Origin of the sequence: Enterobacter cloacae complex sp. BZL2005 (genome assembly GCF_049238885.1) — a bacterium.
GTDB classification, from domain to species: Bacteria; Pseudomonadota; Gammaproteobacteria; order Enterobacterales; family Enterobacteriaceae; genus Enterobacter; species Enterobacter roggenkampii.
This window is the reverse complement of record NZ_JBMKGI010000003.1, coordinates 340,093-394,065: the sequence shown is the minus strand read 5'-3', so window position 1 is coordinate 394,065 and position 53,973 is coordinate 340,093. Positions and strand designations below refer to the sequence as shown.

The window sequence follows — 53,973 nt, the reverse complement described above, 5'->3', positions numbered from 1 at the left end:
CTGCAGCTGACGCTGAACCGTCCGGCGGCGCGCAACGCCCTCAACAACGCGCTGTTGACCCAGCTTGCGGAACAGCTTGAGGCCGCCGCTGTGGATGCCGACATCGCCGTCTGCGTGATTTACGGCAGCGAGCGCTGCTTTGCCGCCGGGGCCGATCTCAACGAAATGGCGGAGAAAGACCTGCCTGCCACTCTGAACGATATTCGCCCGCAGCTGTGGGCGCGAATCAACGCGTTTCCTAAACCGCTGATCGCCGCCGTAAATGGCTTCACGCTGGGGGCGGGCTGCGAGCTGGCGCTGCTGTGCGACGTGGTGATTGCCGGTGACAACGCCCGTTTCGGCCTGCCGGAAATCACGCTCGGCATCATGCCCGGCGCGGGCGGCACCCAGCGTCTTATCCGCAGCGTCGGGAAATCCCTGGCCAGCAAAATGGTGCTGACCGGCGAGAGCATTTCCGCCGGGCAGGCGCTGAGCGCCGGGCTGGTGAGCGATGTTTTCCCGGCGGCGCTGACGCTGGAGTATGCCCTGAAGCAGGCGGCCCTGATGGCGCGCCACTCCCCGCTGGCGCTGCAGGCGGCGAAGCAGGCGCTGCGCCAGTCCCAGGAGGTGCCGCTCCAGGCCGGGCTGGCGCAGGAGCGCCAGCTGTTTACGCTGCTTTCTGCCACCGAAGACCGCCGGGAAGGCATCGACGCCTTCTTACAAAAACGCACTCCCGACTTTAAAGGACGCTAATTGTGGAATTTATTCTCAGTCATATAGAACAGGGCGTGATGACCCTTACGCTGAACCGTCCGGAGCGGCTGAACAGCTTTAACGACGTGATGCACCAGCAGCTGGCCGAGTGCCTGAAACAGGCCGAGCGCGATGACACTATCCGCTGCCTGCTGATCACCGGGGCTGGACGCGGCTTCTGTGCCGGTCAGGACCTGAACGACCGCAACGTCGACCCCAACGGCCCTGCGCCGGATCTGGGCATGTCCGTGGAAACCTTCTACAACCCGCTGGTGCGCCGCCTGGCAAAGCTGCCGAAGCCGGTCATCTGTGCCGTTAACGGCGTAGCGGCGGGCGCGGGCGCCACGCTGGCGCTCGGCTGCGACATGGTGATTGCGGCACGCTCCGCCAGCTTTGTGATGGCCTTCAGCAAGCTCGGTCTGGTGCCGGACTGCGGCGGCACCTGGCTGCTGCCGCGCGTGGCCGGACGCGCCCGCGCCATGGGGCTGGCGCTGCTCGGTGACAAACTCAGCGCTGAACAGGCGCAGGCGTGGGGGATGATCTGGCAGGTGGTGGATGACGAACAGCTCTCCGCTACGGCGCAGCAGATGGCCCTGCATTTTGCGTCGCAGCCGACCTTCGGGCTGGGGCTGATCAAGCAGGCGATCAATGCCGCGGAAACCAACACTCTGGACGCCCAGCTCGATCTCGAGCGCGACTATCAGCGCCTGGCCGGGCGCAGCGATGACTACCGCGAGGGCGTCAGCGCTTTCCTGGCGAAGCGCGCGCCGAACTTTACGGGGAAATAAGATGCTGAATATACGGACTGTCGCCGTGATCGGCAGCGGCACGATGGGCGCAGGGATTGCCGAAGTGGCGGCCAGCCACGGTCATCCGGTGCTGATCTACGACATCTCCAGCGATGCGATATCACGCGCCATCGACGGGATCCGCCAGCGTCTGGCCTCCCGGGTAACGCGCGGAAAACTCTCTGCCGATGCCGGGAGCCATATCCTTGCCCGGCTGGTTCCCGTCACGGATATCGAGGCGCTCTCCGCGGCCGATCTGGTGATTGAAGCGGCCTCAGAGCGGCTGGAGGTGAAAAAGGCGCTGTTTGCGCAGCTGGCTGAGATCTGCCCGCCGCAGACGGTGCTGACCAGCAATACCTCTTCCATCTCCGTCACGGCGATTGCGGCGGACGTCCACCACCCGGAACGCGTCGCAGGCCTGCACTTCTTTAACCCGGCGCCGGTGATGAAGCTGGTGGAGGTGGTCAGCGGGCTGGCGACCTCCCCGGAAGTGGCCGACGCGCTGTGCGAGCTGGCGCTGAACTGGGGCAAACAGCCCGTTCGCTGCCAGTCCACGCCGGGGTTCATTGTCAACCGCGTTGCGCGTCCGTTCTATTCCGAGGCCTGGCGCGCGCTGGAAGAACAGGTTGCCCCGCCGGAGGTGATTGACGCCGCCCTGCGCGAAGGCGGCGGCTTCCCGATGGGGCCGCTGGAGCTGACCGACATGATTGGTCAGGACGTGAACTTTGCGGTGACCTGCTCGGTCTTTAACGCCTTCTGGCAGGAGCGTCGTTTTCTGCCTTCGCTGGTTCAGCAGGAGCTGGTGCTGGCAGGCAGGCTGGGCAAAAAGAGCGGGAAGGGCGTTTACGACTGGCAGGGTGACAAACCCGACTTGCAGTGGGTCAAGGCGGTGAACGACAGCTATAGCCCGATGCGCGTGGAAAAAAGACGTGACGGTGTCACAGAAATTGATGATGTGTACCTGATTGAAACGCAGGGTGAGACCGCACAGGCGCTGGCGCGGCGGCTCAACGGCCCGGTGGTGGTGGTCGACCGTATTGAGCGCGACGTGGCGGTCATTGCCGCCGCGGCCAGCAACCCGCATACCGCGACGCAAAAAGCCATCCGCTATCTGCAGCAGCAGGGGCTCCGGGTGGTGCAAATTGCCGATTATCCCGGCCTGCTGATCTGGCGAACGCTGGCGATGATTGCCAACGAGGCGCTGGATGCCCTGCAAAAAGGGGTCGCCAGCGAGAAGGACATCGACACGGCCATGCGCCTGGGCGTGAACTACCCGAGCGGGCCGATCGCCTGGGGCGAGCGCCTGGGCTGGCAGCGCCTGCTGACGCTGCTGGAGAACCTGCAGCGCCATTACGGCGAAGAGCGCTATCGCCCCTGTTCACTGCTGCGCCAGCGCGCGCTTCTGGAGAGTAGCTATGAGTCATAACGCCTGGCATAACGCCCGCGCCATGTACGAACGGGACGCCTGCGCGCAGGCGATGGGGATGGACATTGTCGAGATGGACGAGGGTTACGCGGTGGTGACCATGACCATCACCCCGCAGATGCTGAATGGCCATAAAACCTGCCACGGCGGACAGCTGTTTTCGCTGGCAGACACCGCTTTTGCCTACGCCTGCAACAGCCAGGGGCTGGCGGCGGTAGCCTCCGGCTGCTCGATTGATTTTCTGCGTCCGGGCTTCGCCGGGGACACGCTCACCGCCACCGCGCGGGTGAAGCATCAGGGAAAGCTGACCGGCGTATACGACATTGAAATCCAGAACCAACAACAAAAAACCGTCGCCCTTTTTCGCGGAAAATCTCACCGCATTGGCGGCAGCGTGACAGGAGAGGCCTGATGCGTGACGCATTTATTTGTGATGGCGTTCGAACCCCGGTGGGCCGCTACGGTGGCGCGCTTTCCGCCGTTCGAACTGACGATCTCGGCGCCGTGCCGCTGCGCGCGCTGCTGGCCCGCTACCCGCAGCTCGATCTGGAGCGGCTTGACGACGTGATTTTCGGCTGCGCCAACCAGGCGGGGGAAGATAACCGCAACGTGGCGCGCATGTCGTCGCTGCTGGCCGGTCTGCCGCAGACGGTCTCCGGCACGACGATCAACCGCCTGTGCGGGTCCGGGCTGGACGCGATTGGTTTTGCCGCGCGCGCCATTAAGGCGGGCGACGGCGACCTGCTGATTGCGGGCGGGGTGGAGTCGATGTCCCGCGCGCCGTTTGTGATGGGCAAAGCCACCGCGGCGTTTCAGCGACAGGCGGAGATCTTCGATACCACCATCGGCTGGCGATTTGTGAATCCGCTCATGCATCAGCAATTCGGAACTGACAGTATGCCGGAAACGGCAGAGAATGTAGCTGAATTGTTAAATATCAGCCGTGCCGATCAGGACGCGTTTGCCCTGCGCAGCCAGCAGCGTACCGCGCAGGCGCAGCAGAACGGCATTCTGGCGCAGGAGATCGTGCCGGTGCCGGTGCCGGGCAAAAAAGGGGCGGTCAACGAGTTCAGCGTGGATGAACATCCGCGCGCCGACACCACGCTCGAACAGCTTGCCGGTCTGAAAACGCCGTTCCGTAAGAACGGGGTGGTCACGGCGGGCAATGCCTCCGGGGTTAACGACGGCGCGGCGGCGCTGATCGTCGCCAGCGAGAAGATGGCGCTGGCGCAGGGGGTAGTCCCGCGCACGCGGATCGTGGCGATGGCGACGGCGGGCGTGGAGCCACGTCTGATGGGGCTCGGCCCGGTACCGGCCACCCGCAGGGTGCTGGAGCGCGCCGGACTCAGTATTCACGATATGGACGTCATCGAGCTTAATGAAGCTTTCGCCGCGCAGGCGCTGGGCGTGCTGCGTCAGCTGGGCCTGCCGGATGATGCCGCGCACGTTAACCCGAACGGTGGCGCGATTGCGCTGGGCCACCCGCTGGGCATGAGCGGCGCCAGGCTGGCGCTGGCCGCGAGTAACGAACTGCACCGACGCGGCGGGCGCTACGCGCTGTGTACGATGTGCATCGGTGTGGGTCAGGGCATTGCCATGATCCTTGAGCGTGTTTGAGCATAAAAACAATGTGAGTACCCTGCGATGACAAATACAACAAAGCTTGACCCGATCGAAACCGCGTCCCTTGACGAGTTACAGGCGCTGCAGACCGCGCGTCTGAAATGGACGCTGCATCACGCCTATAACAACGTGCCGATGTACAAACGCAAGTTTGATGCCGCGGGCGTTCACCCTGACGATTTCAACGAGCTGGCGGATATCCGTAAGTTCCCGTGCACCACCAAGCAGGACCTGCGGGATAACTACCCGTTCGATACCTTTGCCGTGCCGATGGAGCAGGTGGTGCGCATTCACGCGTCATCCGGCACCACCGGCAAGCCGACCGTTGTCGGCTACACTCAGGGCGACATCGACAACTGGGCCAATCTGGTGGCCCGCTCCCTGCGCGCGGCGGGCGGCAGCGCGAAGGACAAAATACACGTGGCCTATGGCTACGGCCTGTTTACCGGCGGGCTGGGGGCGCACTACGGGGCCGAGCGCTTAGGCGCGACGGTGATCCCGATGTCCGGCGGCCAGACGGAGAAACAGGCGCAGCTGATCCGCGATTTCCAGCCGGACATGATCATGGTGACGCCATCCTACTGTCTCAACCTGATTGAGGAGCTGGAGCGCCAGATGGGCGGCGATGCCAGCGGCTGTTCCCTGCGCGTGGGCGTCTTCGGCGCCGAGCCGTGGACGCAGGCCATGCGCCGTGAAATTGAAAAACGCTTAGGCATTACGGCCCTGGACATCTATGGCCTCTCCGAAGTGATGGGGCCGGGCGTGGCGATGGAGTGTATCGAAACCGTCGACGGCCCGACCATCTGGGAAGATCATTTCTACCCGGAGATCGTTAACCCGAACGACGGCACGCCGCTGGATGACGGCCAGCAGGGCGAACTGCTGTTCACCACGCTGACCAAAGAGGCGCTGCCGGTGATCCGCTACCGCACCCGCGACTTGACGCGCCTGCTCCCGGCAACCGCGCGCAGCATGCGCCGTATGGACCGCATCAGCGGCCGCAGTGACGATATGCTGATTATTCGCGGCGTCAACGTCTTCCCGTCGCAACTGGAAGAGGAGATTGTGAAGTTCGAACACCTTTCTCCGCACTACCAGCTGGAGGTGAACCGTCGCGGACATCTTGATTCACTTTCCGTGAAGGTGGAGCTGAAAGAGAGCAGCCTGACGCTGACGCACGAGCAGCGTTGCCAGGTGTGCCACCAGCTGCGCCACCGCATTAAATCGATGGTGGGGATTTCCACCGACGTGACGATCGTGAACTGCGGCAGCATCCCGCGCTCGGAGGGGAAAGCCTGCCGGGTGTTTGACCTGCGAAAAGTTGCGGCCAACGGTTAAGTTTCCTCTCACCCCGGCCCTCTTCCAAAGGGAGGGGGTTAGGGTGAGGGGCTATCCCAGAATCCTATGCTATGATTCATCCAGGACAAAAATAACAACAGAATGAATCATATGAATAAACTCGACGCCTTTATCCAGCACGCGGTCAGCTCCGTTCCCGTCAGCGGGACCTCGCTTATCTCCTCGTTATACGGTGACGCGCTTTCCCATCGCGGCGGTGAGATTTGGCTCGGCAGCCTGGCTGCCTTACTGGAAGGCATGGGGTTTGGCGAACGGTTCGTGCGTACCGCGCTGTTTCGCCTCAACAAAGAGGGCTGGCTGGACGTCTCGCGCATCGGGCGACGCAGCTTTTACCGCCTGAGCGATAAGGGGCTGCGCCTGACGCGTCGCGCGGAGAATAAGATCTACCGCGCGGAACTGCCCGCCTGGGACGGCAAATGGTTACTGCTGCTCTCCGAGGGGCTGGATAAAACCACCCTGGCCGACGTTAAAAAGCAGCTGATCTGGCAGGGGTTTGGCACGCTGGCGCCGAGCCTGATGGCCTCGCCGTCGCAGCATCTGGCGGACGTGCAGTCCCTGCTTCACGATGCCGGCGTGGCCGAAAACGTGATTTTTTTTGAAGCCCACTCGCCGCTGGCGCTCTCGCGCGCCGCGCTGCGTTCACGCGTAGAAGAGTGCTGGCAGCTAACCGAGCAAAACGCGATGTACGAGTCGTTTATCAGCTCATTCCGGCCGCTGCTGCCGCTGCTGAAAGAGGCCGCGCCAGAGGAGCTGACGCCGGAACGCTGCTTCCAGATCCAGCTGCTGCTGATTCACTTTTATCGTCGCGTGGTGCTAAAGGACCCGCTGCTGCCGGAAGAGTTACTGCCTGCGCACTGGGCGGGGCAAAGCGCCCGACAGCTCTGCATAAATATCTATCAGCGTGTCGCGCCGGGAGCGCTGGCGTTTGTCAGCGAGAAGGGCGAAACCTCCGTCGGCGAACTGCCCGTGCCCGGCACGCTCTACTATCAACGCTTCGGTGGTCTTACAAGCGCATAAGGAGGGAAGATGCCTGTTTATCAAATTGACGGCCTGACGCCGGTCGTGCCTGACGAGAGCTATGTTCACCCAACGGCGGTGCTCATTGGCGACGTGATTCTGGGCAAAGGCGTGTATGTCGGTCCCAATGCCAGCCTGCGCGGTGATTTTGGCCGTATCGTGGTGAAAGACGGGGCGAACATTCAGGATAACTGCGTGATGCACGGCTTCCCGGAGCAGGACACGGTGGTGGAAGAGGACGGACACATCGGCCACAGCGCCATTCTTCACGGCTGCGTGATCCGCCGCAATGCGCTGGTGGGCATGAACGCGGTGGTGATGGACGGGGCGGTCATTGGTGAAAACAGCATCGTCGGCGCGGCGGCGTTCGTGAAGGCGAAAGCGGAGATGCCCGCCAACCATTTGATCATCGGCAGCCCGGCAAAAGCGATCCGTGAGCTGAGCGAGCAGGAGCTGGCCTGGAAGCAGCAGGGCACGCGGGAGTATCAGGTGCTGGTGGAGCGCTGCAAGCTCACTATGCACCAGGTTGAGCCGCTGCGCGAGGTTGAGCCTGAACGGAAACGGCTGACGTTTGACGAGAATTTGCGGCCGAAGTCGGCGGTGTAAGGGGAGATCCGCTTCGTGCTGGAGCGGACGTTGCCTTAGAGCGATTATCGTTTTAAAAAAACTGACAAAATGTAAAAGGACAATCACTATGCTCCTGGAGAAGCTTATTGGACTTGAATGTTCTCTACATGGCGAGATGCGAAAAGACAGGGAATGGCTCGAACAGATACTTCATAAAGAATTCAGAGAAATAACGCGTACAGGTGTGTTAGTCACTCGTACTGAGACAATAGAATGCCTTTCTGATGAAGTAAACGCGCCGACTATTCTCAGCAGCGATTTTCAACTCATTAGCGTAAGCGATAATATCGCAATATTATATTACAGGACGTTTAATCAGGATGGCAGTCGTGCTTCTCTTCGTTCTTCATGTTGGGAGCGTTTTGATAATGACCAGTGGAAGCTGGTGTTTCATCAGGGGACACCCGAATCGCAATACAGTTAGATGTAAATAAGCTCATCGTTCATTCTTTTGCATTGCATAGCGCAATATACCTATCGACTTAGTTTTTTTGGTGAAATGTAAGCCTTAAAAAACTCGTATTATATATTTTTAATGGTGAAGTACAATGCAGTCGCTGTTTTAGCCAGCTGTAAATGGCACTAACGGGAAGATGTTCCCCCGCCTCACCATGCTATAAATCCTCCGACACAGACTCATCACGATAAAGGACGCAGAGTTATGCTGAGAGGAAAACGCGCTGTTATCACGGGTGGCGGTGGGGGATTTGGTCAGGCGCTTTGCGTCTGGCTGGCGCGAGAGGGCGTTGACGTGGATTTTAGCGCCCGTCGGGTCGAGGATATTGAAAAAACCTGCGCCCTCATCGCGGCTGAAGGGGGTGTGGCAAGAGGGTATCTCTGCGATTTAGCCCAGCCGGAATCCATTTCTCAGTTCTCTTCACAGGTCTTACGTTCAGAAAAGCCAATCGATATTTTAATACTGAATGCTGCTCAGTGGCTGTCAGGGACGATAGACGAACAATCGAGCACAGAAATCGTCAGTACCGTCAGTTCAGGCCTGACTGGTTCAATCCTGCTCACCCAGGCGCTGCTTCCAGGATTGCGACGCTCAGAGAGCGCTGACATCATTGCGATTATTTCCGCATGCGGTATTCCGAATTTTACAGATTCCATTGCCCATCCCGCTTTTTTTGCCAGCAAACACGGGCTCAGCGGCTTTACAACGAAACTGTCAGAACACTTATCCAAAGAAAATATTCGGGTAACCGGGTTATATCCGCCTGATTTTGAACTGACCGGTTTAGATGCGCATGTCGATAATCAAACAAGAATGGGGCAGCGTCTGATGAATGGATGGTCAATCTGGGAAACGATGCGTTTTGTACTGACTCAGCCTCGAAGTTGCCATATTAGTACCATCTACTTTCAGGGGCCGACTCGTGAAGATCTGGCACATCAGGCCTGAATCTGACGGCGGGCGTTCACCGTTATTGCTGATAAACGCGCTCAGGCATCCTATTATTCGCAAAACGGTTGCCAGAGGTAATAAGGCAGTCTTTTTTTGCCATATCCATCAAAAGCGCGATGCCAATGTAATTACTCCAGTTAAAGGTATTTTGCAGCACTACCACCGCATTGCCTCTTTCTTTGTCATAACCGATAAAGCTGGAGTAGCCGCCGATATAGCCGACCTGATAGGTGATTTTCTCCAGACCGATAAAGTCGGTGGTCCAGGCAATACCCTGTACTCCGTCAGGTCGTTGAATGTCGGTATCCCTGACTTCGGCAAAGACGCTGTCCAGTAAGCGATTGTGAGTCGTCGATACGTGATAGCGCGCATAGGCCGCCAGATCTTCAGCGTTGCTGTATAAGCTCGCTGCCGCCACCATATTATTGGAAAAATGCCAGTCCGGTGTGAGCTGCCCGCGTGGGATAAATTTAGGCTGATCGCCCGCGTGGCCTAGCGCCCGCTGGGGGTATCCTTTTAGCTGCTGCGGCGTAAAGCTGCTGTTAGCCATCTGCAGCGGATGGAAAATATAGCGCGAGGCTAAACTCTGGATATCTTCGCCGGTTTTGTGCTTCAGGATGTAGCCGATCAGGGCGTAGCCGGTATTGGAGTATTGCGGCACTTTATTCTTTGGCGCTCGCCAGTCGGCGAGGTAGAGCAGCACGTTATCGCTATCCAGCTCACCGTAGAAATTATCGCCGGTGCTTAAGTAGCTGATGAATTTTCCAAGCATCGGAACATCCATATTCTGACGCGGAAGGCCGGAGGTGTGGGTTACCAGTTCAAGTAGGGTGATTTTTTGTGCATCCGCGCTAAGCGCCGTCCCCGGCGGAAGCAATGTCGCCAGGCTATCGTTCCAGTTCAGTTGCCCTTCATTCACCAGACAAGCCACTACTTCTGCCGTGATCCCTTTGCTGAGTGAGCCGAGCGCAAACAGGGTGTCGGTCCTGATCGGATAGCGATTGACCGCATCGGTTACGCCCCAGGTGTAAAACTGCGGTGAGCCGTGATTATGGATCACCGCGACCGTCATCCCGGGAACGGATTTTTGCGCCATGTAGTGACGCACCACGCTGTCAACGTCGCCATCCAGCGAATCATGAGTGAGAAGTTCCTGAGTGCCTTCCGGGGAGGACATTTGCGAGAGCGTGCCACAACCGCTGAGGAGTGGCAGAGTAAGCAGAAGCCAGCGAAATTTTTTTGTTATGTTCTGCATACCTGATAGCGAGTGTGGTGGTCATGGCGCGCCAGGAATGTATCACAAATAGCCTGCTTGAATGTAAACTTTCTACACGGTGACGGCCCTGCGGGTGGTCACCATGACTTTTCGGCCAGCTTTGAGGGATATTAGTATGACTCGCTTTTATCAACTTACCGCCACCCGTCTGGATGGGCAACTTATCTCTATTGCCGACTATGCGGGTAAGGTGGTTCTGGTTGTTAATACGGCCAGCCAGTGCGGCTTTACGCCACAGTATGCGGGGCTTGAAGCACTGTACAAAAAATACGCCGATCAAGGGCTGGTGGTGCTTGGCTTCCCCTGCAACCAGTTCGGTAAGCAGGAACCCGGCGGTGCCGACGACATCTCAAAGACCTGTTACATTAACTACGGCGTCAGCTTTCCCATGTTCGAGAAAGTCGAGGTCAACGGTGCCGCAGCACATCCGATTTTTCGTTATCTGAAAGACGAATTGCCCGGCGTGCTGGGTGGGCGGATCAAGTGGAACTTTACCAAGTTCCTTGTCGGGCGTGACGGTAAACCCCTCAAGCGCTTTGCACCGATGACTACGCCCGAGAAAATGGAGGGGGCAATTGTTGCGGCACTGGGAAGGTGAGTGTTTTTGTCGCCAGAGCCATCCGTTTGTTGGGGATAGCCGATATTCTGATGTCCGCTCTGTGCCAGATGCGGACGTCGAGGAGAATGTTATTTTGATGCGAAATATTTGCGTAATATTTTTTCTAATAACGAGAAAACGACCGTCACCCTTTTGGGAGTAATCAGCTGGTAAGGCCGATATAAATAAAATTGCCATTTCTCCTGTCGCAGTTCTGGCAATGGGGGAACAAGTTGGCCGCTTGCTAAGTACTCCCTACAGATAAAGTCGCTGGACTGTACAACCGTTCTCCCGGCCAATGCAGCCTGAATTTCGGCATATGGATCTGTAGTATAAAACTCAATATGACGAGGGACAAAAGTATTTACTGCGTCACTCATAAACTCAAATGATTTTCCCGTTTCAGGATTAATTAAACCACTAAATGGATAACGCTGTCGAAGATCTTCTAAATCAGTAGGTGCTCCCAGGCGCTCAATAAGTTCAGGGGATGCAACCAAAATATGTTCAACTTGTCCGATATTTTTAATGATAAAGTTTGGATTAGGTTCTCGTCCTACGCGTATACCTATATCAATACGATGCTCAATAGTATCAAGTTTCATCATATCTAAACGCCAGTCGATAAATAACTCAGGATAGGGACGTAGTGCAGTCAATAGTTCATACAAGATTTGTTCATGATTTGGAAATCGAAGTAATGTGATACGAACAATACCCTTCATTTCATTATCATCTTTCGCTGTCTGAAAAAGTTTTTCAGAATCTTCAAGCAGTCGCTTCGCTTGGGGTAAAAATAGTTCGCCGAAACTGGTGAGAAAGATCGAACGCGTATTACGTTTGAATAAAGGTTCACCAAGTTGTTTCTCCAGCTCAGCGACTGTTCGGGTTACTACTGATGGTGAAACCGACAGCTTGATGGCTGCTTCGCGGAAGTTCAAGGTCTCAGAGGCGATGATAAAAAATTTTAGAGCGTCAAGTTTGTCCATGATTATTGTGAAATCTGCAATAATGTATTTTGATAATAGCAATTAATTTGCAACTATTCCAGCCATATAATCGAACAATCAAATAAGTAACCTGTCTTACTTTTTATCAGAACTCAAAAGAGTAAATTATGTCAATTCAACCAGTAGAGTTAAACAAAGCCTATCGTTTATTACAGGTCGGGCCAACGACGATGATATCGGCTAAAAATGATGGCATTGAAAATGTCATGGCAGCGGCCTGGGTGGGATTAGTAGGCAATAACAAAGTGATGGCTTTTATAGGTCCACAGGCATTTACTCGCGGGCTTGTAGAAAAAAGCGGATATTACGTTGTACAGATCCCAGTAGTAAATCAGATGGAAATGGTTTTATATGCTGGAGGTCACAGTTATTCCGACACACCCGATAAAAATAGTAAAATCCCACTATTTTATCAGAAAGAGTTTGATCTGCCTTTAGTGGAAGGTTGCGCTGGCTGGTTAGTATGTAAGGTCATACCCAATGAAGAAAATGAAAAGCAGCACAACTTGTTCATGGGGGAAATTGTCGGAGCATGGAGTGATGACCGCGTTTTCAAAAATGGGCACTGGATTTTTGATGATGCACCAGATGAATTACGTACTGTCCATTACGTTGCTGGCGGACAGTTTTACGCCATTGGCAAAGGGACAAAATTTAATTATGGGCCGGGAAAAGACTAATCCTTACTTCTGCATAAATGTAGCCATATAACATGGCTACATAGAGGTAGTAGCATAAAAGAACAACCTACTTAAGATGTTTGCTTCTCACTCACAGCGGACCTTTAGCTCAGTTAGCATATCCGCTCAGTGCCAGAAGCGGATGTCGTAAGGTTCGTTCGGCTAAAAGAGCAAATTCTTCTGCATCAGAGTGACTGGCCTTGCGGATTCACATTTATCATTACTCTCTGCAAAGTACTTTTATTTTTGCCCGGGGTTACGATAAATATCGGGTCGATTGATTTGCCAGACAAAATCTGGTCGGTTCAATGGGTTATACCCCAGCTTCTGGTATAACCATGGCGCGCTGTCGGTTACCAGCATTATCCGTCGCAGACGTGACAACAATGGATGGGCATGACAGCATTCAATCAGCCAACGTCCAAGACCACTTTTCTGATAATCGTTCAGCACGTAGACGTCACACAAATAACCAAAAGTGGCATAGTCTGTGACCAGACGGGCGAAGCCGATTTGTCTTGTTCCATCCAGGAGCGCGAAACAAAGGCTGTTCTGGATTGATATCCTGACCGTTTCAGCATCAATACCAGGAGCCCAGGACGATTGCGAGAGGTAATCGTGAATGGCTTCCAGCTGAAAAAAGCTGGGATCGGTTGTGACAATAAATTTGTCTTTGGTAAAACGCAGATGCTGATTATTCACCGAACTCCTCCTTTTGGGCTACTTGTGATGAGGCACAGGGCTGTCCTCTATGCCGGGGAATGCTCAGGATGCTTTTTCATGTACTGTCATGATAAATACCAGCGGGTTCTCCCCCTGGTTTTCATAGAAATGAGGAACGTCCGTTCTGGCGGTTGCCGAACAGCCAGTATTTACCCGATACACGTGTTCCTGTACGCCGAGTGTGAGCGTGCCCGACTGCACATAAAACAGTTCAAGCGTACCTTCCGTGTGGCCGGGGGACGCAAACTTTTCCCCCGGCTGCATTTCCCACATCCAGAGCTCGGTCATATCAGGGCCACCTGACCCTGCGAGCAATCTTGCTCTCCCGCCTTTTTCACCTTCCCACAATTCTGGGATCTCATCTTCAGCAATGAGATGCACGGTCGGTTTTGAACTGACATCCACAAAGTCAGCCACCGAAACCCCCATTGCGGCAGCCAGGCGGCATAACAGGGCAATGCTGGGATTCGCCCGGCATCCCTCTATCTCAACCAGCGCTCCCTTGCTGACGCCTGCCCGACGGGAGAGTTCATCGAGGGATATCTTCTTATGCTTACGATAGAGTTTAATTCGCTGAGATACGGCTTCATTCACAGTGTTGACGATAGCGTTTGCATCGGTCATTAAATTGACTTTTTTGGTCATTGGTCATTATCATGGAATAAATTGGTCATTACAGGATTATCACGTGCTAACAGTATCGCCGTCAATTGCCCCTGAAATTTATCGTATTGCTCCCGGTTTTCGTGCACTGAGCATTTGCGTAAAAGCTGCGCCAGTGCTTAATCCTGACATTGGGGAAACGGCGCTGCGTGAAGCCTGTGAAGCCGTTCTGGCCGGTGAACCAGATTGGGCGGACTCTCATCTGGCGGCATGGGCCGACGTTTTTCAAAAGTTTGGTGCTAAACCTAAACGCACCCCTTGCTCAGCAGATGCGTTACGCAAGCGCGTGTTACGTGACGGAACGATGCCAGCGCTCGATCCTATCGTTGATCTTTATAATGCCGTTAGTCTCCGCTATGCCGTTCCGGTTGGCGGAGAGAATCTCTCTGCCTATCAGGGGGCGCCGCGTCTGACTGTGGCAAAAGGAACAGAGCCTTTTGATACCGTCAAAGAGGGAGAGGCCACCGTTGAGTATCCTTCACAAGGCGAGGTTATCTGGTGTGATGATATCGGCGTGACCTGCCGTCGCTGGAACTGGCGACAGGGGATCAGAACCCGCTTAGGCGTGGAGGCTCAGCAAATGTGGTTCATTCTGGAGAGTCTCCCGCAGATGCCGCTGGATAGACTTCACGAAGCCGGGAAGATGCTGACCGACGGCCTGGAAAAAATGATGCCCGGTCTGTGGTTTGAAGTTGCTCTCATCGAAGAACAACAGCTGTAATACCCTTCAGGAGACAGAGTTATGTTTACCGGTTTGTCGGCGTTTCCATTAACCCCAGTCACTGCCCGCGGCGTGGATGAAAAGGGGTTTAGCCATATTCTTTCCCGTCTTACAGACGCTCGGGTTGATTCTATGGGCATCCTGGGGTCAACCGGAAGCTACGCCTATCTGACCCGGGAGCAGCGCAAGCGCGTAGCAACGTTTGCTAAACAGCATGCAGGGAACATCCCCGTTATGGTGTGTGTGGGAGCGGTCAGTACCGATGCCATTCTGCATCTGGCAGAGGATGCACAGGCAGCTGGTGCGACTGCGCTGTTACTCCCGGCGGTCAGCTACCAGCCACTCCGTGACGAAGAAGTCTTTTCACTCTTTGAGACCGTTACCCGGCACGTGTCTGTACCGGTGTGTATCTATGATAATCCGGGCACTACGCATTTTACCTTTACGGATGAACTTCACGGTCGTCTCTCCTCACTTGAGGGGGTTCGCTCGGTCAAGATCCCTGGCGTCCCGGATAGCCCCGCTGCAGCGATTGAACGGGTGAATGCGTTACGTCAACTTTTGCGCCCTGGCGTAACAATCGGTATTAGTGGCGACGCTTATGCGGGGCTGGGATTAAACGCCGGTTGTGAAGTGTGGTATTCCGTGTGTGGCGGTCTGTTCCCTGAGATGGCGAAACAAATCACCGAAGCTGCGGCGGCAAACGATCATCAACGCGTTACAGCCCTGACAACCCGCCTTGAGCCGTTGTGGTCGCTCTTCCGGAAACATGGCGGAAGTATTCGCGTTATTGCCGCTGCGGCTGGCGTGCTTGGGCTTACCGACATGGATTGCCTGCCTCGCCCTCTGCAACCGTTGTCAGCTGGCGACATCGCGGATATTGCCCATGTAATAAGCACGCTGGAGCTGAAGTGATCTCCGCAGGACTGGGTGTCTACCGGTCCTTACCGCAAAATTTTATTATTGAAGTGACTCTTCTTCGCCTGATAGCTTATCTGCATCAGGAGAATAATGCTGGTAAACGCATGCCAGTTTATGCCCGTCAGGATCGCGCAGATAGGCAACATAAAAATCGGGGCCGTAGGCGGTTCGTGTACCGGGCACGCCTTCATCCTTTCCTCCCGCACGGAGGCCCACTGCATGGAAGCGTCTGACAATTTCCGCGCTATCGGCTCTGAATGCGAACATTGTCCCGTTTCCCGCCGTCGCGGGTTGCTGGTCAAAAGGAGGACAAATGCAGAAGCTAAATTCGTCATCCGGATGATTTTCGTTTCCCCACATTGCCCAGCTATCAGTCCAGGCGGGCAGACGTGAATAGCCCAGCACGTTAAAAATAGCGTCATAAAAGTTCACGGCGCGCTGAAAGTCATTTGTCCCTATCGTGATATAAGCCAGCACCTTATAACATCCTCTATCCACGCAGCCACGGCGTAACTGTTAGTCCGGTCAGCAAACCTTCCGGGCTGAGCAGGCGAGTAACGGTTTGCCCCCACGGTTCCGTGCGGTTGGCGACCAACAACCGATAGCCTTTTTCACTCAGAACACGGGTAGCGGAATCGAGATCCTGCACCTCGTATTCAATCCATCCCTGCGGTATCGGATGCTCCACGGGCCACTCCGATTCACCAAAACAGGACGTTGCCGCCTGTGACAGCGGCCAGACGGCAAAATGCTTCACGCCCGGTAAGCGTCCCTCTTCAGTGAGCAGATAATCGGCATTGCCCTCCATCGGCTTCAGCGGCAGACCGAGTGTCTGGATATAAAACGCGGTGCTGGACGCTGTATCCTGTGAAATGGGCCCGAACCCGGCGACGAACATGACATCAATTCCCGGTAACGTCTGCGACATATCCACTCCTTAATAGCCTGAAATGATGGAATTTAGCGTAGAGCTGTCTGAAATACGACTCTCATTTCTGGTACCGCATTCACCGCGCCTGCACGTTCACGGCGGGTTTGAAAGTGAACGCGATAGCGATCAACAGCACGACTCCCGCACTCATCACCAGCCATGCGCTGTTCAGCGAGACCGAACTGTCGCGAACGATCCCGGCAACTAGCGGCATGAGCGCGGCGATCATATATCCTCCTCCCTGAACTTTAGACAGTAACTTCCCGGCCTGCGCGGGCGTTCGCGCATGATCGAACGTGACGATAAGCGACAGCGGGAAGAGGGCGCCGATACCGATGCCAAGCAGCAAGGTTGATAAGACCGGCGTCGTACCTGGAGAGAAGACCAGACACAGTAACCCCGCGAGCAGCAGTAACAGTACAGTTATCAGCGGAACACGGCGGTCGGGGAATTTACCGATCAGCGCGGAGACGGCAAACCCGGCGGTCACTTCGGTTAAGGTCAGCCATGCCAGCATATAGCCGCTGCTGCGTGCGGACCATCCTGCCTGAATATAGAGCGGGGGCAGCCAGGCTAAGACCAGCGTGTAGGCACCCGTCCCCACGCCGAAAAAGAGCAGAAGGAGTCCAGTCCGGGAGGAACAGAGCGTAACGGATTCATGTGCTGTTTGTTCACCTTGAAGCTGTTTAACCAGGGGTAACCACAGCATCAGCGCCAGCAGCGCAAGCACGCCTGCCATAGCCAGCGCGGGCTTCAGCGTGAGCCATGAAAACAGCGGCTCGGCGCTGGCGGCGGCGACTGCCGCACCGGCCATAATGCCCGTGCTGAATAGCGACATGATCGTGCTGGCCGTTTGCGTATACGCCTTTTTTATCAGGGCAGGCATTAACGCCTGGATCGTGCCGATGCTGGCCCCGCCCAGTAACGCGGTGCCCATCAAACCCGTCAGCGAGGTGCTAAAACCGCGTAATGAACAGGCTACCAGCAGGATGAACAGCCCGAGCATAATTCCCCTGACGGCACCGATCCTGGCTAAAAGCCAGGGGCCACACAGGGCAGCCAGTCCCATCATCGCCACCGGCAGGGTGGTCAGCAGGCTGAATTGCGTCGCGGTCAGCCCTGCTTCGCGCTGCAGCACGGAGAACAGGGGGCCAACCGAGGCCAGAATGGGGCGCAGATTTAGCCCGACGATAAAAGCGATAATAGCGAAGAGTAACGGTGACGTGCGTTTCAACATGGCATCCTTTTCGGGTGTGAATGGCCCGGGCAAATTGCCGCGAGCATTTATCTTAACGTTAAGATAAAGTCTGTTTTAGTGTAAGATGTACCGCACAACTCGATAAATTCCCACGCCATACGGGGTGAAGATGAAAGACCATGTAGACTTCGTTGTCGGCCAGTGGAGCAGCGCCATGCCCGAGCTGGACGCCTCGTCGATGAAAATTTTTGGCCGAACGCTCAGGCTGATGAAGCACCTGGGAAAAGAGCGCGCGCAGGCCATGGCGCCGTTTGGCTTTCGCGAGGGCGAGTTTGACGTCCTCGCCACGCTGCGCCGCGCCGGGGAGCCGTACTGCCTTTCGCCCACGCAGCTGTATACATCCCTGTTGATCACCTCAGGGGCGATGACGAATCGGCTCAACCATCTCGAACAGCAAGGCCTTATCAGGCGGATAGCCGATCCCGATGACAAGCGCAGCTCGCTCGTCAGCCTGACGCCGCACGGGCAGGAGCGTATCGAACAGGCGCTGCTCGTGCACACGGAAACGCAAAATGCGCTGCTGAGAAACCTCTCTGAGGCGCAACGCGCGCAGCTTGAGTCCCTGCTCAGGGTGCTGCTGCTGACGTTTCCGGCCGAGGAATGGGATGAAACGTCACCGAGTGCCGATAATACAAAAACAGCATGATTACACCTGACAAAAAGGGAACATATGTCTTTACCGCCACTGTATGCGCTGCGCGCGTTCGAAGTTGCCGCACGGCTGAACTCCTTTAGCAAAGCGGCTGAAGTCCTGAACATCACGCCGGGGGCGGTCAGCAGGCATGTCCGGACGCTTGAAATGTGGTTTGACTGCGAGCTGTTTAAGCGGCAGGGTCCGAGAGTGGAGGTCAGCGACGCCGGGCGCATTCTGGCCGGGCAGCTTAGCGAAAGTTTCTCGAATATTGAGTGGGCCTGTCGCGCATTCAAAAGTGAAAACCACCTTCTGCGCCTCAAAGCCCCCAGCACCCTGACGATGCGATGGCTCCTCAATGTGCTTAAATCCTTTCGCGAGAACCACGCGAAGCCGAAAATCGAAATCGCCAGCGTCTGGATGGACTTCGACACCGTTGACTTCAGCCGCGAGCCCTACGATTGTGCGATCCTCCTCGGGAACGGCTATTTTGGCGAGTCAACGGAGAGCCGGCTGCTGTTCAGCGAATGGCTTATTCCGGTTTGTACGCCGTCTTTGCTGGAGCCTGCCCGGCAGCAGCTTCCAGAGTGCGATCTTATTCATCCGTCACCGGACAGACGGGACTGGAAGCGCTGGCTTAAAAGGACGGGCTTATTCCCCGGCCTCGACATGGGCGGCGGGATCGTGTTCGACACCCTGGAGCAGGGCAGCCTTGCGGCCATGCACGGACACGGCGTAGCGATGGCGGATCTCCGGCTCACGCTCGACGCGCTGAAAAGCGGCCTTCTCGCGCTGCCCTTCAGGGAGGCGATAGCAACAGGGGACGGTTACTACCTTGTCTGGCCCAAAAATTCGCTCAGAGGACAGAGTATTGAACGGTTGCTGGCCTGGCTTAACCTTAATGCGCCAGTGGTGCCCTCTTTGGATATTGTCTGTCTTGATTTCAATGAAAAGCGGATTTAATAAATAGCGGAATATTAACAGGGAAATATTCCGCACAGTGAACGTATTTATGCGTAGGGAATATTCGCCATCTTTTTATATCTTTCCGGCAGGGCGCTGTTCAGGTTGAGTAATTTATCCAGTATATATAGCGCAGGGGTTCCCTTTGCGCGTTCAGCTTCGATCAGCGCAGAACGTAACAGATTGGTAGCCGATGTCATTTCGCGGAAGTACTCCTCAGATTCAGGCGTCTGAACTTCGCCTGAAGCGGCGTAACGCACCCGGGGCCAGTCCGCGAAGTCCAGAACCGGAAGGATGCCGTCGTCTTTGGGTAAATGCGCAGAGAGCAACTCTTCGGCGTTACCCGGATTGCTTTGGGCGAAAGACAGAAGATGCAGTCGATGAATAAAGGGCGAAAGGACCTCAGCGCTATCGTTTTCTGACGAAAGTAACGTTATTAACGCATGTATATTTTCACCCGCGATGTTTTTTCAGGTGAGATCATTTTCATTAGATGAAATAAAACATCGAGTGTCATACGTACTCCATATGCATGCAGGTGTATTTATTATTTGAGTTTCGCTCTCTGTTCCAGGTCAGGAAGAGACCGGGAATGAAGGGATGGTATTTCAATGAGATTACGTTTGAAAAACGAGAAATAGTGGGAATCAATGTGAGTTTTACTCAACATAGGTTTTATTATTCAATGAGATTCTCCAGATGTGATGATTAACTTACAATGAACTGCAGAATATCTGTCCGACAAGCGTCTACAGAGGCGAGCAAACATGAGATTAGAGAGTGCGTCAGTTTTAGAAGAACTCCGGACCAGGCTAAGACCCGCATCGGTCGCGCAGGTCGGTGGGTTCCGGCCGCCTGAAGATCCCATTACGTCATGGTTTCTGAAGGGCGTTTCTCGCGCAGATGAAGGATTACCCACCTGGAAGGGCAAACCCATGTTTCCACTTCTTCAGATCAGGGTCGACGAGCTTCCTGTTATTCCTGACCAGTTGAAGGGCATAGCCCTTCTGGTGTTGTTTCACAATGTGGAACAACATCCCTTTGACGAACCGCACGGTGAAGGATGGTTAATTCGCGAGTATGCCAGCCTCGAAGGGCTTCAGCCATTGCCTGAATTGGACACGCCGTATCGGCCGTTTCCAGTTCAATGGCTGAGTGTCATTGACGATGCTCCAGGATGGGAAGATGCCTGGGATATTATTGATCTCTCTTGCGTAAATGATGATGAGCAGGCCAGTGATAGTTTTTTTGAAGATTTCAATCGCTACAGGGGAACCAAGGTAGGGGGATTTCCGACTGAGATACAACACGGTGTGGGAATCGAAGAGTTTGTTTTTCAGGTTGGGTCAGAAGAAAAAGTAAACTGGATGTGGGCGGATAACGGTATCGGTTACTTTCACCGGTCATCAGAAGGGGAATGGCGGTTTTCATGTCAGTTCTACTGATGAGCTTCCTGCCGGGGGATTGACCACTCGCCCGGCAGTGATTTGTTTCACAAATCCCATCGCGCCTCGACCGTTCAGGATGGTATAACGTCCTGCGGCAACCGGGTTGCCGCAGACAGCCCACATACCTAAAGGTGTATATGAAACAGATTACTTTCAGTGACCTGCAGCAGCAAAGCGAGCAGGCCGCACATTCTCCTCGCTTACGCGCGCACCGTAATTTACACCCTGACCTGAGCGACCCGGTGCAGCGCCTGGCCATTGCAATGGAACCCGGTACCTATGTCCGCCCCCACCGCCATCCGCACACGTTTGAACTGCTGACGGCGCTGAGCGGCCGCTTTCTGGTGCTGAATTTTGACGACAGCGGCAACGTGACCCGGCGCGTGGTGTTAGGCGAAGAGTGTAAAGTCCTCGAGATGGATGCCGGAACCTGGCATGCCGTGCTGTCGCTGGATAGAGGCGGCGTCATTTTTGAGGTTAAACACGGGGCGTATCAGCCCGTGCCCGAGCATGATACCGCCCCATGGTCACCGGCAGAAAACGAGCCCGGCACCGAGAAGCTGATGCAATGGTACGCTCAGGCACAGGTGGGTGACGGTGGTTTTACCCTGTAATTATTCTCTTATGTGCCCGGCGCGCGGAAAGGCGAGCCGGGTAAAGAGATAAGCGCTCAACTGAGTCCACTCACCGTACTAAAAAGCCAGTCACGAGCAGTCGACAGCGTCACAAACGGGCCTGCCAGCGTGCTGTTGTGATGGGCAATAATGTCGCTGGCGGATAAACAGTCATTATCCATTGTGGTATGCGCATCTGAAATTAATACCGTCCTGAAACACAGCTCCGGTGCGGCCCGGCAGGTCGTATCGACGCAAAACTCTGTTTTCATCCCGGCAATGACCAGCTGTTTGATGCCTCTCTGATTAAGTTCACGCAGCAATTTGGTATCCCGAAAACAGCTGGGATAGCGCTTGGTGAAAACAACGTCCTGCTCCTTCACGTCCAGTTCAGGTATCAGCTGTGTTAACGGCCCCTTTTCTGAGAAGGGGGAGTCGTCCGGCCCAATATGGCGGGCAAAAAAGACGGGCACCTGCGCGTCTCGGGCGTTGGCGATTAACAAGCGGATATTGGCCAGAACGGCATCGGCGGAGCGAGGGGAAACAGGGCCCCGAAAGAGGCCCTGCTGCATGTCGATAATCAAGAGAGCATTGTCAGATGAAACCATTTTCTTTCTCCATTCAGAGGGTGGTGAACGGAGAGAGATTTCCCCGTCCATGCCGGCGGGGATTGAGGTTCTGTTTGTCAGTCGTTTGCTACAGATACACTCACGCCGCCGAAGGGTCCGGTGGTGGTGAGGGTGGTTGTTGGCTGAACTGACTTAACCATGTAGTGACCTTTGTTATTAATTTCGCGATTGGCGAAAAAGTACATTCAGTTATAGCGCAGGTGAAATATGCGCTTCAACACACCAACTTAAGTAGGTGTGCCGTAAGCGTTGCACATTTTTTTGGGGTAGAAGACCCTGATTATCCAAGATTCTCGAGCCCCTTCAGAAAATCCTCAACCTGCTCGGGCGTCGCCGTGTCTGCCTGGTAAAGGATATCGAGCTTAACGTTCTTCAACCCGCAGAAGCCAAATACCCCTTCGATTATCTGTGTCTGAATCGCCGTCGAGTAGCCGTGTTTATCAAATCCGGTGAGATCGCTCCCGCCAGTGGCAATCAGGCGGACGGGAACATCCCGTAAGTTGCCCACAATCCGGCCGTCGTCGGCCACCTTATACGCCCAGTTCAGGGTTAACACGCGATCGAACCAGCCTTTCAACAGCGCGGGAACCGACCACCAGTACACCGGGAAGACGAATACCAGCATATCCGCGCGCTCGACGCGCTGCTGCTCGCGCAGAATATCGTCGGGGAGGGCGCTCGGATCGCCGTGATACAAATCGAGATCGGCGCGGGTCATCGACGGATTAAACCCTTCAGCATGCAGATCGGCGATCTCAACCTGCGTACCTTCCTCGCGTAATTTCCCGGCAATACGAGCTGCAAGCGTATGGGATAACGAATTGTCGATCGGGTGTGCCGTCACGATCAGCGCGTTTTTAATGGCATGTGTTGCAGACATAGCGACCTCCAGATGGGGGAGAAGTGACGCCTATATTACTATTGGTAACTTAGGTGTCAATCCGCCCCCGGCGATCATTTTGTGCTATTCGCGTAGGTCTCCAGCACCCCGGTCATGGCGCCGCAGAGCATATCTTCTGCCACATTTCGGGCGAGCACGCCGTTGCCCGCCGCGGTGCTGAGCGCCTCCGCCGCGCCAATGATGGCCGTCAGTACCGCTTCTCCCTGAACGCCTTTTAAGACGATAAAAGGCGAAAGCGCGGTGCGCAGGCAGTCGGCACATTCGGCCACGCACGCTTCCCGAAACGTCTGCAGCGCGCGAGAACCGGACAGCGCCGCGGCGATTGGCCCGGTTTCAGGTCCGGCGGCAATCGCACAGTCGATATAGGCCGCGCTGAAAAAGCGGATCGTCTTCTCCAGCGTTTTGCTGTCCACCGCCAGCGTCTCGCGGAATTTTGCCAGCTGCCGATCGCTATAGTCCTGGTACAGCGCCATCAATAGCCCTTCACGATCGCCAAAGTGGTCGTAGGGGATGGGCTTGGTCACGTTAGCCCGTTCTGCCAGATAGCCAAGGGTCAACGCCTCCGTGCCTTGCTGACGCACGATCCCTCGCGCAACCTCCAGCAGCTGCACGCGGCGGTCCTCTTTTCTTAAGCGCTTAACAACCATGCTTGCCTCAGGTCAGTTATCTACTGATGGTAGTTTACACGTTTTCCGTGGCAGGCTGCACGCGTTGTTCAACCGGGCGGATCCGGAACCAGATCGCATACATCGCGGGCAGGAAGACGAGCGTAATGATCGTCCCGCCCAGCGTTCCGCCGATCAGCGTCCAGGCCAGCGTGCCCCAGAACACCGAATGCGTCAGGGGAATGAACGCCAGCACGGCCGCCATGGCGGTGAGTAAGACCGGCCGCGCTCGCTGGACCGTCGCCTCGACCACCGCCTGGAACGGATCGAGGCCGTCCTTCTGGTTATGATCGATTTGACCGATCAGGATCAGCGTATTGCGCATCAGAATGCCAGAAAGGGCGATCAGGCCGACCAGCGCGTTGATGCCAAACGGCTGATTAAATATCAGCAGGGTCGGCACGACGCCAATCAGCCCCAGCGGCGCGGTTAAGAACACCATGACCATCGCGGAGAGTGAGCGCACCTGCAAAATGATGATCAGCAGCGTCAGGGCAATCATGATCGGGAACAGCGGTAACATGGCCTGCGTGGCTTTGCCCGACTCCTCAATCGACCCCGCCATGTCAATGCGGTAGCCGGCCGGCAGCGAATCAACGATCGGCTGGAGCTCTTTCATGATGGCGACCGACACGTCCGGCGGCTGAAGATTGTCGGCGATATCGCCCCGTACGGTAATCGTGGGGGTGCGATCGCGGCGGCGCAGGATCGGGTCTTCCATGCCGACCTCTATCTTGCCAATTTGAGACAGCGGCACGCGCTGTCCCGCATTGCCGACCAGGGTAAAGCCTTCGATTTTTGCCGGGTCAAGGCGGATATCTCCCGCCGCGCGTGCAACGACGTCTACCGATCGAATATCTTCCCGCACGGAGGTGACAGGCACGCCGGAGAGCAGGAACTGAAGCTGCCCGGCAACGGCGCTGGAGGTTAAGCCGGTCGCCTGCAGGCGGTTCTGATCGAGAGTGAAATGGAGCACCGGAACGCGCGAGCCCCAGTCGGTGTTAACGGTTCGCATCATCGGGCTTGCCTGAAGCACGGCTTTCACCCGTTCGGCGATGTCCTGCACCTGTTTGACGTCCGGCCCCGACACGCGCCAGGCAACCGGGAAAGGCGAGTAGGGGCCAAACACCAGCTGCGTCACCCGCACGCGGGCTTCGGGCGCAAGGCCGCTGGCGACGGCCTCCCTGAGCCTGAACTTGAGCGCCTCGCGTGACGTCTCGCTGTCCGTCAGGATCACGATTTTCGCAAAAGAGGGATCGGGCAGCTCGGGGGCCATTGCCAGATAGAAACGGGGCGAGCCCTGACCAATATAGGCCGTGACGATTTTGGCTTCCGGCTGCTTGCCCAGCCACGCTTCTATTTTTGCGGTAGCGGCGCTGGTTTGTGCAATCGAGGTGCCATAGGGCATCTGCACTTCAACCAGCACTTCCGGGCGATCGGAGGTCGGGAAGAACTGTTTTTTTACCAGCCCCATGCCGAGCACGGCCAGAATGAAAATGGCGACCACGGACCCGGCCACGCGCCACTTTCTGGCGATAACGCGGCCAAGCAGCTGGCGAAAGCGGTTATAGCGAGGCGTGTTATAGATGGCGGCATGGCCCCCTTCCACTTTGGGGATCGCCGGCAGGATCTTCACCCCCAGATATGGCGTGAACACCACCGCCACAAACCATGAGGCAATCAGGGCGAGGCCGACAATCCAGAACATATTGCTGGTGTATTCCCCGGCGGTCGACTGGGCAAACCCATTCGGCATAAAGCCAATCGCCGTCACCAGGGTACCGGCCAGCATCGGCGCGGCGGTGTGGCTCCAGGCGTAGGCCGAGGCTTTGATTCTGTCGTAACCTTCCTCCATCTTCACCACCATCATTTCGATGGCGATAATGGCATCGTCAACCAGCAGGCCGAGGGCGAGGATCAGGGAGCCCAGCGTGACGCGGTCAAAGTTTATTCCCGCGGCCTCCATCACCACGAAGACGACCGCCAGGGTCAGCGGCACCGCCGCCGCAACCACCACCCCCACGCGCCAGCCCATGCTGACAAAACAGACCACCATGACCACAAGCAGGGCGACGAAGAATTTGATCATAAACTCATCGACCGAGGAGCGGATATTCACGGACTGGTCGGTGACTTTGGTCAGGGTCATGCCAAGCGGCAGGCTATCGTTGATTTTCGCCGTCTCCGCATCCAGCGCTTTACCCAGCGCCAGGCCGTTCCAGCCCTCACGCATGACAACGCCCAGCAGCAGGGCGGGTTCATGCTGATTGCGTATCAGCATCGTCGGGGGATCTTCATAGCCTCGTTCAACCGTTGCCACGTCCGACAGCGTGAGCGTTTTGCCCTGGGCGACTAAAGGCGTATCGCGGATTTTCTGCAGTTCATCGAACGCGCCGTCCAGGCGGATAAAAATCTGCGCGCCCCGGGTCTCAATGGCACCCGCCGCGGCCAGGGCGTTCTGACTATTGAGGGCATTGAAAATATCCTGCGGTGAGAGGCCCATCGTCGCCAGACGGTCATGGGAAAAGGCGATATAAATCCGCTCGGCCTGTTCGCCGATAATGTTCACTTTTTTCACCCCGGGAACGTGCAGAAGCTGCTGGCGCAGGCCTTCGGCATCGCGTACCAGCTGCCGCTGCGGTTCGCCTTTTGCTTTCAGGGCAAAGAGGGCAAAGGTGACATCCGAGAATTCATCATTGATCATCGGGCCAATGACGCCCGCCGGGAGACGCTGGGATTCATCCCCAAGCTTTTTACGCGCCTGATAGAACTCCTCCTGCACTTCGGCTGGCGGGGTCTTGTCCTGCAACGATAGCGTGATAAATGCCATGCCGGGACGGGTATAGGTTTCGGTACGGTCATACCATTTGAGTTCCTGCAGGCGCTTTTCCAGCGGCTCCGCGACCTGATCCTGGATCTCCTGCGCGGTCGCACCCGGCCAGACGGCAATCGCCGTCATCTGCTTCACGGTGAAGGGCGGATCTTCCGCGCGCCCGAGCCCAAAAAAGGCGTAAATACCGGCAATCGTCACCAGAACGATCAGAAACAGCGTGACGGAACGCTCGCGGACGGCCAGCGCTGACAGGTTGAAGCGGCTTTGGCTCATGGCGCGTTCTCCGCCGGAGCGGCATGGCGCTGTTCTGCCAGCCTGACAACGTCACCTTCGTGCAGAAGATGGGCGCCTAACGCAACAATCTTCTCACCGGGCTTCACGCCGCCCGTGACCTGGACCGCATCTTCGCCCACGCTCAGCACCTTAACCGGCGTCCATGTGACCTTTGCCGGCTGGGCGGAAATGCGCCAGACGCCGGGCCCTTTACCCGCATCGTAGAGTGAGGCCAGCGGGACCTGCATGGCCTGACCTTCCGCTTTCGGGTCTTCAAGGCTGAGCGTGACGGTTGCCCCCAGCGGCGCGTTCGCCAGCTGGCCTACCAGCACGTAGCGTGCTTCATACGTCCGGGTTGCGGCATCCGCGGAATCAGACAGCAGGCGCAACGTGGCGGTGACCGGGTGCTGTTCACGGCCATAAAGCGTGGCCCGTGCTTCGCTGCCGACGGCAGGGCGCAGCGTCTCCGGAAGCTGCACGAGCGCTTCGCGCTGTCCCGCTCTGGCAAGGCGGAGCGCCACCTGTCCGGCGCTGACCACCTGACCGGGTTCGGCAAGCGTCTCCATCACCACGCCGTCTGAATCCGCCAGCAGGACGGCATAGCCCGTGGCGTTTTGCGCCACGTTGGCCTGCGCCCGGGCGGCGCTGAGATCCGCCCTGGCCGTATCGGCCGCCGCTTTAATCTGATCGTACTCCGCGGCGGACACCGCGCCGGACGCCACCAGACCGCGATAACGCGCCTCATCGCTGGTGGCTTTTCTCGCCCGCGCCTGGGCAGCATCCACCGCGCGCTGCTGCGCCTGAGCCTGTAATTTCAGGTCAACCGGATCCAGACGCAGTAAGGGCTGGCCCTGTTTGACGGTCTGCCCGGTATCCACCAGGCGTTCGAGGATTTTACCCTGAACCCTGAAGCCCAGGTCGCTTTGCGTTCTTGCCACCACCACGCCCGTAAAGGTGCGAGCGGCTGGATTCGCCCTCTCGACGGAGGCGGATCTGACAAGCGGTGGCCTGGTGCGCGGATCGTCACTCGCGGAAATATCGCCGCATGCCGCGAGGGCAAACGGCAGAAGACATATGGCAAGGCGGGCTGAAGTGAGCCTGAGCATGGGAAACCCTTTTGAAGTAACAGGACAGTTTCCGCATTCTGTGATTAGTGACCAATAAAGTCAATGGTCACTAATCAGGGGGCCAGGCTTCTTAAAATCAGTGAGGAGAGAAGTACCGCCGCCGTTGGGGCAGTTTCAAGGTTGTACTGCAGCTGAACGGGGTTAATGTAAGGGCACATCACCATGTAAACGGCACAGGTGACCTCGTCCAGCGGCGTCTTCCTTTCGAACTCTCCAGCCTGTCTGCCTTCGATAATGATGCTCTCAATCAGCTTCAGGAGGCTTTCGGTATACCTTTCCGTCGAAGGCCACTTCTCCCGTGACGCGACGGCGGCGATGTCGTAGAGCTTGCGATCGTGGAAAAACAGCTCGCTGCCGGCCTCGGTGAGCGACTTAAAAAGACGGCGGAGTTTTTCGCTGGCTGACGGCGCATCCTCAATGGCGGAAAGCACGGCCGCCATGATCAGCTCCAGGCGGTTAGCGCAGATCACTTCGCCGATAGCCTGCTTGGAATCGAAGAACTTATAAATGTAGGATTTTGAAAAACCGATAGATTTCGCCAGCTCGGCGACGGTGGTTTTTTCATAGCCGTAATGACCGAAGTGCTCAAAGGCCGCTTCGACGATTTGCTCTCTGACAGAATGGTCAAGTGGACCACGTATTGATGGGGCGTTCATAGTTTTAGTCATTATGTAAGCTTAGCGTGACGAGCCAGGGTTGGCAACGAGTGACCATTTTGTACTTTGGTTACTGTTGTGCTGTCTTACGTCGTGAAGACGGGACAATCGGCCAGGTGGAGTAAGTGTATCACTGTTTTTTACGTTAATGTTTTTTAAGCCAGTCGAGAAAAAACTGGCTAAACGCCGTAACCTGAAGCGGCTGCAGCTTGCGCTGCGGGTAAACAAGCTGCAGCCCGACATCTTTGCGATCGTAGCGGCTAAAGCCGGTGAAGCTGTCGGCAAACAGCACCGTGAGTCTTCCGGCGTCAACGTCGTCTTTGACGTCCCACCACGATTTCCCGGCGATGCCCGCTCCGCCCAGGGCCCACTGACGAAGCAATGCCCCGTCGTCGCACACCATGGCGGGCTCGACGCGAACAACGCTTTCCTCTCCCTCATGTTCAAAGCGCCATTCGTTCATCACCACGCCCTGAGACTCCAGCGCCAGGCACCGGTGCCGGGCTAGATCGGCAAACGTGCCGGGGATACCGTGGTCGTTAAGATACGCCCCGGAGGCAACCAGCACCCGACGGTTCGGGCGGATGTTTCTGACGACAAGGCTGCTGTCCGGCAAATTGCCGAAGCGCACGCTCATATCCAGCCGGTTAGCGACCAGATCCTCAACGTGTTCTTTTAGCGAGATGTAAAATTTGACGGCAGGATGGTGACGCGAAAATTCAATGACGGCGGGGCTGAGATACTGTCTGCCAAAGTCCGAGGGCGCGGAAAGGCGAATATTGCCGCTGAGCACGCCCTCTTTTTGCGTCAGCAGCGACTCGGCGTGCTGCACCTCTTCCAGCACGCGCAGCGCGGCGTGATAAAACTCTTCGCCTGCGCGGGTCAGTGTGAGGGATCGCGTTGAGCGATGAAACAGGCGCGCCTGGTAACGCTCCTCAATCGCCTTCAGCCTGGCGGTCATCGTGGCAGGAGAAAGCGACAGGCGACGTCCGGCGGCGGAAAGACTCCCGGCCTCGGCAACTGCCACCAGTAAGGCCATGTCTTCGAGTTTACCCATTATTCATTTTTTCCGAAAAGTGCATCTATTTTTAGCGTAATTATCAAAATCAGATGCCGACTGTAAAGTGATTTCATCCAAACCATAAGGGATGAAAACATGAAACCTACCTCACTCTTTGAACGTTACAGGCTGGGTCAGTTAGAGCTGAAAAATCGTATCGTCATGGCACCGATGACCCGCGCGCGCTCCCTTCAGCCGGGCAACATTCCCTCCGCGCTGATGGCCGAGTATTACCGGCAGCGGGCCAGCGCGTGGTTAATCATCACCGAAGCCACGCAAATCTCGCCTCAGGGTCAGGGATACTCCTGGACGCCCGGCATCCATTCGCCGGAGCAGGTTTCAGGATGGCAGCTCACCACAGGCGCCGTGCATCAGGCGGGCGGGGTCATTTTTTCTCAGCTCTGGCACGTTGGGCGAATGTCGCACGCCAGTTTTCACCAGGACGGTCAGCCCGTCGCCCCGTCAGCGCTGGCTCCGGACGCGCAGGTGTGGGTGGTGAATGAGCGTGGGGAAGGCCAGATGGTTGACTGCCCGCAGCCGAGAACGCTCTCACGCAAGGACATTCAGAACATCGTCGCGGACTATCGCCAGGCCGCTTTGAATGCCGTTCAGGCCGGGTTTGATGGCGTGGAGGTCCACGGCGGAAACGGCTATCTGATCGACCAGTTCCTGCGCCAAACCTCCAACAAACGCACGGACGAGTACGGCGGTACGGTGGCTAACCGGATCCGCTTCGCCCAGGACGTGTTAAGCGCGATTGCCGAGGCGATTGGTCACGAACGTACGGGCATTCGTCTTTCGCCGTTTATTACCCAGCGCGGGATGAACGACCCGCAGGTCTCTGAAGCCATACTCGCGCTTGCGGCCTGGTGCGAACAAAAGGGGATTGCGTTTATCCACCTGGCGGAAGCCGACTGGGACGACGCGCCGCAGATTCCTGCGCATTTCCGTCAATCGCTTCGCGAGACCTTCAGCGGCACCCTGATCGTCGCGGGCAACTATGACCTTGCCAAAGCCAAAGAAATTCTGGCGGCGGGCTATGCCGATTTGATTGCCTTCGGACGACCGTTTATTGCCAACCCGGATTTGCCTCACCGGCTGGCGCACCGCTTGCCGCTGGCCCAGGTGCGCGACCCCGCCACGCTGTTTGGCGGCACCGCCACGGGCTATACCGATTACTCAACGTACACCCAGCAGGAGGAAATATTATGACCCGTAAAACCTTAATTATCGGCGGCGCTTCCGGCATCGGTTTCGCCGTGGGCACCCTGCTTGCCAGGCGCGGCGAGGAGATTATGCTTGCGGGACGCGATAGCGCGAAACTGGACGCGGCACGGCAACGACTGGGCGCTCATGCCGCGTCTGTTAGCACTCTCGTGCTCGATATCAGCCGTGAGGAAGAGCTTGTTGCGCTCAGTGAAACGCTGGGCGAGGTCAATAATATTGTCGTCACGGCGGGTTCACAGGCGCCGGGCGGGCTGCTTTCCGGACTGGATCTCCGTGCGGCAAGACAGGCCTTTGATACAAAATTCTGGGGAAGCCTGAATGTCGCCCGCTATCTCAGCGGGAACATCGCTCCCCGCGGGACGCTGACCTTCACCAGCGGGTTTGTGGCGCGCCGCACCGTGGCGGGCGCCATCGTAAAAACAACGATGAATGCCGCCATTGAGGCCGCGACAAAGGTGCTGGCGAAAGAGCTTTCCCCGCTGCGCGTCAACGTCGTGAGTCCGGGGCTGACCGACACGGAAGCGTATGCGGGGATGGACGCCGCCGCGCGGGAAAAAATGCTCGCAGGCGCGGCGGAAACCCTGCCAGCCAAAGCCTGGGGTAGGGCGCAGGACATCGCACAAGGGTATCTTTTCGCCATGGACAACCCCTTTGTCACCGGGTCGGTCATTGATATTGAGGGCGGGGCGTTAATTAACTGACCCCTCATTAATGTGATCCGCAGGGCATCGTCTGCGGGTAACGTAACACTCTGTAGAGAGACATCATGAAATATACAACGTGCTTTCGTCCCGCTATCGCGGCGCTTATTTTTGCTGGTCTGTCGGGCAATGCTATTTCCGCGCAGGGGGAAAGGGTACAGCCGAAACAGCTGATTGTGGACAAGAGCCTGCCCCTGGTGCAATTAAAGACGAATGAAGCCGTTGCCAGAGAATATGCCACGTTCTGGAACACCGGTAATGAAACTCTGGCGCGTGATGCCCTGGCGGCAAACTTTGTTGATAAAACACCGCCGGAAGGCCGTAAGCAGGGGCCAGAAGGCGCTATTTTAGCCTCGCGGGCGTTTCGCACGGCCGTGCCCGATTTGCGCTGCGACGTTGAGCAGATGATTATTTCAGGCGACCGCGTGGTCTCACATTTACATTTTTACGGCACATTCACCGGGACATTTGGCAGGCTGAAAGGAAAGGGGCAGAAAATAGATTTTATTGCCACGGATATCTATGCAATCCGTGACGGTAAAATTGCAGCGAACTGGCATATTGAGGACAACCTGACGCTGATGAAACAGCTGGGCGCGCTGTAAATCACATCACTCCGGGAAGCCGGAGTGATGCGTTGAGCCTATAACCCCAGATCGCTCAGCGAGGTGTGATCGTCCGGGCGTCTGCCCAGCGGCCAGTGGAACAGTCGCTCGGATTCTTTTATCGGCATATCGTTAACGCAGGCAAAGCGGCGCTTCATCAAGCCGTCCGGTGCGAACTCCCAGTTTTCGTTGCCGTACGAGCGGAACCAGTTTCCTGAATCATCATGCCATTCATAGGCATAGCGGACCGCGATGCGGTTATCCGTAAAGGCCCACAGCTCTTTAATCAGACGATAATCCAGCTCTTTTTTCCATTTCCGCGCCAGGAACGCCTGCGCTTCCTCCCTGTTGGTGGCGAATTCTGCACGGTTGCGCCATTGGGTATCCAGCGTATAGGCCAGCGCAACTTTCGCCGGATCGCGGCTGTTCCAGCCATCTTCTGCCAGCCTGACTTTTTCAATAGCGCTTTCACGTGTGAAGGGCGGTAAGGGAGGACGTGTGTTCATGGCGATTACCTCGTTATGTGATTATGTAGACAGGTCTGTCTACTTGCGCTAATCTATGCCTGAAAAATAACGCTGTCAACATCCGTTTTGAGGCCATCGACAAATGAAAGCAGAATCCGAAAACAACGATAAAAAAATAAGCGTCAGGGATAAAATATTACTGACGGCCCACGATCTGTTTTATTCCACAGGCTTCAGAGCGACGGGGGTGGATACGCTGATTAAAGAGGCGAAAGTGACGAAGGTAACGTTTTATCGCCATTATCCGAGTAAGAGCTTGCTTATTCTCGCCTATTTACACTATCGACATGAAATATGGATTAACTGGTTTGAGGCCACGCTTCGTCGACATCTCGTTGAAGGCCAGACGCCTGCGGACGCTCTATCGGCTACCCTTTGTGAATGGTTTATTTCGCCTGATTTCCACGGCTGTGCGTTTATTAATGCCAGCGCCGAAGCCAAATCCGAAGATATTGAAAGCGAAATAAAAGCGATATGCCGCGATCATAAAATCGAAACAAAGAATATTATTGCGTTGCTGACAAAGATTGCGGATGAGCGCGTCGTCAATGAAATTATGCTGCTCATCGACGGCGCCATTATTCATGCGCAGATGGGCATGGAGACGGATGAGGTCATCACGTCGTTGAAGAGGGCGCTGGCAGGGTTACCCGATGGCAATTGATGCAGCCTGTTTCTTGAGAAAGGCCTTGATGTCACGACGGAAGAGATGACAAGCCTTGAGATACAGCCTGACGCCAGAAAGAGCTTATCTGATGAAGAAATTGCTCGTCGGGTCGCGCATGCGATCGCTGTTTTTATGTGTGCATATTCAGTGGAAAAGCGTTCATAATGAGTTAATTAGGGCAAAGGAACCGAAAAAATGAGAACACAGAAACGATGCCTCGGCTGCGTGGCTATTGTGGTTGATGACTACGATCGCGCCATTGAGTACTACACAGACAAGCTGGGGTTTACCCTGGTAGAGGATACGCCGCAACCGGGTAAACGCTGGGTGGTCGTCTCACCCAACCCGGAAAGCGACTGCAACATTTTGCTGGCTCGTGCGTCTAACGAGAGGCAGGAAGGTTTTATCGGTAATCAATGCGGCGGCAGAGTTTTCCTGTTCCTTCAGACGGATGATTTTTGGCGCGATTACCATGCCATGAAGGCAAAAGGCGTTCATTTCTGCGAAGAACCACGTGAGGAAGAGTACGGTACGGTGGTGGTGTTTGAAGATATGTACGGCAACCGCTGGGACCTCTATCAACATGCCCAACGCGGGTGATTACGCGGGATACCTTCCATGACGCTTCGAATTCGACAGGCCACCGGGGCCGATTCAACGCTATTAAGCGAGTTGGGATATCGTATCTATCCCGCGCATTTTCAGCATTTGTGGGTATCAGATGCAGAGATGAAGGATTTTTTGGACGCCGAGTATGCCCCTTCCGTCATTGAGCAGAGCCTGTCCGAGAGCCATGTTTCCTGGTTTGTGGCAGAAACCGATCGGCCAGTGGGATTTATGAAAGTGACCTGGGACGCCATGCTTCCGGAAACGGACAAGAGGGGCGTTCTCCTCAACAAGCTCTACCTCGATCCTGCCGAGACCGGCAAGCACTATGGTCAGAACATGTTCAATAAAATCATCGACATGGCCCGGAACAGGGGAAAGGACTCTCTCTGGCTGGAAGTGCTTGAGCAGAACGCAGGAGCGTACCGGTTCTACCAGAAGCAGGGCATGCTCTGCATTAAGAACGTCCTTTTTGAAACAGCCTCACAGCAGAGCATACTCAGAATTATGGGGATGTCTCTTTAGGGCCAGGGCTCTCGTCCCGCTGTGCCAGCGACAGCGCGCTGGCGCTGGCGGGATCGAACAGCGAGATGCTCTCAATCTGGTTGAGTAAAATCACCTTGCGGAATGACATGGCGCTGCGGGGTTCCGAGTCGAGCGTAATGTCATGCTCCGCATACCACCGGCTGTAATTATTCTCGATGCGCAGGTTCATCGTCTTCGCATCCCGGTACCCGCTCAACATCGGGATCAGCACGATATTGGCCGTTTTTTCATATTCCAGCGTCGCGGTGTGGATCATACCCACGTAAATCCGCTTCGAGCGGAGCGTGACCTGCGCCAGTTCGCCTTGCTCCATACACTGATAGAGCAGTTGTTCAATCCCGCTCGCCTGGGCAAGCCGTTTGTAGAGCTTTTTCCGACTCTCGCCGTCCAGCCTGGCGCTGCCTGCCCAGTTAGAGCGGTAGAGGCAAAACAGAATGGCAAACGCCAGCATCACCACCACCGGTGCCTGAATGCCTAAAAAACTCCAGTTCATAAAGTCGATTTGCCAGTCGGTGTATTTCGGTGAGGCAAAGTGGAAAGCGTTGTTGGCGGCAGAAAGGGTGAGCAGCAGCAGCCAGAGCAGCCCCGTAGCAATCACCCCCTGCAGAACGAAAATACAGCCGTAAAGCGCAACGAGAAAATAGACGTCCCAGCCAAAGGAACGCTTGATTTTAAAGCGGGTCGACAGGTCGCGGCTGGTGTACCAGTACCCGCAGACCATCAGCACCATAAATATCGCCGTTCCCATATCAGGCCCTCTTCAGCGCGTTAACGTGACGCAGAAAGTCCTGCCGCACCTCGTTGCTCTTGTAGTTCACCGAGGCGTTCCCGTCCTGGTCGATAATGATGCGGTCGCCATCTTCCACGGCTTCAATAATTTCCTGCTGACTCATCACCTGCAGTAAGGATTCCGGGCTTGAGAAGAGGGAGAGAAAGAAACGTTTCATGTCAGGCATCCTTATGAATAAAAAGGATAAGCCTGGAAGATGACCGCTGAATTTGCCTTAAGGATAACCTGAAAGTGAAAGCCGGGTGGCGGCTACGCCTTACCCGGCCTACAAAACCGTCAAATGATTGAGTTATCAAGTTGTTGATATTTATGGTTAATAAAAAATAAATTTGCACAAACTTGGACAAATAACGTTAATTGTGTAAGTTTTAAGTATGCGATTACGCCACGTTGTTTACAGCCAGGATGTGACCCATGAGCACTTTGCCCTCTGTCGTGAGTCGGTTTGTTGAGTACTACGCCGCACTGGATAGCCAGCCGCCGTCCGCGCTGGTCGGGCTTTACCATTCAAATGCCACGCTTGTCGATCCGTTCGGCGAGCACGACGGTATCTTTGCGCTTCAGCGCTATTTCACCCATCTGCTGGCCAACGTCGAGAACTGCCGTTTTTCTATCGACCCGCCGCTCTGCAGCGGGAACCGGTTTGTTGTCACCTGGGTGATGCACTGGTCGCATCCGCGCATTGCCGGAGGCGAACCGCTCGATCTGCCGGGGTGCTCGGTGGTGGAGACGGAAAACGATCTCATCACCCACCAGCGCGACTACTACGATGCGGGAGAGATGATCTACGAACATCTTCCTCTGCTGGGCTGGGCGGTACGCGGCGTGAAGCGGAGGGTCAAATCATGAAGACGGTACTGATTACCGGTGCAAGTTCGGGCATTGGCGCCGGGCTGGCGAAATCCTTCTCCGCTGACGGCTATCATGTGATTGCCTGCGGGCGCGATCCGGCGCGTCTGGAAGCGCTGCATCAGACCTGCCCCAATCTCACCGTTCGCCTGTTCGATATGACGGACCGGGAGGCCTGCCGACAGGCGCTGACCGGCAGCTACGCCGATTTGATTATTCTCTGCGCCGGTACCTGCGAATACCTCGACGGTGGCGTGGTGGATGCAGCGCTGGTGGAGCGGGTCATGAACACCAATTTCCTCGGGCCGGTCAACTGTCTTGAGGCGCTGCAGCCGCAGCTGGTTCGAGGCAACCGCGTGGTGCTGGTGAGCTCGATGGCCCACTGGCTGCCTTTCCCCCGCGCAGAGGCCTACGGTGCGTCCAAAGCGGCGCTGAGCTGGTTTGCCGAAAGCCTGCGCCTGGACTGGGAGCCAAAAGGGATTGCCGTCACGGTTGTCTCTCCGGGCTTCGTCGATACGCCCCTGACGCGAAAAAACGATTTTGCCATGCCGGGTCGGGTGACCGTCGATGAGGCGGTGAAGGCGATCCGTATCGGGCTGGCGGCCGGGAAAATGCACATCGCGTTTCCTGCCGGATTTGGCTTCATTTTGCGGCTGCTCTCAGGGCTGCCTGCTTTTCTTCAGCGCACGCTGCTGCGCAGGATGGTGCGTTCATGAACATTGCAATTATCGGCAGCGGCATTGCCGGGCTGACGTGCGCCTGGCGACTGGCCGGGCACCATCAGGTGACCCTGTTTGAAGCGGGATCCACACCGGGCGGCCATACCGCAACGGTTGACGTGACGACGCCACAGGGCACTTACGCGATCGATACCGGGTTTATCGTCTACAACGACCGCACCTATCCGCGCTTTATGGGCCTGCTCAGCGAGCTGGGTATCAGCGGGCAAAAAACCCAGATGAGCTTTTCAGTACACAATCCCGAGACGGGTCTGGAATACAACGGCCACACCCTGACGTCGCTGTTTGCCCAGCGCCGAAATCTCGTCAATCCGACATTCTGGCGGCTGCTCGGTGAAATCGTCCGCTTCAATCGTCTGGCAAAACAGGCTCTGGACGGGGAAGTGGACCCGAACGCCACGCTGCAGACGTTTCTGGACCAGCACGGCTTTACGCCCTTTTTTGCGCGCCACTATATTCTGCCGATGGGGGCCGCCATCTGGTCATCCTCGCTGCAGGAGATGAAGCGTTTCCCGCTGCCGCTTTTTTTACGTTTCTTCCAAAACCACGGTCTGCTGGATATCACCCATCGCCCGCAGTGGTACGTGGTGCCGGGCGGCTCGCGAGAGTATATCCGCGCGATGCTGGACAAACTGGGCGATCGGCTGACGCTGCATCTCAATTCACCGGTGCAGCGGGTGAGCCGCCACGAGGACGGGGTCTCGCTCCAGCTTGAAAACGGCAGCCATACCTTCGACCAGGTGATATTTGCCTGCCACTCCGGCAGTGCTCTGGCGATGCTTGACGACCCGACCTCCGCAGAGCGCGAGGTGCTGGGCGATATCGGCTGGCAGCGCAACGAGGTGGTGTTGCACAGCGACCCGCGCTGGCTGCCGGTGCGGCCGCGCGCCTGGGCGAGCTGGAATTACCGGCTGAGCGCGCAGGCGCAGGCCAGCGCCTGTGTGACCTACAACATGAACATTCTGCAGGGGCTGCCTGCGGGCAGCCCGCTGTTCTGCGTCACCCTGAACCCGGACGCGGCGGTGGATGAGCGCTTCGTTCTGCAACGCTTCGTTTATGAGCATCCGCTGTTTAACCCGCAAAGCTGGCGGGCGCAGGCGCGGCGCGGCGAGATCAACGGTCACCAGCGGAGCTGGTACTGTGGGGCTTACTGGTACAACGGTTTTCATGAAGACGGCGTGCGCAGCGCGCTGGACGTGGTCAACGCGATAGCGGCCGGAGAGGGGAACTGAGATGAACAGCTGCCTCTATCACGGCGTATTGCGCCACCGCCGCCTTCAGCCGAAAACCCATGAATTTCGCTACAGCGTCTTTATGGCCTGGCTGGATCTTGATGAGCTGCCGCTGCTGGCGTCTGTCGGCGTGCGCCGCAATCGCTTTGCCGCCGCCGCGTTCCATGACGCGGACTATCCGCTCGGCACGCCGCTCAAAGAGAACGTGCTCAGCAGGCTGGAGAGCCTGACCGGGGAACGGCCGGACGGGCGGGTCATGCTTCTGACGCAGTTGCGGTATTTCGGGTTTCATTTTAACCCGGTCAACTTTTACTACTGCTACGACGGGAAGGGGACTCTGCGCTGGGTACTGGCGGAGGTTCGCAACACGCCGTGGAACGAGCGTCATTATTACGCGGTCGACGGGCAACATGCCCAGCCCACGGAAAAAGCGTTTCACGTTTCCCCCTTCAACCCGATGAACATGATCTACCACTGGCTCTTCAACGATCCGGATAACACGCTGCATATGCACATTGAAAATCATCAGGAAGCGAAGGTGTTCGACGCCACGCTCGCCCTGCGCCGGGAGCCGCTGACCCGTCCGGCACTGAGCGCGCTGCTGCTGCGCATCCCGCTTATGACCCTGAAAACCGTTTTCGCCATTTACTGGCAGGCGCTGAGGCTGTGGCTCAAGCGCGTGCCGCTGTATAACCATCCCGTCAGCAGGAGTGAACGCTCATGACCGATCCCGTCTTTGCGTTAGAACCCGATATCCCGCGCAACGTCCGCCTCGCGCGATGGCTGCTGTTTCGTCTGTTAAGCGGCATCCGCGGTGGTTCGCTCACCCTGCGTGAAGGGGCGCAGACCTTCCATTTTGGCGAGCCATCCTCCGCGCTGCACGCCGACGTGCAGATCCTCACGCCCGCCGTCTACTGGCGCGTCTTAACGGGCGGGAGCCTTGCCGCCGCTGAAGCCTGGATGGACGGCGAATGGGAAACCGCGCAGCTCACGCCGCTTCTGCAAATCCTGGCCCTCAACGGCGAGGTGCTTGGCCGTCTTGAGAAAGGGTTCCGGCTGCTTGGCCGACCGCTGGAGCGTTTGCGCCACTGGACGCGGCGTAACTCCCGCGCGCAGGCGCGTGAAAATATTGCCGCCCATTACGACCTGGGCAACACCTTCTATGCCCATTTTCTGGACAGGGAACTGCTTTACTCCAGCGCGCTCTTTACCGCAGACGAGCAGGATCTCACGACGGCTCAGCAGGCCAAAATGGCGCGCCTGTGCGACCAGCTGGCGCTTAGCGAGGCCGACCACCTGCTGGAAATCGGCACCGGCTGGGGGGCGATGGCGGAATACGCGGCCCGTCATTATGGCTGTCGGGTGACTACCACCACGCTGTCGCAGGAGCAATACGTCTGGGCAACCGAGCGGATCGCCCGCGCCGGGTTGCAGGATCGTGTTGAGGTGCTGCTCTGCGACTATCGCGACCTCACCGGGCAGTACGACAAGCTGGTCTCAATAGAGATGATTGAAGCCGTCGGGCAACGCTATCTGCCCACATTCTTCCGGACCTGTCAGGCGCGGCTGCGCCCGGGTGGACGAATGGCGATTCAGGCCATCACCATTCAGGACCAGCGCTATCGCGACTACAGCAAAAGCGTCGATTTTATTCAGCGCTACATTTTCCCCGGCGGCTTCCTGCCGAGCATCACCGCCATGAACGAGCTGATGACGCGCCACACCGATTTCGTGGTGCGCAATCTCTTCGACATGGGGCCGGACTACGCCCGCACGCTGGCGCACTGGCGGCAGCGCTTTGTCCACGCCTGGCAGGAGATTGAAAAGCTCGGCTTTGATGAGCGGTTCCGCCGCATGTGGCTTTATTACTTTGGCTACTGTGAAGCCGGGTTTAATGCCCGCACCATCAGCGTGGTGCAGCTGACCGCAGAGCGCGTATGAGACGATATCTTCAGGTCTTCCTGCTGGCCGTCGCGTTCGATCTCTACTGGGCGCTGGTGGTGCTCTTTCGCGAACAGGGCCTGATTATCTGGCTCGGGCTGGCGATCCTGGCGTGCCTGCTCTTGCCGTCTGTATACCGTTTTTACGCCATTGGGCTGGCCGCGGCGGGCAGTTTGCTGGATACGCTCTGGGCGCTGACGGGGCTGATCGCCTTCACGGGTGATGCCCTGATGCCGCTATGGATGGTGGCATTATGGCTGATGTTCGCCACCGTCTGGACGCAGCTTACGCGCACCACCACGTTGCCCGGCTGGCTGCTCACCCTGCTGGCCGCAGTGGGAGGGCCGGTGGCGTACCTGATTGGCGAGCGGCTGGGTGCCATCACGTTTCTGGAGCCGACCTTTATCGTCGTCAGCTGGATGGCGCCGGGCTGGCTGGTGTTGATGCTGTTTTTCCACCTGCTGATGGGGAGACAAAAATGAGAGCTGCGGTTTTGTTGCTTTGTCTGACGCTGGTTGTTCCTGTTGCCCAGGCCGCCGACTGGCTGGCCTGGCGGAAGGTGGGTGATGCCACGCTCACCTGGGGGCCGTTCACCGTCTATACCTCCCAGCTGCGTACGCCGGACGGGCGTTACGGTCGGGAGAACCAGGATCAGGCGCTGATTATTACCTATGCGCGCGATATCGATCGCGATGAGCTGGTCGAGGCGACCCGCGACCAGTGGCAGGCGCAGGGGATCCTGCAACGGGAACCCCGAAGCGAAGCCTGGTTACAGATGCTCCGCTCTCTGTGGCCGGATGTCCGGCCGGGCACACAGCTGGCGTTTGTGCTCGACGACGGGCAGGGGCAGTTCTGGTATCGCGCGTCAGCGGCGCAAAAAGCCTTTATTCCACTCGGACCGCGTCAGTCAGAAGCGTTCAGCACCCGCTTCCTGGCCATCTGGCTCGACCCTCGCACGCAATACCCTGAGCTGCGTCAGCAGTTAATCGGAGGCCAAAAATGAAACGTATCCTGATGATGGCGCTGGCATTGACGATGCTGCTGGCAGGCTGTAGCACGGAGGTGACCGAGTATCGCCAGCAGCAGCCGCGGCTGGATATCTTCCATTACTTCCAGGGCAAAACCGAAGCGTGGGGGATGGTACAGGATCGCAGCGGCAAGCAGATCCGCCGCTTTCACGTTGAGATTGCCGGGGACGTTATCGGCGATACGCTGACGCTGAACGAGCACTTCGTTTACGACGACGGTGAGAAGCAGCAGCGGGTCTGGCATATCCGCCGCGTGGGGAGCGATCGCTACGAAGGCACGGCGGGGGATATTGAAGGGGTAGCAACGGGGCAGGCCGCCGGCAACGCGTTCAACTGGCATTACAGCATGAACGTGAAGGCCAACGGCAGCACCTGGCTACTGAACTTTGACGACTGGATGTACCTGCAGGATGAGAACCATCTGTTTAATAAAACCGAGATGAAGAAACTGGGCGTCACCGTCGCCACGGTGACGCTGTTCTTTACCCGTAAGACCTCAGCTTAGTCGCGGACGCTGCCGGTTTTGCTGCTGGAGTAGATGAAGTACAGGGCAATCCCCAGGCATACTACCGCGCTCAGACGGCTCGGTGAAAACGAAATGGCGGGATTGCCCAGCCAGCCAAAGTTATCAATCAGCATACTCATGGCGAGCTGGCCGAATATCACCGCCACCGTGGCGACAGCGGTGCCGATCCGCTGTACGGCGAGCACCATTATCACGATATAGGGCACGCCAAACATTGCGCCGAGAAGCTGCCATTTCGGCACGTCCAGCAGCGTGACGGTCTGCTTAGGCTCAAAGAAGAAAATCAGCAGGGCGGTCACCAGCGCGCCGACGGAAAAGGTCAGAAACGCGCTTTTAAATACCCCGACATTGCTGCCGAGCTGGCCGTTAATGGCTGCCTGTATGCTCAGCGTCGCGCCGCCGCAGATGGCCAGAATTATCATCATCAGTGTCATGTGTTTACCCCTTTGCGACCAGTACCAGTGCGGCAATAATAAAAACCAGCGCCACGATGCGTCTTGCGTTTATCTTCCTGTGCGGCGTACCCAGCAGGCCAAAGTGGTCAATGATCAGGCTTTTAAAAACCTGACCTGCCAGAATGCCAATCATCGTCAGCGCGATGCCGATAGTCGGCGTGGCGAGCGTCAGTATGACGACGTAGATCGGACCCAGCACCCCGCCGAGGAGCTGCCAGCCGGGCTGTGCGAAAAACGACGGGCTGTTGCGCGGGCTGAAAAACAGCATCAGCAAAAACGTCAACGCGGCGCCGACGCCAAAAATGCTGAACGTCGCCCATAAATCCCCGACTTTTCCCCCAGGGGGCCCAGCAGTCCCGCCTCGACGGAGAGGCCCATCCCGCCAGCGATCACCAGTAAAATCAAAACCAACTGCATTCTTCTTCCTCCGTTTTCAGGCGAAGAAGATTACGTGGGTTGTGCAATGAGAAAAATGCCATAATGCTGCAAACACCTTTGCAGGATATGCATTAATGGTTGACGCCAGCAACATCAACATCCGCGCGCTGCTGATCTTTATCGACGTGTATGAAGCGCAGAACTTCTCCGTCGTGGCGCGGCGGCAGGGGATATCGGCCTCGCAGATATCGCGCGTGATCCACCAGCTCGAGGATGCGCTCGGGCAGCAGCTTTTCTATCGCAATACGCGGGCCGTCATTCCCACGGAAAGCGGTCATCTGTTTATTCGCTATGCCCGGTCAATGGCGGAAAACCTGGAAGAGGCGCGCCGGGAGCTGGACGCGCGTGCGGTGGAGCCGTCCGGTGCGATCCGCATTAACGGACCGGTGTTTTTCGGCCAGAAGCACATAGCTCCAGGACTTCCCGGCCTGTCGGCACGCTATCCTCGCCTGAGCGTAGAGCTGACGCTGACCGATGATTTTATCGACCCCCACCGGGATGCGGCAGACCTTATCTTCCGCATTGGCGTGCTGACGGACTCGTCGTTTCGCGCGCGGGTGTTTGGGCAGCAGGTGTACCATCTGGCCGCGTCGCCAGACTACGTGCGTAAACACGGTGCGCCAGAAGTGCCGGACGATCTGAACCGCCATCATTGCCTGGTGTATCGCGGATCGTCAGGGCCTAACCGCTGGCTGTTGCGCAGGGCGGGTGAGGCGTGGACACACTATCCCGTGACGCCATTGATGACCTCGAATAATGCGGAAGCGTTGCTGGCTGCGGCGCGGGGAGGGATGGGGATTGTGCTATTTCCGGACTGGCTGGTGAGCGAGCCGCTCCAGCGCGGTGAGCTGATTCCGCTCCTGCCCGCGCTGGAGTGCGCCATCACTACGGAACAACAGGCTATCGCGGCGATCTACCCTGATGCCCGACATCCGCCCCTGAACGTCAGGGCGGTGATTGATTATTACGTCGAGCGCTTTGGTACGCCGCCGTACTGGCAGCGTAAGGGGATTACGCGCCAAGCTCCTGGCGGATAATTTCTGCGCCAGCGCTGAGTGCTTTAAGCTTGCCGTTGGCAACCTGACGGGAGAGGGGCGCCATGCCGCAGTTGGTTGACGGATAGAGCTTGTCGGCGTCGACAAACTGCAGCGCTTTTCGCAGCGTATCGGCCACTTCCTCCGGCGTTTCAACCGTGTTGGTTGCCACGTCGATCGCCCCAACCATCACTTTTTTACCGCGGATCAGCTCCAGCAGATCCATCGGCACGCGGGAGTTGTGGCACTCCAGGGAGATGATGTCGATGTTAGAGGTCTGCAGCTTCGGGAAGGCCTCTTCGTACTGGCGCCACTCCGAGCCGAGCGTCTTTTTCCAGTCGGTATTGGCCTTGATGCCGTAGCCGTAGCAGATGTGGACCGCGGTTTCGCACTTCAGCCCTTCAATGGCGCGCTCCAGCGCGGCGATGCCCCAGTCGTTGACCTCATCAAAAAAGACGTTAAACGCCGGTTCATCGAACTGGATAATGTCCACGCCTGCGGCCTCTAACTCTCGCGCTTCCTGGTTAAGGATTTTGGCGAATTCCCAGGCCAGCTTTTCGCGGCTTTTATAGTGCGCGTCATAGAGGGTGTCGATCATGGTCATCGGCCCCGGCAGGGCCCATTTGATCGGCTTGTCCGTGAGCTGGCGCAGGTACTTTGCATCGTCGACGAAGACCGGTTTCTGGCGCGCAACCGCAGAAACCACGGTCGGCACGCTCGCGTCATAGCGGTTACGAATGCGCACCGTCTGGCGGTTCTCAAAATCGACGCCGCTCAGGTGTTCAATAAAGGTGGTGACGAAGTGCTGGCGGGTCTGTTCCCCGTCGCTGACGATATCGATTCCCGCGCGGATCTGCTCATCCAGAGACAGGCGCAGCGCATCCTGCTTGCCTGCCAGCAGTTCCTGATCCTGTAACTTCCACGGTGACCAGAGCGTCTCAGGTTGCGCAAGCCAGGTCGGCTTTGGCAGGCTGCCAGCCGTTGAAGTCGGGAGCAATGTTTTCATAATAAAAGACCTTTTTTAATGTATTAAAGCGTGTAGTTATCAGACCACTGCTCAAGAATGTGTTTGTAAGGCTTAATAAAGTACTCTTCGGTAAACCGACCCTGTTCAATCGCCAGACGGCTTCGCTCTTCCCGGTCATACACAATTTTGGTTAAGGAGTGATCCTGCTGGTTCAGATCCGGTCGGTAGCACAGCCCCGCCGCCGAGTTGGCGTTATAAATTTCCGGGCGATAGATCTTCTGGAACGTCTCCATCGTGCTGATGGTGGCGATCAGTTCGAGGTCGGTGTAATCACTCAGCAAATCCCCGGTAAAAAAGAACGCGAACGGCGCCACGCTGTGTTCCGGCATAAAGTAGCGCACGCTCAGGCCCATCTTCGCGAAGTACTGCTCCGTAAGGGATTCGCCATCCGGCTGGTACTCAACGCCCAGCACGGGGTGCTGGTTACCGGTGCGGCGATAGGTATCTTTGCTGGAGACGCTCAGGCAAATCACCGGTCCTTTTGTGAAGTTCTCTTTGTATTCAGGTGAATTCACAAAATGGCGGAAGATATTGCCGTGCAGTTCGCCAAATTTTTCCGGAATGCTGAAGTGCTGCTGGTTCTTGTTGTGCTCCAGCAACAGCACGCTGAAATCATAATCCCGCACGTAAGACGAGAAGTTATTCCCGACGATGCCAGGGATACGCTGGTTGTTTTTCTTGTCGACAATGGTGGTTTGCAGTATCTCAATGGCCGGGAACGGCTTTTCCGCGCCAATATTCAAATCGACAGAGATGATTTCCAGTTCAACCGCATAGCGATCGGCGTTTGGGTTATCCCAGCGCGCTAAAGCGTTAAAGCGGTTGTTGATCATCACCAGCGTATTGCGCAGGTTTTCCTGACGCTTTTCCCCGCGGGCCAGGTTGGCGAAGTTGGTGGTCGTACGCGTATTTTCTGACGGGTTGTAATTCTCATCGAAGCAACTGCGCTTAAGGGTATATGTGAAAGCTTTGCTCATTGTGGTTATGCATCCTAAGTTCATGTTGCTAAGAAGTTACCAATGCATAATTTATGCCTGAGACCGTGGCGCAGGGGAAGTGACTTAATTTCAATGCAACATGAGGGAAGTTCATGAATAGGATTGCGCACAGCCTGGAGAGGAAAGTGAGAGAGTAAGGGGCATCGCGTCCCTTAGCGTTATGCTGTAGGGCGTTCGTTCCAGGCGTCACTGTGCATTATGTTCCCATCAACGATGCGCCAGGTAATTTTTTCGTACTGCAGACTTACGCTTTCAACATGGTTCATTTTATCGTTGGCAGCGATTTTCACGTTCGGCACGCTGCAGTTAACACCCGTAACCTTTACGTTCTCCATTAGTACAGTGTAATAACAGACTCCCTGTCCGGCATCATTAATATGATAGAACTTAATTTCAGCGCTTTTGAGTGCCTGACCGGTAGATGCTTCTTTGTAAAGGTAGGGCGTGGCGCTATCAACTTCCTTTTCAATCCGCATAGATGAGTGTTGACGCGTGCCGGTGATCTTGCCGTTAGCGCTGTCTACCGGGAGGTTTAGGCCATGACTCAGTCCTATGATCTCAATGCTACCTTCACGATCCTGAACATCTACAGAACCTTTAATATGTGCTCCACCGTCGTCTTTTAGCCACATGTAGGGAGGAATAGGCATTCTTTATTTCCTTATTTTATTGAGTAGTAGCGTTGTTAAGCGGTAAATAACCGTAGCGAGGGTCAGTACGATTAAAATATCGATATTGGTATATGTGTCGTATAGTGTTTCAGCATTCACATCACCATAAATAAAATCACATAGAGATGAGACCACGTCATGATCAAGATAGCGTTCAGCAGGTCCCAATGTGCGGCCTACTAAAATGCTGATGCATAGAAACCAGACCGTTTTGAACAGCCTGATGCCCCATTTAAGGGCACGCGTTGGTATATCCACTTTCACTCACCTCAACCCAACCGCGTGCCATCAGTGAACGCATACAGGGAACCTGAATAAGCTCTGTACTCATGAGAGCATTCCGGATCAGTGCGTAACCAGAATTATGGGCAATCGTGATACATCCTTCAGATACCGTACCCGGATGCAGCCGAAACAAGCCCCGATAGACGTATCAATCCAGGTACCATCATCAATTCCCCAGTCATCCTTGTATAAAGCAAACCACTCATCGCGGCCAAATTCTGCACCGGACCTGACCTGATTCCACCGATCCTGAACCTTCGCTTTTAAATCTGAAAAGAAACCTCCAGTCCCTCTGTCAACAATCCAGTATTTACCTGGGGGAGACCCTTTAACTGCACCACAAAATCCGTTGTTTCTGTAAATTCCCTGCCCGGAATGCGCCTTAAACACGCCAACGCCGTGCAGGTTAAAAGGCGCATAGTCAGCACCATTTAGCAGCATCGTTCCTTTTAAGGCCATCTTTTCTCCACATCCTTTTATTAAGAGAAATTCAGCCTACGCCTGACGTGACCATAGATATTCAACCCACATCATATTTATGAACGGCTCATTTTTTTTAAGAAAATGACCTGACAATTTTTAATCACGCTTTCGCGTTAACCTTAGTAAATGCTGAATGAATAATGAACCAGACTCAGCTAACAAAACGCCATGCCTGCTTCTCTGGCACACGCTCTGCAATTCCCGCTATAATCCCCAAAATTTCCAACCGGTTTAGAAATAATCATGACAAAACTCACCTTACAAGAGCAGATGCTGAAAGCGGGCCTCGTCAGCAGCAAGAAAGCGGCGAAAGTGCAGCGCACGGCAAAGAAATCACGCGTTCAGGCGCGTGAGGCTCGGGAAGCGGTAGAAGAGAACAAGAAGGCGCAGATCGAGCGTGACAAGCTGCTGAGCGAGAAGCAGAAGCAGGCCGTGCTGGCGAAAGAGTTTAAGGCGCAGGTGAAGCAGCTGATCGAGATGAACCGCATCACCGTCTCAAGGGGCAACATCACCTTTAACTTCACCGACGGCAATGTGATCAAGAAAATCGAGGTCGACAAGCAAACCCAGGCTCAGCTGATCAACGGCCGCCTTGCGATTGCCCGCTTGGTCATCAACGCCAGCGGCGACTGTGAATACGCGATTATCCCGGCGGTAGTGGCCGATAAAATTGCCCAGCGCGATGCCGACAGCATCGTGTTAAACAGCGCGCTCAGCCATGAAGAGCAGGACGAAGACGATCCGTACGCGGACTTCAAAATCCCTGACGATTTGATGTGGTAAACCGCGTTCAGAACGGGGCGGCGTGACGGGCGTTAACCGGCTGGCCGCTCACGGGATGAATAAAATTCAGCTCGCTGGCATGCAGCATCAGCCGGGGCGTTTCTTCTGCGCCCGGCGCATCAAGACCGCCATACAGGTCGCAACCCAGAATCGGGTGTCCCAGCTGCTGGCAGTGAATACGCAGCTGATGGGTTCGCCCGGTCTCCGGGATCAGTTTCACCCGCGTTAACGGTAATCCCGCCCCCTGATAAAACCGTTCCACAACCTGGTAGCGGGAGCGGGCGGGTTTACCGGTAATGGCGCAGATCGACATCAGCGGGAACAGCGCCGGGTCTTTGGCAATCGGCGCATCAATGACCCCTTCATCATTTTCCACGTGGCCGCAAAGCAAGGCGCAGTAGACTTTCTCCACGCTGCGCTGGCTAAACTGCTGGCACAGTGCCGCGTTGATGGCCTTATTACGCGCAACCACCATCAGCCCGGACGTGCCAAAATCCAGACGGTGCACCAGCGTGCAGCCAGGGAACGTCTGAACCAGACGATAATGGACGGAATCAAGGTTTTGCGGATTTTTGCCCGAGAGGCTGAGCAGGCCGGAAGGCTTATCGATCAGCAGCAGATGTTCATCCTGCCAGAGGATCTGAATGTCATCGTGACACGGTGGAGCAATAAAAGAATCAATGATCGCAGACATCAGGCCGCCCGGCTGGAGAGTGGGAGCGGATGATAGCGAAATGCGGGGGAAAAGAAAAACCCTCCCACCGGGCGGTGAGAGGGTGAAGTCTTACGCTGCAACCAGGCTGTCGATGGCGGCTTTCGCGTCGGTCTGCGCTTTGGTCGCCACTTCAGGACCGTAAGCGATGCCTTCCGCGAACACGAAGTTCACGTCAGTGATGCCGATGAAGCCCAGGAACAGGCTCAGGTACGGCGCAACCAGGTCGGTTGGGGTATCTTTATGGATACCGCCGCGGCTGGTCAGTACGATCGCACGCTTGCCTTTTACCAGACCTTCAGGGCCGTTCTCGGTGTAACGGAAGGTTACGCCAGCGCGCGCCACCAGGTCGAAGTAGTTCTTCAGCTGGGTTGGGATGTTGAAGTTGTACATTGGGGCGTTGATGACGATAACGTCATGCGCCTGCAGCTCAGCAATCAGCTCGTCGGACAGGGCCAGGGCTTCCTGCTGACGCGGGCTCAGCGGCGCATCGCTTGGGCGCAGCGCGCCAACCAGCTCGCCATCAAGCACAGGAATGGGGTTTGCAGCCAGGTCACGCACGGTGATTTCGTCAGCAGAATGCTGTTCACGCCACTGTTCAACGAAGTAATCAGACAGCTGACCAGACTGAGAGTACCCTGCCAGAATACTGGATTTCAAAACTAATACTTTGCTCATGGGTGATTCCTGTTGTTGCATTTGATTGAAGGGGGTTGCCCCGTTGCTTGTTGACACTCTATTCACAATCCTGCCACAGAGATAGCGCAATATATCGAAGCCTATGTTCGAATTTTTTGAATAAGGCACGAAAGGCGTCAGTGTGGTACTCTATAGCAATCATTAAAAAGAGAGTTTATCAGGGCGTGTACTGCCCTTTAACGCTATGACAGAACAACAAAAATTCACCTTCCCGATGCTCCTGCAACAGCTCGATTCTCTGACGCTGCGTGATAAACAGCGCTTCGCCCGCCGTCTGCACGGCGTCAAGAAGGTTAAAAATCCTGATGCTCAACAGGCCATTTACCAGGAGATGGCGAAAGAGATTGAACAGGCGGCAGGGAAGGTTGTGCTGCGCGAAGCTGCGCGCCCGGCAATTACCTACCCGGAAAACCTGCCCGTCAGCCAGAAGAAACAGGACATTCTTGAGGCCGTACGCGACCACCAGGTGGTGATTGTCGCGGGTGAAACCGGTTCGGGGAAAACCACCCAGTTGCCGAAAATCTGTATGGAGCTGGGCCGCGGGATCAAAGGCCTGATTGGCCACACCCAGCCGCGTCGTCTGGCGGCGCGCACCGTCGCCAACCGTATTGCCGAAGAGCTGCAAACGGAGCCGGGTGGCTGCATTGGTTATAAGGTGCGATTCAGCGACCACGTGAGTGATAACACCATGGTCAAGCTGATGACCGACGGTATTCTGCTGGCGGAAATTCAGCAGGATCGCCTGCTGATGCAGTACGACACCATCATCATTGACGAAGCGCACGAGCGCAGCCTGAACATCGACTTCCTGCTCGGCTACCTGAAAGAGCTGCTGCCGCGTCGCCCGGATCTGAAAGTGATCATCACCTCCGCGACCATCGACCCGGAACGCTTCTCGAAGCACTTCAACAATGCGCCGATTATTGAAGTGTCGGGACGCACGTATCCCGTGGAAGTGCGCTATCGCCCGATTGTGGAAGAGGCGGATGATACCGAGCGCGACCAGCTGCAGGCCATCTTCGATGCCGTTGACGAGCTGGGTAACGAAAGCGCGGGCGACATCCTGATCTTCATGAGCGGCGAACGCGAAATCCGCGATACCGCCGACGCGCTCAGCAAGCGCGACCTGCGCCACACCGAGATCCTGCCGCTGTATGCCCGCCTGTCCAACAGCGAACAGAACCGCGTCTTCCAGCCGCACAGCGGACGCCGCATCGTCCTGGCGACCAACGTGGCGGAAACCTCGCTGACCGTGCCGGGCATTAAATACGTGATCGACCCGGGCACGGCGCGCATCAGCCGCTACAGCTACCGCACCAAGGTCCAGCGGCTGCCGATTGAGCCCGTTTCGCAGGCGTCTGCTAACCAGCGTAAGGGCCGCTGCGGCCGCGTGTCGGAAGGGATCTGTATTCGTCTCTATTCCGAAGACGATTTCCTGTCGCGCCCGGAGTTCACCGACCCGGAAATTCTGCGCACCAACCTGGCGTCCGTTATCCTGCAGATGACCGCCCTGGGGCTGGGCGACATCGCGGCGTTTCCGTTCGTCGAAGCGCCGGATAAGCGCAACATTCAGGACGGCGTGCGTCTGCTGGAAGAGCTCGGGGCGATTACCACCGACGAGCAGGCAACGGTCTATAAGCTGACGCCGCTGGGCCGCCAGCTCAGCCAGCTCCCGGTCGACCCGCGCCTGGCGCGTATGGTGCTGGAAGCGCAAAAGCACGGCTGCGTGCGCGAGGCGATGATCATTACCTCGGCGCTCTCCATTCAGGATCCGCGCGAGCGTCCGATGGACAAACAGCAGGCCTCGGACGAAAAGCACCGTCGCTTCCACGACAAAGAGTCCGATTTCCTCGCCTTCGTGAACCTGTGGAACTACCTCGGCGAGCAGCAGAAGGCGCTCTCCTCGAACCAGTTCCGCCGCCAGTGCCGGGTGGATTTCCTCAACTACCTGCGCGTGCGCGAGTGGCAGGATATCTATACCCAGCTTCGCCAGGTGGTGAAAGAGCTGGGCATTCCGGTGAACAGCGAACCGGCGGAGTACCGCGAAATCCATATCGCGCTACTGACCGGCCTGCTGTCCCACATTGGGATGAAGGACGCCGAGAAGCAGGAATATACCGGCGCGCGCAACGCCCGTTTCGCCATCTTCCCGGGTTCTGGCCTGTTCAAGAAGCCGCCGAAGTGGACCATGGTCGCGGAACTGGTGGAAACCAGCCGCCTGTGGGGACGCATTGCCGCCCGTATCGATCCCGAATGGGTGGAGCCGGTGGCGCAGCATCTGCTTAAGCGCTCGTACAGTGAACCGCACTGGGAGCGCGCGCAGGGCGCGGTGATGGCGACCGAAAAAGTGACCGTTTACGGCCTGCCGGTGGTCGCCGCGCGCAAGGTCAACTACAGCCAGATCGATCCGGCCCTGTGCCGCGAGCTGTTTATCCGTCACGCGCTGGTGGAGGGAGACTGGCAGACGCGCCACGCCTTCTTCCGCGAAAACCTGAAGCTGCGCGCGGAAGTGGAGGAACTTGAGCACAAGTCCCGCCGCCGCGACATTCTGGTGGACGATGAAGCGCTGTTCGAGTTTTACGACCAGCGCATCAGCCACGATGTGATTTCCGCCCGCCACTTCGACAGCTGGTGGAAGAAGGCCAGCAAAGAGACGCCGGACCTGCTCAACTTCGAAAAGAGCATGCTGATTAAAGAGGGGGCGGAGTCGGTCAGCAAGCTCGACTACCCGAACTTCTGGCATCAGGGCAACCTCAAGCTGCGTCTGACCTATCAGTTTGAGCCGGGCGCGGATGCCGATGGTGTGACGGTGCACATTCCGCTGCCGCTGTTAAACCAGGTCGACGAGAGCGGTTTCGAGTGGCAAATCCCCGGCCTGCGCCGCGAGCTGGTGATTGCGCTGATCAAATCCCTGCCGAAACCGGTGCGCCGCAACTTTGTGCCTGCGCCAAACTACGCGGAAGCGTTTTTGGGCCGCGTCACGCCGCTGGAGCTGCCGCTGCTGGACGCGCTGGAGCGCGAGTTCCGCCGCATGACCGGCACCACCATCGACCGCGACGACTGGAACTGGGATCAGGTGCCCGATCACCTGAAAATCACCTTCCGCGTGGTGGACGATAAAAACAAAAAGCTGCTGGAAGGGCGTTCTCTGAGCGAGCTGAAAGAGGCGCTGAAAGGCAAAGTCCAGGAGACGCTCTCTGCGGTGGCCGACGACGGCATCGAGCAGAGCGGGCTGCATATCTGGAGCTTTGGCCAGCTTCCGGAAAGCTACGAGCAGAAGCGCGGCAACTATAAGGTGAAAGCCTGGCCGGCGCTGGTGGACGAGCGCGACAGCGTGGCGATCAAACTGTTTGATAACCCGCAGGAACAGCAGCAGATGATGTGGCGCGGGCTGCGTCGCCTGCTGCTGCTCAACATCCCGTCGCCGATCAAGTATCTGCACGAGAAGCTGCCTAACAAGGCCAAGCTGGGTCTCTACTTTAACCCGTACGGCAAGGTGCTGGATCTGATTGACGACTGCATCTCCTGCGGCGTGGACAAACTCATTCACGAGGCGGGCGGCCCGGTCTGGACGGAAGAGGGCTTTGCTCAGCTTCACGAGAAGGTGCGTGCGGAGCTGAACGACACCGTGGTGGAGATTGCCAAACAGGTCGAGCAGATCCTCACCACCGTGTTCAATATCAACAAGCGTCTGAAAGGGCGCGTGGATATGACCATGGCGCTGGGTCTGTCGGACGTGAAGGCGCAGATGGCGGGGCTGGTTTACCGCGGCTTTGTCACCGGCAACGGCTTTAGCCGTCTTGGCGATACGCTGCGCTATCTGCAGGCGATTGAAAAACGGCTGGAGAAGATGGCTATCGACCCGCACCGCGACCGCGCGCAGATGCTGAAAGTGGAGAGCGTGCAGCAGGCGTGGCAGCAGTGGCTGAACAAGCTGCCGCCCGCGCGCCGCGACGATGAAGACGTGCAGGCGATCCGCTGGATGATCGAGGAGCTGCGCGTCAGCTTCTTTGCCCAGCAGCTCGGTACGCCGTATCCGATTTCGGATAAGCGTATCCTTCAGGCGATGGAGCAGATTTCCGGTTAAACCCTTGCCCGGTGGCGCTGCGCTTACCGGGCCTACGAGTGCGAAATGTAGGCCGGGGAAGGCAAAGCCGCCACCCGGCTGGTTATCGTTCTACAATCGCCAGCGTAAACCCATCCCATCCCTTAATCCCCACCGTTTGCAGCGCGGTGGCGGTTAAGCGCGGGTTATCGCCCATCATCTCAATAAAACGCCGCACGCCCAGCACGCGCGCGTCGTCGCTTTGGCCGTTAATGACTTCGCCATCACGGACCACGTTATCGCCGATAATTACCGTACCGGGGCGGGAGTAGTGCAGCGCCCATTCCAGATAGCCGGGATTGTTTGGCTTATCGGCATCAATAAAGATCAGGTCGAACGGCGGAACCTCACCGAAATTCTCCAGCGAGCTCAGGGCCGGGCCTTCAATTAATTCAATACGTTCGTCTAGCCCCGCGAGGTGAATATTCTGGCGGGCAACCCCGGCATGCGTCGGATCGGCCTCAAGCGTAATCAGCTTACCGTCCGGCGGCAGCGCGCGCGCCATCCAGATTGAGCTGTAGGCACCCAGCGTCCCGATCTCAAGAATGCGTCTTGCCTGCGTCATGCGCACGAACAGCGCCAGCAGCTGCCCCTGATTAGCCGCGACATCATGTTCAGGCAGCCCGGCACGTTTGTTGTTTTCCAGCACCTGATTCAGTACGTCATCGTCAGGAATAAGTGACGAAATCATGAAATTATCAACTGCAGACCACTGTTGTTGCATAGATTGTCTCCTG

The 53,973-nt window shown here is 56.6% G+C and carries 61 protein-coding genes and 2 pseudogenes (1 of these 63 only partly in view); 35 read left to right on the top strand and 28 right to left on the bottom strand.

Going from position 1 to position 53,973, the window contains the following annotated elements; translation table 11 throughout:
* The 10 genes from paaF to ACOTXI_RS09230 all read left to right on the top strand — a co-directional run.
* Window positions 1–732: the 3' portion of a 2,3-dehydroadipyl-CoA hydratase PaaF gene (paaF, locus tag ACOTXI_RS09275; RefSeq protein ID WP_058653781.1), read on the top strand. Its footprint begins 36 nt before the window's first position; the window shows 732 of its 768 coding nt (coding positions 37–768); its start codon lies beyond the left edge, outside the window; the stop codon is at window positions 730–732.
* A complete protein-coding gene (gene paaG / locus ACOTXI_RS09270; protein WP_087855466.1) occupies window positions 732–1,520 on the top strand; it encodes a 2-(1,2-epoxy-1,2-dihydrophenyl)acetyl-CoA isomerase PaaG in 789 nt (262 codons plus the stop codon). The genes paaF and paaG overlap by 1 nt, the downstream gene beginning before the upstream one ends.
* Window position 1,521: 1 nt before the next feature.
* Window positions 1,522–2,946 (top strand): 3-hydroxyacyl-CoA dehydrogenase PaaH, encoded by a 1,425-nt coding sequence (gene paaH / locus ACOTXI_RS09265; RefSeq protein WP_058653780.1) that lies wholly within the window; start codon window positions 1,522–1,524, stop codon window positions 2,944–2,946.
* Window positions 2,936–3,358, top strand: coding sequence for a hydroxyphenylacetyl-CoA thioesterase PaaI (gene paaI, locus ACOTXI_RS09260; protein WP_023327372.1), 423 nt, complete (start codon window positions 2,936–2,938; stop codon window positions 3,356–3,358). The genes paaH and paaI overlap by 11 nt, the downstream gene beginning before the upstream one ends.
* Entirely contained in the window at window positions 3,358–4,563 is a 1,206-nt protein-coding gene (pcaF, locus tag ACOTXI_RS09255; protein ID WP_058653779.1) for a 3-oxoadipyl-CoA thiolase, read from the top strand. Before paaI ends, pcaF begins: the two co-directional genes overlap by 1 nt.
* A gap of 27 nt (window positions 4,564–4,590) precedes the next feature.
* Window positions 4,591–5,907 carry a phenylacetate--CoA ligase PaaK gene (paaK, locus tag ACOTXI_RS09250; RefSeq protein WP_023327374.1) on the top strand — a complete coding sequence of 439 codons (1,317 nt, stop codon included), beginning with the start codon at window positions 4,591–4,593 and terminating at the stop codon, window positions 5,905–5,907.
* Window positions 5,908–6,009: 102 nt separating this feature from the next.
* Window positions 6,010–6,945, top strand: a complete 936-nt coding sequence (gene paaX, locus ACOTXI_RS09245; RefSeq protein WP_028016008.1) for a phenylacetic acid degradation operon negative regulatory protein PaaX — start codon at window positions 6,010–6,012, stop codon at window positions 6,943–6,945.
* 9 nt (window positions 6,946–6,954) lie between these two features.
* Window positions 6,955–7,551 carry a phenylacetic acid degradation protein PaaY gene (paaY, locus tag ACOTXI_RS09240; protein WP_025757959.1) on the top strand — a complete coding sequence of 199 codons (597 nt, stop codon included), beginning with the start codon at window positions 6,955–6,957 and terminating at the stop codon, window positions 7,549–7,551.
* Between the two features lie 88 nt (window positions 7,552–7,639).
* Window positions 7,640–7,996: a DUF4440 domain-containing protein gene (locus tag ACOTXI_RS09235; protein WP_058653778.1), complete on the top strand. Its 357-nt coding sequence runs from the start codon at window positions 7,640–7,642 to the stop codon at window positions 7,994–7,996.
* Window positions 7,997–8,233: 237 nt separating this feature from the next.
* Window positions 8,234–8,977 carry an SDR family oxidoreductase gene (locus tag ACOTXI_RS09230; protein WP_058653777.1) on the top strand — a complete coding sequence of 248 codons (744 nt, stop codon included), beginning with the start codon at window positions 8,234–8,236 and terminating at the stop codon, window positions 8,975–8,977.
* Between the two features lie 22 nt (window positions 8,978–8,999).
* Here ACOTXI_RS09230 and ACOTXI_RS09225 read toward each other — a convergent pair whose 3' ends face one another.
* Window positions 9,000–10,235, bottom strand: a complete 1,236-nt coding sequence (locus ACOTXI_RS09225; RefSeq protein ID WP_058653776.1) for a serine hydrolase domain-containing protein — start codon at window positions 10,233–10,235, stop codon at window positions 9,000–9,002.
* 136 nt (window positions 10,236–10,371) lie between these two features.
* Here ACOTXI_RS09225 and ACOTXI_RS09220 point away from each other — a divergent pair, with 136 nt between their 5' ends.
* Complete coding sequence (locus ACOTXI_RS09220) at window positions 10,372–10,854, top strand: glutathione peroxidase (protein ID WP_021241340.1); 483 nt, start codon at window positions 10,372–10,374, stop codon at window positions 10,852–10,854.
* An 89-nt stretch (window positions 10,855–10,943) separates the two neighbouring features.
* On the opposite strand, the gene ACOTXI_RS09215 is transcribed toward ACOTXI_RS09220, so the two are convergent.
* Entirely contained in the window at window positions 10,944–11,843 is a 900-nt protein-coding gene (locus ACOTXI_RS09215; RefSeq protein WP_058653788.1) for a LysR family transcriptional regulator, read from the bottom strand.
* A gap of 128 nt (window positions 11,844–11,971) precedes the next feature.
* Here ACOTXI_RS09215 and ACOTXI_RS09210 point away from each other — a divergent pair, with 128 nt between their 5' ends.
* Window positions 11,972–12,544 (top strand): flavin reductase family protein, encoded by a 573-nt coding sequence (locus ACOTXI_RS09210; protein ID WP_021241342.1) that lies wholly within the window; start codon window positions 11,972–11,974, stop codon window positions 12,542–12,544.
* 240 nt (window positions 12,545–12,784) lie between these two features.
* Here the strand turns inward: ACOTXI_RS09210 and ACOTXI_RS09205 are convergent, their stop codons facing one another.
* Window positions 12,785–13,246, bottom strand: coding sequence for a GNAT family N-acetyltransferase (locus tag ACOTXI_RS09205; protein ID WP_008502363.1), 462 nt, complete (start codon window positions 13,244–13,246; stop codon window positions 12,785–12,787).
* A 63-nt stretch (window positions 13,247–13,309) separates the two neighbouring features.
* Window positions 13,310–13,912 (bottom strand): helix-turn-helix domain-containing protein, encoded by a 603-nt coding sequence (locus tag ACOTXI_RS09200; RefSeq protein ID WP_023292519.1) that lies wholly within the window; start codon window positions 13,910–13,912, stop codon window positions 13,310–13,312.
* A gap of 43 nt (window positions 13,913–13,955) precedes the next feature.
* On the opposite strand from ACOTXI_RS09200, the gene ACOTXI_RS09195 reads away from it, so the two are divergent.
* Both ACOTXI_RS09195 and ACOTXI_RS09190 read left to right on the top strand, forming a co-directional pair.
* Window positions 13,956–14,651, top strand: a complete 696-nt coding sequence (locus ACOTXI_RS09195; protein ID WP_058653775.1) for a B3/4 domain-containing protein — start codon at window positions 13,956–13,958, stop codon at window positions 14,649–14,651.
* Between the two features lie 21 nt (window positions 14,652–14,672).
* Window positions 14,673–15,566 (top strand): dihydrodipicolinate synthase family protein, encoded by an 894-nt coding sequence (locus ACOTXI_RS09190; protein WP_058653774.1) that lies wholly within the window; start codon window positions 14,673–14,675, stop codon window positions 15,564–15,566.
* 45 nt (window positions 15,567–15,611) lie between these two features.
* On the opposite strand, the gene ACOTXI_RS09185 is transcribed toward ACOTXI_RS09190, so the two are convergent.
* From ACOTXI_RS09185 to ACOTXI_RS09175, 3 genes are all read right to left on the bottom strand, one after another.
* A complete protein-coding gene (locus ACOTXI_RS09185) occupies window positions 15,612–16,049 on the bottom strand; it encodes a VOC family protein (protein WP_058653773.1) in 438 nt (145 codons plus the stop codon).
* A gap of 13 nt (window positions 16,050–16,062) precedes the next feature.
* Window positions 16,063–16,500, bottom strand: coding sequence for a VOC family protein (locus tag ACOTXI_RS09180; protein WP_025911323.1), 438 nt, complete (start codon window positions 16,498–16,500; stop codon window positions 16,063–16,065).
* Window positions 16,501–16,579: 79 nt separating this feature from the next.
* Window positions 16,580–17,740, bottom strand: a complete 1,161-nt coding sequence (locus ACOTXI_RS09175; RefSeq protein WP_058653772.1) for an MFS transporter — start codon at window positions 17,738–17,740, stop codon at window positions 16,580–16,582.
* Between the two features lie 130 nt (window positions 17,741–17,870).
* On the opposite strand from ACOTXI_RS09175, the gene ACOTXI_RS09170 reads away from it, so the two are divergent.
* Both ACOTXI_RS09170 and ACOTXI_RS09165 read left to right on the top strand, forming a co-directional pair.
* Complete coding sequence (locus ACOTXI_RS09170; protein WP_058653771.1) at window positions 17,871–18,407, top strand: MarR family winged helix-turn-helix transcriptional regulator; 537 nt, start codon at window positions 17,871–17,873, stop codon at window positions 18,405–18,407.
* Between the two features lie 24 nt (window positions 18,408–18,431).
* Entirely contained in the window at window positions 18,432–19,355 is a 924-nt protein-coding gene (locus ACOTXI_RS09165) for a LysR substrate-binding domain-containing protein (RefSeq protein ID WP_025911317.1), read from the top strand.
* A gap of 47 nt (window positions 19,356–19,402) precedes the next feature.
* Here ACOTXI_RS09165 and ACOTXI_RS09160 read toward each other — a convergent pair whose 3' ends face one another.
* Window positions 19,403–19,615, bottom strand: a complete 213-nt coding sequence (locus tag ACOTXI_RS09160; protein WP_369878961.1) for a hypothetical protein — start codon at window positions 19,613–19,615, stop codon at window positions 19,403–19,405.
* A gap of 507 nt (window positions 19,616–20,122) precedes the next feature.
* Here ACOTXI_RS09160 and ACOTXI_RS09155 point away from each other — a divergent pair.
* Window positions 20,123–20,800, top strand: a complete 678-nt coding sequence (locus ACOTXI_RS09155) for a DUF1963 domain-containing protein (protein ID WP_045353922.1) — start codon at window positions 20,123–20,125, stop codon at window positions 20,798–20,800.
* A gap of 140 nt (window positions 20,801–20,940) precedes the next feature.
* Window positions 20,941–21,417: a WbuC family cupin fold metalloprotein gene (locus ACOTXI_RS09150; RefSeq protein ID WP_041910151.1), complete on the top strand. Its 477-nt coding sequence runs from the start codon at window positions 20,941–20,943 to the stop codon at window positions 21,415–21,417.
* 56 nt (window positions 21,418–21,473) lie between these two features.
* Here ACOTXI_RS09150 and ACOTXI_RS09145 read toward each other — a convergent pair whose 3' ends face one another.
* From ACOTXI_RS09145 to ACOTXI_RS09115, 7 genes are all read right to left on the bottom strand, one after another.
* Window positions 21,474–22,025 carry a cysteine hydrolase family protein gene (locus ACOTXI_RS09145; protein WP_058653770.1) on the bottom strand — a complete coding sequence of 184 codons (552 nt, stop codon included), beginning with the start codon at window positions 22,023–22,025 and terminating at the stop codon, window positions 21,474–21,476.
* 301 nt (window positions 22,026–22,326) lie between these two features.
* Complete coding sequence (locus ACOTXI_RS09140; RefSeq protein WP_045372813.1) at window positions 22,327–22,926, bottom strand: NAD(P)H-dependent oxidoreductase; 600 nt, start codon at window positions 22,924–22,926, stop codon at window positions 22,327–22,329.
* A 74-nt stretch (window positions 22,927–23,000) separates the two neighbouring features.
* Window positions 23,001–23,594 carry a TetR/AcrR family transcriptional regulator gene (locus tag ACOTXI_RS09135; protein WP_008502347.1) on the bottom strand — a complete coding sequence of 198 codons (594 nt, stop codon included), beginning with the start codon at window positions 23,592–23,594 and terminating at the stop codon, window positions 23,001–23,003.
* Window positions 23,595–23,628: 34 nt separating this feature from the next.
* Window positions 23,629–26,718 carry an efflux RND transporter permease subunit gene (locus ACOTXI_RS09130; protein WP_087855469.1) on the bottom strand — a complete coding sequence of 1,030 codons (3,090 nt, stop codon included), beginning with the start codon at window positions 26,716–26,718 and terminating at the stop codon, window positions 23,629–23,631.
* Window positions 26,715–27,824, bottom strand: coding sequence for an efflux RND transporter periplasmic adaptor subunit (locus ACOTXI_RS09125; RefSeq protein ID WP_103786769.1), 1,110 nt, complete (start codon window positions 27,822–27,824; stop codon window positions 26,715–26,717). Before ACOTXI_RS09125 ends, ACOTXI_RS09130 begins: the two co-directional genes overlap by 4 nt.
* Before the next feature lie 74 nt (window positions 27,825–27,898).
* Entirely contained in the window at window positions 27,899–28,513 is a 615-nt protein-coding gene (locus ACOTXI_RS09120; RefSeq protein ID WP_031275020.1) for a TetR/AcrR family transcriptional regulator, read from the bottom strand.
* Window positions 28,514–28,646: 133 nt separating this feature from the next.
* A complete protein-coding gene (locus ACOTXI_RS09115) occupies window positions 28,647–29,558 on the bottom strand; it encodes a LysR family transcriptional regulator (protein ID WP_058653767.1) in 912 nt (303 codons plus the stop codon).
* Between the two features lie 99 nt (window positions 29,559–29,657).
* Here ACOTXI_RS09115 and ACOTXI_RS09110 point away from each other — a divergent pair, with 99 nt between their 5' ends.
* The 3 genes from ACOTXI_RS09110 to ACOTXI_RS09100 all read left to right on the top strand — a co-directional run bounded on the left by ACOTXI_RS09110 (window position 29,658) and on the right by ACOTXI_RS09100 (window position 32,094).
* A complete protein-coding gene (locus ACOTXI_RS09110) occupies window positions 29,658–30,773 on the top strand; it encodes an alkene reductase (protein WP_103786768.1) in 1,116 nt (371 codons plus the stop codon).
* Window positions 30,770–31,489, top strand: coding sequence for an SDR family oxidoreductase (locus ACOTXI_RS09105; protein WP_058653765.1), 720 nt, complete (start codon window positions 30,770–30,772; stop codon window positions 31,487–31,489). The genes ACOTXI_RS09110 and ACOTXI_RS09105 overlap by 4 nt, the downstream gene beginning before the upstream one ends.
* A gap of 65 nt (window positions 31,490–31,554) precedes the next feature.
* Window positions 31,555–32,094: an ester cyclase gene (locus ACOTXI_RS09100; RefSeq protein WP_058653764.1), complete on the top strand. Its 540-nt coding sequence runs from the start codon at window positions 31,555–31,557 to the stop codon at window positions 32,092–32,094.
* 38 nt (window positions 32,095–32,132) lie between these two features.
* Here ACOTXI_RS09100 and ACOTXI_RS09095 read toward each other — a convergent pair whose 3' ends face one another.
* A complete protein-coding gene (locus ACOTXI_RS09095; RefSeq protein ID WP_058653763.1) occupies window positions 32,133–32,600 on the bottom strand; it encodes a DUF1348 family protein in 468 nt (155 codons plus the stop codon).
* A gap of 103 nt (window positions 32,601–32,703) precedes the next feature.
* Between ACOTXI_RS09095 and ACOTXI_RS09090 the strand changes: the two genes are divergently transcribed.
* The 3 genes from ACOTXI_RS09090 (at window position 32,704) to ACOTXI_RS09080 (ending at window position 34,419) form a co-directional block, all read left to right on the top strand.
* Complete coding sequence (locus ACOTXI_RS09090) at window positions 32,704–33,285, top strand: TetR/AcrR family transcriptional regulator (protein ID WP_058653762.1); 582 nt, start codon at window positions 32,704–32,706, stop codon at window positions 33,283–33,285.
* A gap of 198 nt (window positions 33,286–33,483) precedes the next feature.
* On the top strand, window positions 33,484–33,888 hold the full coding sequence (locus ACOTXI_RS09085; RefSeq protein ID WP_008502334.1) for a VOC family protein: 405 nt from the start codon (window positions 33,484–33,486) through the stop codon (window positions 33,886–33,888).
* 18 nt (window positions 33,889–33,906) lie between these two features.
* A complete protein-coding gene (locus ACOTXI_RS09080; RefSeq protein WP_058653761.1) occupies window positions 33,907–34,419 on the top strand; it encodes a GNAT family N-acetyltransferase in 513 nt (170 codons plus the stop codon).
* Here the strand turns inward: ACOTXI_RS09080 and ACOTXI_RS09075 are convergent.
* Window positions 34,400–35,188, bottom strand: a complete 789-nt coding sequence (locus ACOTXI_RS09075) for a hypothetical protein (RefSeq protein WP_058653760.1) — start codon at window positions 35,186–35,188, stop codon at window positions 34,400–34,402. The two genes, ACOTXI_RS09080 and ACOTXI_RS09075, sit on opposite strands and share 20 nt — an antisense overlap.
* A gap of 1 nt (window position 35,189) precedes the next feature.
* Window positions 35,190–35,387: a hypothetical protein gene (locus ACOTXI_RS09070; RefSeq protein ID WP_008502331.1), complete on the bottom strand. Its 198-nt coding sequence runs from the start codon at window positions 35,385–35,387 to the stop codon at window positions 35,190–35,192.
* A 257-nt stretch (window positions 35,388–35,644) separates the two neighbouring features.
* Here ACOTXI_RS09070 and ACOTXI_RS09065 point away from each other — a divergent pair, with 257 nt between their 5' ends.
* Genes ACOTXI_RS09065 through ACOTXI_RS09030 form a run of 8 tightly spaced genes read left to right on the top strand, consistent with a single transcriptional unit; the run spans window position 35,645 to window position 41,525 of the window.
* Entirely contained in the window at window positions 35,645–36,079 is a 435-nt protein-coding gene (locus ACOTXI_RS09065; RefSeq protein WP_008502330.1) for a nuclear transport factor 2 family protein, read from the top strand.
* Window positions 36,076–36,795, top strand: coding sequence for an SDR family NAD(P)-dependent oxidoreductase (locus ACOTXI_RS09060; protein ID WP_023344081.1), 720 nt, complete (start codon window positions 36,076–36,078; stop codon window positions 36,793–36,795). The genes ACOTXI_RS09065 and ACOTXI_RS09060 overlap by 4 nt, the downstream gene beginning before the upstream one ends.
* On the top strand, window positions 36,792–38,051 hold the full coding sequence (locus ACOTXI_RS09055; protein ID WP_058653759.1) for an NAD(P)/FAD-dependent oxidoreductase: 1,260 nt from the start codon (window positions 36,792–36,794) through the stop codon (window positions 38,049–38,051). Before ACOTXI_RS09060 ends, ACOTXI_RS09055 begins: the two co-directional genes overlap by 4 nt.
* Window position 38,052: 1 nt before the next feature.
* On the top strand, window positions 38,053–38,775 hold the full coding sequence (locus ACOTXI_RS09050; RefSeq protein WP_058653758.1) for a DUF1365 domain-containing protein: 723 nt from the start codon (window positions 38,053–38,055) through the stop codon (window positions 38,773–38,775).
* Window positions 38,772–39,992 (top strand): SAM-dependent methyltransferase, encoded by a 1,221-nt coding sequence (locus tag ACOTXI_RS09045; RefSeq protein ID WP_058653757.1) that lies wholly within the window; start codon window positions 38,772–38,774, stop codon window positions 39,990–39,992. The genes ACOTXI_RS09050 and ACOTXI_RS09045 overlap by 4 nt, the downstream gene beginning before the upstream one ends.
* The gene (locus ACOTXI_RS09040) at window positions 39,989–40,474 is read left to right on the top strand and encodes a DUF2878 domain-containing protein (protein ID WP_008502325.1); all 486 of its coding nucleotides are present in this window, start codon (window positions 39,989–39,991) and stop codon (window positions 40,472–40,474) included. The genes ACOTXI_RS09045 and ACOTXI_RS09040 overlap by 4 nt, the downstream gene beginning before the upstream one ends.
* Window positions 40,471–40,995 carry a hypothetical protein gene (locus ACOTXI_RS09035; RefSeq protein ID WP_058653756.1) on the top strand — a complete coding sequence of 175 codons (525 nt, stop codon included), beginning with the start codon at window positions 40,471–40,473 and terminating at the stop codon, window positions 40,993–40,995. Before ACOTXI_RS09040 ends, ACOTXI_RS09035 begins: the two co-directional genes overlap by 4 nt.
* On the top strand, window positions 40,992–41,525 hold the full coding sequence (locus ACOTXI_RS09030; RefSeq protein WP_032651763.1) for a DUF3833 domain-containing protein: 534 nt from the start codon (window positions 40,992–40,994) through the stop codon (window positions 41,523–41,525). Before ACOTXI_RS09035 ends, ACOTXI_RS09030 begins: the two co-directional genes overlap by 4 nt.
* Here ACOTXI_RS09030 and ACOTXI_RS09025 read toward each other — a convergent pair.
* Together ACOTXI_RS09025 and ACOTXI_RS09020 are read right to left on the bottom strand one after the other, a co-directional pair.
* A complete protein-coding gene (locus tag ACOTXI_RS09025) occupies window positions 41,522–41,980 on the bottom strand; it encodes a DMT family transporter (protein ID WP_058653755.1) in 459 nt (152 codons plus the stop codon). The genes ACOTXI_RS09030 and ACOTXI_RS09025 overlap by 4 nt on opposite strands.
* 4 nt (window positions 41,981–41,984) lie before the next feature.
* Window positions 41,985–42,418: pseudogene (locus ACOTXI_RS09020) on the bottom strand (DMT family transporter).
* A 95-nt stretch (window positions 42,419–42,513) separates the two neighbouring features.
* Between ACOTXI_RS09020 and ACOTXI_RS09015 the strand changes: the two are divergent.
* Complete coding sequence (locus ACOTXI_RS09015; RefSeq protein ID WP_032651765.1) at window positions 42,514–43,476, top strand: LysR family transcriptional regulator; 963 nt, start codon at window positions 42,514–42,516, stop codon at window positions 43,474–43,476.
* Here ACOTXI_RS09015 and ACOTXI_RS09010 read toward each other — a convergent pair.
* From ACOTXI_RS09010 to ACOTXI_RS08990, 5 genes and pseudogenes are all read right to left on the bottom strand, one after another.
* On the bottom strand, window positions 43,451–44,479 hold the full coding sequence (locus ACOTXI_RS09010) for a methionine synthase (protein ID WP_021241377.1): 1,029 nt from the start codon (window positions 44,477–44,479) through the stop codon (window positions 43,451–43,453). The genes ACOTXI_RS09015 and ACOTXI_RS09010 overlap by 26 nt on opposite strands.
* 23 nt (window positions 44,480–44,502) lie before the next feature.
* Window positions 44,503–45,477, bottom strand: a complete 975-nt coding sequence (locus tag ACOTXI_RS09005; RefSeq protein WP_025911259.1) for a DUF1852 domain-containing protein — start codon at window positions 45,475–45,477, stop codon at window positions 44,503–44,505.
* Window positions 45,478–45,656: 179 nt separating this feature from the next.
* The gene (locus ACOTXI_RS09000) at window positions 45,657–46,148 is read right to left on the bottom strand and encodes an Hcp family type VI secretion system effector (protein ID WP_087855470.1); all 492 of its coding nucleotides are present in this window, start codon (window positions 46,146–46,148) and stop codon (window positions 45,657–45,659) included.
* 3 nt (window positions 46,149–46,151) lie between these two features.
* Entirely contained in the window at window positions 46,152–46,427 is a 276-nt protein-coding gene (locus ACOTXI_RS08995) for a hypothetical protein (RefSeq protein WP_071580356.1), read from the bottom strand.
* Window positions 46,402–46,913, bottom strand: a pseudogene (locus ACOTXI_RS08990) (DUF2778 domain-containing protein). Before ACOTXI_RS08990 ends, ACOTXI_RS08995 begins: the two are co-directional and overlap by 26 nt.
* Before the next feature lie 267 nt (window positions 46,914–47,180).
* Between ACOTXI_RS08990 and ACOTXI_RS08985 the strand changes: the two are divergent.
* Window positions 47,181–47,720 carry a DUF2058 domain-containing protein gene (locus tag ACOTXI_RS08985; protein ID WP_058653753.1) on the top strand — a complete coding sequence of 180 codons (540 nt, stop codon included), beginning with the start codon at window positions 47,181–47,183 and terminating at the stop codon, window positions 47,718–47,720.
* A 7-nt stretch (window positions 47,721–47,727) separates the two neighbouring features.
* On the opposite strand, the gene ACOTXI_RS08980 is transcribed toward ACOTXI_RS08985, so the two are convergent.
* Both ACOTXI_RS08980 and azoR read right to left on the bottom strand, forming a co-directional pair.
* The gene (locus tag ACOTXI_RS08980) at window positions 47,728–48,414 is read right to left on the bottom strand and encodes an RluA family pseudouridine synthase (RefSeq protein WP_058653752.1); all 687 of its coding nucleotides are present in this window, start codon (window positions 48,412–48,414) and stop codon (window positions 47,728–47,730) included.
* 90 nt (window positions 48,415–48,504) lie between these two features.
* Window positions 48,505–49,110 (bottom strand): FMN-dependent NADH-azoreductase, encoded by a 606-nt coding sequence (azoR, locus tag ACOTXI_RS08975; RefSeq protein ID WP_008502313.1) that lies wholly within the window; start codon window positions 49,108–49,110, stop codon window positions 48,505–48,507.
* A gap of 205 nt (window positions 49,111–49,315) precedes the next feature.
* Here azoR and hrpA point away from each other — a divergent pair, with 205 nt between their 5' ends.
* Window positions 49,316–53,218, top strand: a complete 3,903-nt coding sequence (gene hrpA / locus ACOTXI_RS08970; protein ID WP_087855471.1) for an ATP-dependent RNA helicase HrpA — start codon at window positions 49,316–49,318, stop codon at window positions 53,216–53,218.
* Window positions 53,219–53,300: 82 nt separating this feature from the next.
* Here the strand turns inward: hrpA and ACOTXI_RS08965 are convergent.
* The coding region (locus ACOTXI_RS08965; protein WP_421766137.1) for an O-methyltransferase at window positions 53,301–53,973 on the bottom strand (673 nt) is incomplete at its 5' end.

Coding starts and splice junctions, on each gene's coding strand:
- paaH (WP_058653780.1), top strand. CDS start 1,522: ATGCTGAATATACGGACTGTCGCCGTGATCGGCAGCGGCACGATGGGC.
- paaI (WP_023327372.1), top strand. CDS start 2,936: ATGAGTCATAACGCCTGGCATAACGCCCGCGCCATGTACGAACGGGAC.
- pcaF (WP_058653779.1), top strand. CDS start 3,358: ATGCGTGACGCATTTATTTGTGATGGCGTTCGAACCCCGGTGGGCCGC.
- paaK (WP_023327374.1), top strand. CDS start 4,591: ATGACAAATACAACAAAGCTTGACCCGATCGAAACCGCGTCCCTTGAC.
- paaX (WP_028016008.1), top strand. CDS start 6,010: ATGAATCATATGAATAAACTCGACGCCTTTATCCAGCACGCGGTCAGC.
- paaY (WP_025757959.1), top strand. CDS start 6,955: ATGCCTGTTTATCAAATTGACGGCCTGACGCCGGTCGTGCCTGACGAG.
- ACOTXI_RS09235 (WP_058653778.1), top strand. CDS start 7,640: ATGCTCCTGGAGAAGCTTATTGGACTTGAATGTTCTCTACATGGCGAG.
- ACOTXI_RS09230 (WP_058653777.1), top strand. CDS start 8,234: ATGCTGAGAGGAAAACGCGCTGTTATCACGGGTGGCGGTGGGGGATTT.
- ACOTXI_RS09225 (WP_058653776.1), bottom strand. CDS start 10,235: ATGCAGAACATAACAAAAAAATTTCGCTGGCTTCTGCTTACTCTGCCA.
- ACOTXI_RS09220 (WP_021241340.1), top strand. CDS start 10,372: ATGACTCGCTTTTATCAACTTACCGCCACCCGTCTGGATGGGCAACTT.
- ACOTXI_RS09215 (WP_058653788.1), bottom strand. CDS start 11,843: ATGGACAAACTTGACGCTCTAAAATTTTTTATCATCGCCTCTGAGACC.
- ACOTXI_RS09210 (WP_021241342.1), top strand. CDS start 11,972: ATGTCAATTCAACCAGTAGAGTTAAACAAAGCCTATCGTTTATTACAG.
- ACOTXI_RS09200 (WP_023292519.1), bottom strand. CDS start 13,912: ATGACCAAAAAAGTCAATTTAATGACCGATGCAAACGCTATCGTCAAC.
- ACOTXI_RS09190 (WP_058653774.1), top strand. CDS start 14,673: ATGTTTACCGGTTTGTCGGCGTTTCCATTAACCCCAGTCACTGCCCGC.
- ACOTXI_RS09180 (WP_025911323.1), bottom strand. CDS start 16,500: ATGTCGCAGACGTTACCGGGAATTGATGTCATGTTCGTCGCCGGGTTC.
- ACOTXI_RS09175 (WP_058653772.1), bottom strand. CDS start 17,740: ATGTTGAAACGCACGTCACCGTTACTCTTCGCTATTATCGCTTTTATC.
- ACOTXI_RS09170 (WP_058653771.1), top strand. CDS start 17,871: ATGAAAGACCATGTAGACTTCGTTGTCGGCCAGTGGAGCAGCGCCATG.
- ACOTXI_RS09165 (WP_025911317.1), top strand. CDS start 18,432: ATGTCTTTACCGCCACTGTATGCGCTGCGCGCGTTCGAAGTTGCCGCA.
- ACOTXI_RS09155 (WP_045353922.1), top strand. CDS start 20,123: ATGAGATTAGAGAGTGCGTCAGTTTTAGAAGAACTCCGGACCAGGCTA.
- ACOTXI_RS09150 (WP_041910151.1), top strand. CDS start 20,941: ATGAAACAGATTACTTTCAGTGACCTGCAGCAGCAAAGCGAGCAGGCC.
- ACOTXI_RS09145 (WP_058653770.1), bottom strand. CDS start 22,025: ATGGTTTCATCTGACAATGCTCTCTTGATTATCGACATGCAGCAGGGC.
- ACOTXI_RS09140 (WP_045372813.1), bottom strand. CDS start 22,926: ATGTCTGCAACACATGCCATTAAAAACGCGCTGATCGTGACGGCACAC.
- ACOTXI_RS09135 (WP_008502347.1), bottom strand. CDS start 23,594: ATGGTTGTTAAGCGCTTAAGAAAAGAGGACCGCCGCGTGCAGCTGCTG.
- ACOTXI_RS09130 (WP_087855469.1), bottom strand. CDS start 26,718: ATGAGCCAAAGCCGCTTCAACCTGTCAGCGCTGGCCGTCCGCGAGCGT.
- ACOTXI_RS09125 (WP_103786769.1), bottom strand. CDS start 27,824: ATGCTCAGGCTCACTTCAGCCCGCCTTGCCATATGTCTTCTGCCGTTT.
- ACOTXI_RS09120 (WP_031275020.1), bottom strand. CDS start 28,513: ATGACTAAAACTATGAACGCCCCATCAATACGTGGTCCACTTGACCAT.
- ACOTXI_RS09115 (WP_058653767.1), bottom strand. CDS start 29,558: ATGGGTAAACTCGAAGACATGGCCTTACTGGTGGCAGTTGCCGAGGCC.
- ACOTXI_RS09110 (WP_103786768.1), top strand. CDS start 29,658: ATGAAACCTACCTCACTCTTTGAACGTTACAGGCTGGGTCAGTTAGAG.
- ACOTXI_RS09105 (WP_058653765.1), top strand. CDS start 30,770: ATGACCCGTAAAACCTTAATTATCGGCGGCGCTTCCGGCATCGGTTTC.
- ACOTXI_RS09100 (WP_058653764.1), top strand. CDS start 31,555: ATGAAATATACAACGTGCTTTCGTCCCGCTATCGCGGCGCTTATTTTT.
- ACOTXI_RS09095 (WP_058653763.1), bottom strand. CDS start 32,600: ATGAACACACGTCCTCCCTTACCGCCCTTCACACGTGAAAGCGCTATT.
- ACOTXI_RS09090 (WP_058653762.1), top strand. CDS start 32,704: ATGAAAGCAGAATCCGAAAACAACGATAAAAAAATAAGCGTCAGGGAT.
- ACOTXI_RS09085 (WP_008502334.1), top strand. CDS start 33,484: ATGAGAACACAGAAACGATGCCTCGGCTGCGTGGCTATTGTGGTTGAT.
- ACOTXI_RS09080 (WP_058653761.1), top strand. CDS start 33,907: ATGACGCTTCGAATTCGACAGGCCACCGGGGCCGATTCAACGCTATTA.
- ACOTXI_RS09075 (WP_058653760.1), bottom strand. CDS start 35,188: ATGGGAACGGCGATATTTATGGTGCTGATGGTCTGCGGGTACTGGTAC.
- ACOTXI_RS09070 (WP_008502331.1), bottom strand. CDS start 35,387: ATGAAACGTTTCTTTCTCTCCCTCTTCTCAAGCCCGGAATCCTTACTG.
- ACOTXI_RS09065 (WP_008502330.1), top strand. CDS start 35,645: ATGAGCACTTTGCCCTCTGTCGTGAGTCGGTTTGTTGAGTACTACGCC.
- ACOTXI_RS09060 (WP_023344081.1), top strand. CDS start 36,076: ATGAAGACGGTACTGATTACCGGTGCAAGTTCGGGCATTGGCGCCGGG.
- ACOTXI_RS09055 (WP_058653759.1), top strand. CDS start 36,792: ATGAACATTGCAATTATCGGCAGCGGCATTGCCGGGCTGACGTGCGCC.
- ACOTXI_RS09050 (WP_058653758.1), top strand. CDS start 38,053: ATGAACAGCTGCCTCTATCACGGCGTATTGCGCCACCGCCGCCTTCAG.
- ACOTXI_RS09045 (WP_058653757.1), top strand. CDS start 38,772: ATGACCGATCCCGTCTTTGCGTTAGAACCCGATATCCCGCGCAACGTC.
- ACOTXI_RS09040 (WP_008502325.1), top strand. CDS start 39,989: ATGAGACGATATCTTCAGGTCTTCCTGCTGGCCGTCGCGTTCGATCTC.
- ACOTXI_RS09035 (WP_058653756.1), top strand. CDS start 40,471: ATGAGAGCTGCGGTTTTGTTGCTTTGTCTGACGCTGGTTGTTCCTGTT.
- ACOTXI_RS09030 (WP_032651763.1), top strand. CDS start 40,992: ATGAAACGTATCCTGATGATGGCGCTGGCATTGACGATGCTGCTGGCA.
- ACOTXI_RS09025 (WP_058653755.1), bottom strand. CDS start 41,980: ATGACACTGATGATGATAATTCTGGCCATCTGCGGCGGCGCGACGCTG.
- ACOTXI_RS09015 (WP_032651765.1), top strand. CDS start 42,514: ATGGTTGACGCCAGCAACATCAACATCCGCGCGCTGCTGATCTTTATC.
- ACOTXI_RS09010 (WP_021241377.1), bottom strand. CDS start 44,479: ATGAAAACATTGCTCCCGACTTCAACGGCTGGCAGCCTGCCAAAGCCG.
- ACOTXI_RS09005 (WP_025911259.1), bottom strand. CDS start 45,477: ATGAGCAAAGCTTTCACATATACCCTTAAGCGCAGTTGCTTCGATGAG.
- ACOTXI_RS09000 (WP_087855470.1), bottom strand. CDS start 46,148: ATGCCTATTCCTCCCTACATGTGGCTAAAAGACGACGGTGGAGCACAT.
- ACOTXI_RS08985 (WP_058653753.1), top strand. CDS start 47,181: ATGACAAAACTCACCTTACAAGAGCAGATGCTGAAAGCGGGCCTCGTC.
- ACOTXI_RS08980 (WP_058653752.1), bottom strand. CDS start 48,414: ATGTCTGCGATCATTGATTCTTTTATTGCTCCACCGTGTCACGATGAC.
- azoR (WP_008502313.1), bottom strand. CDS start 49,110: ATGAGCAAAGTATTAGTTTTGAAATCCAGTATTCTGGCAGGGTACTCT.
- hrpA (WP_087855471.1), top strand. CDS start 49,316: ATGACAGAACAACAAAAATTCACCTTCCCGATGCTCCTGCAACAGCTC.